The 57,671-nt window shown below is 72.2% G+C and carries 35 protein-coding genes and 1 pseudogene (2 of these 36 running past the window's edge); 23 read left to right on the top strand and 13 right to left on the bottom strand.

Translation table 11 applies throughout. The features are described 5' to 3' along the window. The 15 genes and pseudogenes from ACWD4O_RS11205 to ACWD4O_RS11135 all read left to right on the top strand — a co-directional run. On the top strand, nucleotides 1-1,329 hold the 3' portion of the coding sequence (locus ACWD4O_RS11205) for an amino acid adenylation domain-containing protein (RefSeq protein WP_451279515.1). Its footprint begins 2,049 nt before the window's first position; only the last 1,329 of its 3,378 coding nucleotides appear in the window; its start codon lies beyond the left edge, outside the window; its stop codon occupies nucleotides 1,327-1,329. 298 nt (nucleotides 1,330-1,627) lie between these two features. Beyond that, a complete protein-coding gene (locus ACWD4O_RS11200) occupies nucleotides 1,628-8,479 on the top strand; it encodes an SDR family NAD(P)-dependent oxidoreductase (protein WP_451279514.1) in 6,852 nt (2,283 codons plus the stop codon). A 100-nt stretch (nucleotides 8,480-8,579) separates the two neighbouring features. Further along, complete coding sequence (locus tag ACWD4O_RS11195; RefSeq protein WP_358803146.1) at nucleotides 8,580-8,795, top strand: MbtH family protein; 216 nt, start codon at nucleotides 8,580-8,582, stop codon at nucleotides 8,793-8,795. Then, a complete protein-coding gene (locus tag ACWD4O_RS11190) occupies nucleotides 8,792-9,559 on the top strand; it encodes a thioesterase II family protein (RefSeq protein ID WP_451279513.1) in 768 nt (255 codons plus the stop codon). Before ACWD4O_RS11195 ends, ACWD4O_RS11190 begins: the two co-directional genes overlap by 4 nt. Then, nucleotides 9,556-13,086 (top strand): non-ribosomal peptide synthetase, encoded by a 3,531-nt coding sequence (locus ACWD4O_RS11185; RefSeq protein ID WP_451279512.1) that lies wholly within the window; start codon nucleotides 9,556-9,558, stop codon nucleotides 13,084-13,086. The genes ACWD4O_RS11190 and ACWD4O_RS11185 overlap by 4 nt, the downstream gene beginning before the upstream one ends. Then, nucleotides 13,083-14,951, top strand: a complete 1,869-nt coding sequence (locus tag ACWD4O_RS11180; RefSeq protein ID WP_451279511.1) for a CocE/NonD family hydrolase — start codon at nucleotides 13,083-13,085, stop codon at nucleotides 14,949-14,951. Before ACWD4O_RS11185 ends, ACWD4O_RS11180 begins: the two co-directional genes overlap by 4 nt. 80 nt (nucleotides 14,952-15,031) lie before the next feature. Beyond that, nucleotides 15,032-16,012 (top strand): alpha/beta fold hydrolase, encoded by a 981-nt coding sequence (locus ACWD4O_RS11175; RefSeq protein WP_451279510.1) that lies wholly within the window; start codon nucleotides 15,032-15,034, stop codon nucleotides 16,010-16,012. Between the two features lie 38 nt (nucleotides 16,013-16,050). Beyond that, nucleotides 16,051-16,863 carry an LLM class F420-dependent oxidoreductase gene (locus ACWD4O_RS11170; protein ID WP_451279509.1) on the top strand — a complete coding sequence of 271 codons (813 nt, stop codon included), beginning with the start codon at nucleotides 16,051-16,053 and terminating at the stop codon, nucleotides 16,861-16,863. A gap of 259 nt (nucleotides 16,864-17,122) precedes the next feature. Beyond that, on the top strand, nucleotides 17,123-18,907 hold the full coding sequence (locus tag ACWD4O_RS11165) for an ABC transporter ATP-binding protein (protein ID WP_451279508.1): 1,785 nt from the start codon (nucleotides 17,123-17,125) through the stop codon (nucleotides 18,905-18,907). Further along, nucleotides 18,904-20,691, top strand: coding sequence for an ABC transporter ATP-binding protein (locus ACWD4O_RS11160; RefSeq protein WP_451279507.1), 1,788 nt, complete (start codon nucleotides 18,904-18,906; stop codon nucleotides 20,689-20,691). The genes ACWD4O_RS11165 and ACWD4O_RS11160 overlap by 4 nt, the downstream gene beginning before the upstream one ends. A 67-nt stretch (nucleotides 20,692-20,758) precedes the next feature. Further along, nucleotides 20,759-21,931: a threonine synthase gene (locus ACWD4O_RS11155; protein ID WP_451279506.1), complete on the top strand. Its 1,173-nt coding sequence runs from the start codon at nucleotides 20,759-20,761 to the stop codon at nucleotides 21,929-21,931. Nucleotides 21,932-21,986: 55 nt separating this feature from the next. Then, a complete protein-coding gene (locus tag ACWD4O_RS11150) occupies nucleotides 21,987-26,576 on the top strand; it encodes an SDR family oxidoreductase (protein ID WP_451279505.1) in 4,590 nt (1,529 codons plus the stop codon). Beyond that, nucleotides 26,573-31,276 carry an SDR family NAD(P)-dependent oxidoreductase gene (locus tag ACWD4O_RS11145; protein WP_451279504.1) on the top strand — a complete coding sequence of 1,568 codons (4,704 nt, stop codon included), beginning with the start codon at nucleotides 26,573-26,575 and terminating at the stop codon, nucleotides 31,274-31,276. The genes ACWD4O_RS11150 and ACWD4O_RS11145 overlap by 4 nt, the downstream gene beginning before the upstream one ends. Before the next feature lie 144 nt (nucleotides 31,277-31,420). Beyond that, on the top strand, nucleotides 31,421-32,014 hold the full coding sequence (locus ACWD4O_RS11140; RefSeq protein ID WP_451279503.1) for a hypothetical protein: 594 nt from the start codon (nucleotides 31,421-31,423) through the stop codon (nucleotides 32,012-32,014). 34 nt (nucleotides 32,015-32,048) lie between these two features. After that, nucleotides 32,049-34,694: pseudogene (locus ACWD4O_RS11135) on the top strand (amino acid adenylation domain-containing protein); the annotation flags it as partial. A gap of 111 nt (nucleotides 34,695-34,805) precedes the next feature. On the opposite strand, the gene ACWD4O_RS11130 reads toward ACWD4O_RS11135, so the two are convergent. Then, complete coding sequence (locus ACWD4O_RS11130; protein ID WP_451279502.1) at nucleotides 34,806-35,957, bottom strand: WD40/YVTN/BNR-like repeat-containing protein; 1,152 nt, start codon at nucleotides 35,955-35,957, stop codon at nucleotides 34,806-34,808. A 211-nt stretch (nucleotides 35,958-36,168) separates the two neighbouring features. Between ACWD4O_RS11130 and ACWD4O_RS11125 the strand changes: the two genes are divergently transcribed. After that, nucleotides 36,169-36,750 (top strand): Rv1733c family protein, encoded by a 582-nt coding sequence (locus tag ACWD4O_RS11125; RefSeq protein ID WP_451279501.1) that lies wholly within the window; start codon nucleotides 36,169-36,171, stop codon nucleotides 36,748-36,750. A gap of 413 nt (nucleotides 36,751-37,163) precedes the next feature. Here the strand turns inward: ACWD4O_RS11125 and ACWD4O_RS11120 are convergent, their stop codons facing one another. Then, on the bottom strand, nucleotides 37,164-38,936 hold the full coding sequence (locus ACWD4O_RS11120; protein WP_451279500.1) for an acyl-CoA dehydrogenase family protein: 1,773 nt from the start codon (nucleotides 38,934-38,936) through the stop codon (nucleotides 37,164-37,166). 74 nt (nucleotides 38,937-39,010) lie between these two features. Here ACWD4O_RS11120 and ACWD4O_RS11115 point away from each other — a divergent pair, with 74 nt between their 5' ends. Then, the gene (locus tag ACWD4O_RS11115; RefSeq protein WP_451279499.1) at nucleotides 39,011-39,763 is read left to right on the top strand and encodes a PaaX family transcriptional regulator C-terminal domain-containing protein; all 753 of its coding nucleotides are present in this window, start codon (nucleotides 39,011-39,013) and stop codon (nucleotides 39,761-39,763) included. 99 nt (nucleotides 39,764-39,862) lie between these two features. Here ACWD4O_RS11115 and ACWD4O_RS11110 read toward each other — a convergent pair whose 3' ends face one another. Both ACWD4O_RS11110 and ACWD4O_RS11105 read right to left on the bottom strand, forming a co-directional pair. Next, a complete protein-coding gene (locus ACWD4O_RS11110) occupies nucleotides 39,863-40,666 on the bottom strand; it encodes a pectate lyase (RefSeq protein ID WP_351920471.1) in 804 nt (267 codons plus the stop codon). A gap of 31 nt (nucleotides 40,667-40,697) precedes the next feature. Beyond that, on the bottom strand, nucleotides 40,698-41,675 hold the full coding sequence (locus ACWD4O_RS11105) for a pectate lyase family protein (RefSeq protein WP_451279498.1): 978 nt from the start codon (nucleotides 41,673-41,675) through the stop codon (nucleotides 40,698-40,700). Between the two features lie 445 nt (nucleotides 41,676-42,120). On the opposite strand from ACWD4O_RS11105, the gene ACWD4O_RS11100 reads away from it, so the two are divergent. Then, nucleotides 42,121-43,425: an extracellular catalytic domain type 1 short-chain-length polyhydroxyalkanoate depolymerase gene (locus ACWD4O_RS11100; RefSeq protein ID WP_451279497.1), complete on the top strand. Its 1,305-nt coding sequence runs from the start codon at nucleotides 42,121-42,123 to the stop codon at nucleotides 43,423-43,425. 58 nt (nucleotides 43,426-43,483) lie between these two features. Here the strand turns inward: ACWD4O_RS11100 and ACWD4O_RS11095 are convergent, their stop codons facing one another. Together ACWD4O_RS11095 and ACWD4O_RS11090 are read right to left on the bottom strand one after the other, a co-directional pair. After that, nucleotides 43,484-44,902: a nucleobase:cation symporter-2 family protein gene (locus ACWD4O_RS11095; RefSeq protein ID WP_451279496.1), complete on the bottom strand. Its 1,419-nt coding sequence runs from the start codon at nucleotides 44,900-44,902 to the stop codon at nucleotides 43,484-43,486. A gap of 106 nt (nucleotides 44,903-45,008) precedes the next feature. Further along, nucleotides 45,009-46,355, bottom strand: a complete 1,347-nt coding sequence (locus ACWD4O_RS11090) for an FAD-dependent oxidoreductase (protein ID WP_451279495.1) — start codon at nucleotides 46,353-46,355, stop codon at nucleotides 45,009-45,011. Nucleotides 46,356-46,555: 200 nt separating this feature from the next. Here ACWD4O_RS11090 and ACWD4O_RS11085 point away from each other — a divergent pair, with 200 nt between their 5' ends. Further along, nucleotides 46,556-47,089 carry a DUF6214 family protein gene (locus ACWD4O_RS11085; RefSeq protein WP_451279494.1) on the top strand — a complete coding sequence of 178 codons (534 nt, stop codon included), beginning with the start codon at nucleotides 46,556-46,558 and terminating at the stop codon, nucleotides 47,087-47,089. A 33-nt stretch (nucleotides 47,090-47,122) separates the two neighbouring features. Here ACWD4O_RS11085 and ACWD4O_RS11080 read toward each other — a convergent pair whose 3' ends face one another. Further along, nucleotides 47,123-47,776, bottom strand: a complete 654-nt coding sequence (locus tag ACWD4O_RS11080) for a DUF305 domain-containing protein (protein ID WP_451279493.1) — start codon at nucleotides 47,774-47,776, stop codon at nucleotides 47,123-47,125. 208 nt (nucleotides 47,777-47,984) lie between these two features. Here ACWD4O_RS11080 and ACWD4O_RS11075 point away from each other — a divergent pair, with 208 nt between their 5' ends. Then, on the top strand, nucleotides 47,985-49,487 hold the full coding sequence (locus ACWD4O_RS11075; protein ID WP_451279492.1) for an LVIVD repeat-containing protein: 1,503 nt from the start codon (nucleotides 47,985-47,987) through the stop codon (nucleotides 49,485-49,487). Here the strand turns inward: ACWD4O_RS11075 and ACWD4O_RS11070 are convergent. From ACWD4O_RS11070 to ACWD4O_RS11055, 4 genes are all read right to left on the bottom strand, one after another. Continuing rightward, nucleotides 49,475-50,164 (bottom strand): TetR/AcrR family transcriptional regulator, encoded by a 690-nt coding sequence (locus ACWD4O_RS11070; protein ID WP_451279491.1) that lies wholly within the window; start codon nucleotides 50,162-50,164, stop codon nucleotides 49,475-49,477. The genes ACWD4O_RS11075 and ACWD4O_RS11070 overlap by 13 nt on opposite strands. Nucleotides 50,165-50,492: 328 nt before the next feature. After that, nucleotides 50,493-51,164, bottom strand: coding sequence for a phosphatase PAP2 family protein (locus ACWD4O_RS11065; RefSeq protein ID WP_451279490.1), 672 nt, complete (start codon nucleotides 51,162-51,164; stop codon nucleotides 50,493-50,495). Between the two features lie 193 nt (nucleotides 51,165-51,357). After that, entirely contained in the window at nucleotides 51,358-52,293 is a 936-nt protein-coding gene (locus ACWD4O_RS11060) for a M56 family metallopeptidase (protein WP_450949024.1), read from the bottom strand. Nucleotides 52,294-52,444: 151 nt separating this feature from the next. Beyond that, nucleotides 52,445-52,999: a DUF5134 domain-containing protein gene (locus ACWD4O_RS11055; RefSeq protein ID WP_451279489.1), complete on the bottom strand. Its 555-nt coding sequence runs from the start codon at nucleotides 52,997-52,999 to the stop codon at nucleotides 52,445-52,447. 234 nt (nucleotides 53,000-53,233) lie between these two features. Here ACWD4O_RS11055 and ACWD4O_RS11050 point away from each other — a divergent pair, with 234 nt between their 5' ends. Both ACWD4O_RS11050 and ACWD4O_RS11045 read left to right on the top strand, forming a co-directional pair. Beyond that, nucleotides 53,234-54,892: an FUSC family protein gene (locus ACWD4O_RS11050; RefSeq protein WP_451279488.1), complete on the top strand. Its 1,659-nt coding sequence runs from the start codon at nucleotides 53,234-53,236 to the stop codon at nucleotides 54,890-54,892. A gap of 320 nt (nucleotides 54,893-55,212) precedes the next feature. Next, complete coding sequence (locus ACWD4O_RS11045) at nucleotides 55,213-55,692, top strand: MarR family winged helix-turn-helix transcriptional regulator (protein WP_450949066.1); 480 nt, start codon at nucleotides 55,213-55,215, stop codon at nucleotides 55,690-55,692. Between the two features lie 11 nt (nucleotides 55,693-55,703). Here the strand turns inward: ACWD4O_RS11045 and ACWD4O_RS11040 are convergent, their stop codons facing one another. Next, nucleotides 55,704-56,468 carry a VOC family protein gene (locus tag ACWD4O_RS11040; protein WP_451279487.1) on the bottom strand — a complete coding sequence of 255 codons (765 nt, stop codon included), beginning with the start codon at nucleotides 56,466-56,468 and terminating at the stop codon, nucleotides 55,704-55,706. A 133-nt stretch (nucleotides 56,469-56,601) separates the two neighbouring features. After that, nucleotides 56,602-56,994 carry a VOC family protein gene (locus ACWD4O_RS11035; RefSeq protein WP_451279486.1) on the bottom strand — a complete coding sequence of 131 codons (393 nt, stop codon included), beginning with the start codon at nucleotides 56,992-56,994 and terminating at the stop codon, nucleotides 56,602-56,604. 133 nt (nucleotides 56,995-57,127) lie between these two features. On the opposite strand from ACWD4O_RS11035, the gene ACWD4O_RS11030 reads away from it, so the two are divergent. Then, on the top strand, nucleotides 57,128-57,671 hold the 5' portion of the coding sequence (locus tag ACWD4O_RS11030) for a GNAT family N-acetyltransferase (RefSeq protein WP_451279485.1). It continues 32 nt past the right edge of the window; the window shows 544 of its 576 coding nt (coding positions 1-544); it begins with the start codon at nucleotides 57,128-57,130; its stop codon lies beyond the right edge, outside the window.

The following is a 57,671-nucleotide window of genomic DNA, read 5'->3' as shown; positions in this document are numbered from 1 at the left end:
CCGCTCACCGTCGACTCGTGCCTGACCATGCTGGTGCCGCCCCTGGTGACCGGGGGGACGCTGCACCTGATCACCCGCGAGCGCGCCCTCGACGCGGAAGCCCTCGCCGACTACCTGACGGAACACCGGGTCGACTGCCTGAAGATCGCCCCCTCCCATCTGAAGGCCCTCATGCGCTCGGGACGGGGCAAGGACCTGCTGCCCCGGCGCCGCCTCGTGGTCGGCGGCGAGCCGTCCGCCTGGCCGTGGCTGCGCTCCGTCGCCCGCACCGCCGGACCCGACTGCCAGGTGTACAACCACTACGGTCCCACCGAGACCACCGTGGGCGTGCTGACCTGGCGCGTTCCCCGCGACGCGGAGCCCGAGGCGGTGACCGCGCCGCTGGGACGGCCACTGCCCAACACCACGGCGTACGTGCTCGACCGCGCCGGCCGAGAGGTGCCGGCCGGCGTCCCCGGCGAACTCTGCATCGCCGGCGCCAACGTGGCCCGGGGCTATGTGGGCAGACCCGACCTGACCGCGGCCGCGTTCGTGCCCGACCGTCTCGGCACTCCCCGGCAGGACGGCGCGACGGACCTCCCCGGCGGGGAGGGCGGGCCCCGGATGTACCGGACCGGTGACCTGGTGCGGCTGCGCCGGGACGGCGCCCTCGAATTCCTGGGGCGCGGCGACGACCAGGTGAAGATCCGCGGGTTCCGGGTCGAACTCGGCGAGATCGAGGCGGCCCTGACCGACTGCCCGCTCGTACGGGAAGGGATCGTCGTCGTCCGGCGCGAGGGGCAGGACGAGCCCAGGATCGTCGGTTACCTCGTCGCGCAGGACGCCGGGGGCGCCGACACCGACGCCGTGCTGGAGCATCTGCGGGAACGGCTGCCCCGCCACATGGTTCCCGCCGCGCTCGTGGTGCTGCCCGCCCTGCCCCTGTCCGCGCACGGAAAGGTCGACCGGAGAGCCCTGCCGGCGCCGACGCGGACCGAAGCACCCGTGCTGGCCCCCCGCAACGAGCTGGAGCGGGCCGTCGCCGATGTGTGGCGTGCCCTCCTGGGCCTGGAGGAGATCGGCCTCGACCAGAACTTCTTCGATCTCGGCGGGCATTCGCTGCTGCTCATCGAACTGCACCAGCGGCTCGGGGCGGACGTGGGCATCCGTACCGAGCTGATGGAGCTGTTCCGCTCGACCACCGTCCGCGCCCAGGCCGCCCTCGCCGGCCCCGAGAGAGCCCCGGCCGGCTCCGTCGGCCTGGACAGCGCCAAGGAACGCGGCAGGCGTCAGCACCAGCAGCAGCTGAGGCGCAGACAGGCCGCCCGGCCGCAACGGCCGTCTCCATGAGGCCACTTGACACCGGGAAGTGCGGCTAAGAGTATGTTCGGGACGCTGCCGCGATGTCTCTTCGTCCCCGCAGCCCGACCGACAGAACTCGGCTCCCGCCCCTCGCGCGGGATCTCCGCCGACCGGTCACCTCCCTCCCGCCCCCGCCCGGTCCGTGCCGTCGTGCGCGCGGCCCGCCCGGTCGGGGCCGGCTCCCGAAGCCTCGACGGACACCGCCGCGTGCCCGTCGCCGCGGCGGGCGAGCGCGCGCAGGCAGTCTCAGTCAGAACGAAGGCGTCCGTACGAATTGGGTGAGTACGTGGAAGAGTCCGACGACTCGCAGGAACTGGGCCCCGACATCGCCGTCATCGGAATGGCCGGCCGCTTCCCCGGAGCGCCCGACCTGGACCGGTTCTGGTCGAACATCCGGGACGGCGTCGAGTCCGTGGCCTTCTTCGACGATGCCGAACTGCTCGCCGCCGGCGTCCCCGAGGAGGAGTTCTCCCGCCCCGGGTACGTGAAGGCCGGGGCGCGGGCGGAGGGCGTCGACCTCTTCGACGCGGAGTTCTTCGGATACACCCCGCGCGAAGCCACCATCATGGATCCACAGCACCGGATCTTCCTCGAACTGGCCTGGGAGGCGGTGGAGCACTCCGGCTACGACCCCGACCGGATCGAGGAGAGCGTCGGCGTCTTCGGCGGCGCCGGGACCAGCGCCTACCTTCCTCATGTCTTCGCCAACCTGGAGAGCGGCGCCTCCATCGGGGCCTCCAACGTGGGGCTCGGCAACGAACTCGGCTTCCTCACCACCCGCGTCTCCTACAAGCTCGACCTGCACGGCCCGAGCGTTCCGGTGCACACCGCCTGCTCCAGCTCCCTGGTAGCGGTCCACCTCGCCTGCCAGAGCCTGCTGAACCACGAATGCGGCATGGCGATCGCCGGCGGAGTGGCCTTCAAGGTCCCCCCGGGCAAGGGATACCGGTACCAGGACAGCGGGATCCTGTCGCCCGACGGGCACTGCCGCCCCTTCGCCGCCGACAGCCGGGGCACCGTCTTCAACAACGGAGCGGGCGTCGTCGTCCTCAAGCGTCTCGACGACGCACTGCGGGCCAACGACACGGTGTACGCGGTCGTCAAGGGAACAGCCGTCAACAACGACGGGTCCGCGAAGGCGAGTTTCACCGCGCCCGGTGTGGCCGGCCAGGCCGCCGTCGTGCTGGAGGCACTGGAGATCGCCGGTGTCGGAGCCGAGGACATCAGCTACGTCGAGGCACACGGCAGCGGCACCCGGATCGGTGACTCGATCGAGGTCGAGGCGCTGACCAGGGCCTTCGGCGCAAGCTCGGACCGCACCGGATTCTGCGCGATCGGCTCGGTGAAATCGAACGTCGGACACCTCGACGCCGCCGCCGGGATCGCCGGACTCCTCAAGACCACGCTCGCCCTGCGGCATCGCACGCTGCCGCCCACCGTGCACTTCCGCCACGCCAACCCGGCCATCGACTTCCCCCGGACGCCGTTCCACGTCCAGGACGCCCTCGCCCCCTGGGAGGCCCCGGACGGCGCCCCCAGACGAGCCGGGGTGAGCGCATTCGGATTCGGCGGCACCAACGCCCACGTCGTCCTCGAGCAGGCGCCCGAACCCGGGCCGCCCGCCCCCGCCCGGCCCTCCCAGGTGCTCGTCCTGTCGGCCCGTACACCGCAGGCACTGGAGCAGGCCACCGACCGGCTGGCCGGACATCTGCGGCGCGAGGACCCGTCGCTCGCCGACGTCGCCTTCACCCTGGCGCAGGGCCGGAAGGGGTTCCGCCACCGCCGCGTCGTCGTCGCCCCGGACCCGCAGAGCGCGGCGCGTGCCCTGGAGAGCCGCGACACCGGGAGCGTGACGACCGGTGTCGCGGACGCCGCCGCACCCTCCGTCGCGTTCCTCTTCACCGGACAGGGCTCCGCCTACCCGGGGATGGCAGCCGGGCTCTACACGGACCAAAGGGTGTTCCGCGACGCCGTCGACCGATGCGCCGAACTGCTGCGCCCGGAGCTCGACATGGACGTCCGCGATCTGCTGCTCGCCGCGCAGGACGACGAGGAGGCACACCGCACGCTCCGCGCCACGCGGTTCGCCCAGCCGGCCCTCCTGACCCTGGAGTACGCACTGGCCGAGCTGTGGAGCTCGTGGGGCGTCACACCGTCCGCCATGATCGGGCACAGCCTCGGCGAGTACACGGCCGCCTGCCGCGCCGGAGTCTTCGAACTCGCCGACGCGCTCCGGCTGGTCGCCCTGCGCGGCCGGCTCATGCAACAGCAGACGGGCGGCGCGATGCTCGGCGTCGGCGCGGATCGGGCCACCGTGGCACGACTGCTGCCCGAGGAACTGTCCCTGGCGGCGCACAACGGCCCGGCCGACTGTGTCGTGTCGGGCCCGGACGACGCGGTCACCGCCTTCGCCGCCCTTGCCGAGCGGCAGGGCATCGCGACCCGCCCCGTCGCCGCCTCCCACGCCTTCCACTCGGCCCTGATGGCCCCTGTGGTCGAGGAGTTCACCCGGGCCGTCGCCCAGGTGCCCCGGCACGAGCCGACGGTGCCGTTCCTCTCCAATGTGAGCGGCGACTGGATCACCGCGCAGGAGGCCACCGACCCCGCCTACTGGGGCCGCCACATCCTGGCCACGGTCGAGTTCGCCCGGGGGATCGAGGTGCTGGCGGCCGACCCGGATCTGGCCTTCCTGGAGGTCGGCCCGGGCCAGACGCTGCGCAGCCTGGCCGCACGGACACTCGCCGGCGGACAGCCCCGCCTGGTGGCCGCCACGCTGCCGCACCGGCAGGACGGCCGCGGGCCGCTGGAGACCGCCCAGCGGGCCCTGGGCCTGCTCTGGCTCCACGGCATCAGCCCGGACTGGGCCGGCTACCACGCCGACGAGCGGCCCCGCCGCGTGGCGCTGCCGACGTACCCCTTCGAGCGCACCCGCCACTGGCTGGAGCCCGCCCCGGCACGGCAGACGCCCGTCACGCCCGGCCCCCACCCGCTGCTGGACGAGTTGCTGGTCCGGACGGTGGACGAGGTGGTGTTCCGTACGTCGTTCGACCTGGAGCGCCACTGGGTCCTCAGCGAGCACCGGATGCTCTCCGAGGCCATCGTGCCCGGCACCACCTACCTGGAGATGGCGCGCGCGGCGGGAACGGAGTTCCTCGACGAGCACATCACCGTCGTCTCCGACGTCGAGTTCCAGGTCCCCCTCCTGGTCACGGCGGAGCAGCCGCGCGTCGTCCACACCATCGTGCGCTCCGACGACGGTGACGGCGCCGAGTTCAAGGTCGTCAGCCAGGATCCGACGACGCCCGACGGACGGCGCTGGACCCTCCATGTGCGCGGCCGGCTCTCGGCAGCCCCGCGGCCGCCGCACCGCGCCGACCTGGCCGCCCTCGCCGCCCGCTGCGAACTGGCCACGGTGGACGTCGGCGCCCTGCAGGCAGAGCACCGGGTCATGGACTTCGGCAGCCGCTGGCAGGACAGCCTGCGCACGGTCGACGTCGGTGTGCGCGCCGCGCTCGGACGGCTGAACCTGCCGGAGCGCTACCAGGAGGAGACCGACGCCTTCACGCTCCATCCCGCGCTGCTCGACCTGGCGACCGGATTCCACCGCTGGGCGATGCTCCGCGACGACGACGCCCCCGACGCGTCCGGCCACGACTTCTATCTGCCGTTGGCCTACGACCGCCTCACGGTCCACGGGCCGATGCCCGCCCGGTGCGTCAGCTTCATCGAGCCCGCCCCGGACTTCCCGCAGACCGACGAGATCCGCAAGGTCGACGTCCTGGTCTGCGCACCCGACGGCGCCGTCGTCCTCGACATCGAGGGGTTCACCGCCAAGCGCGTCAACGACCCCCGGCGAACGATCCGCAACGCCCGAGCGGTCTCCGCGCACCACACCCTGCGCTGGGCGCCCGCGGACTCCATCGACGGGATTGGGGCCGCAGCGCGCCCGGTCGACCGCGCCCTGGTCGTCGGCGCCGAGTCGCCCAGGCTCGCGACCGTCGTCGCCGAACTGCGGGACGCCGGCGTGAGCGTCGAGGTCGCCGCGACCGGCACCGACTGGTCCGCCCGGACGGAGCCGCTGCCCGCGGAGACGGTCTTCGTGGCGAGCGAGGACGAGGCGGGCAGCCCCGGCCGGCAGGCTCAGGAACACCTCCTGGAGCACGGCGTCATGGCACTGCTGCGACTGGCCCACGCCCTCGGCAGGCAGGAGGCGGGCCCTCGCCGGCTCACCGTCGTCGCCGGCCACGTCGACGGCGTCACCGGCGACGAGCCCTACCTCGTGCCCGCCCACTCCGCGCTGTTCGGGCTGGCCAAGGTCATCGGCCAGGAGCACCTCGACATCGGCTGCCGGTGCGTCGACACCGCCGCGGACGTCCCGCCCGGCGCGCTCGCCCGGGAGATCCTCGGCACGGACCCGACCGGGCAGGTCGCCCTGCGCGCCGGTGGTCGCCATGTCCTCGAACTCGTGGAGGCGGACCTGGTCGCCGAGCCGGAGGCCGGGACGGCCGCACCGGACGGCGTCCACCTGATCACCGGCGGCCTCGGCGGACTCGGCATGGAGATCGCCCGGTCCCTCGGCGCGACCCGGCCCGGGGCGCGCATCGCCCTCGTCGGCAGACGCGGGCTGCCGCCCCGCGAACAGTGGCCCGACGTGCTGCGGGACGGGCCGGCCGGGCAGGCCGAGCGGATCCGGCTCGTCGAGGAGCTGGAGGCCCGGGGCGCGCGCGTCCTGGTCTGCCCGGGCGACGTCTCGAACCACGAGGACATGGCCCGGGTCGTCGCCTCCGTCCGCCGCGAACTCGGCCGCGTCACCTGCCTGATCCATGCGGCGGGCACCGCCGGTGACGGCTTCCTCATGAACAAGACGCCCGACGTCTACCGGGCCACCCTGGCCCCCAAGGTCACGGGCGCGATGGTGCTGGACGACGTCACCGCCGACGACCCGCCCGAGCTGATGGTGATGTTCAGCTCGACCACCGCCCTGTTCGGCTCCCCGGGCCAGGGCGACTACACGGCGGCCAACCTCTACCTCGACGCGTTCGCGGCCTGGCGCAGCAGGCGAGGGCTGCGCACGATCACCATGAACTGGACCGACTGGCTGGGCACCGGCATGGCCGCCGACCACGGCGTCCTGCGCGACCAGGGCTTCTTCCGGTCCATCGAGATCGAGGACGCGCTGGCCGCGTTCCACGCGGCCGTCCGGTCGGACCAGGTGCGGGTCGTCGTGGGGGAGATCAACCACGATGCCCTGGCCGCGCTGGACCCGGCCGTGCTGCGGGCCCGTATGGCGGCCTCACCCGTCCGCCTCGGCGAGACGATCCGGCGGGCCGTGGCCGCCCGGTCGGCGAAGTCCGCCGCCCGGCCCGCCGCCGGGTCCCCTGCACCGGCCCCGGAAGCGACACTGCTGGGGCGGTCCGACGGCGCCTACAGCCCGCTGGAGGACACCCTCGGCAGGCTGTGGGCGGCCGAGTTCGGCATCGACGAGATCGATGTGTTCGCCACCCTCTTCGACCTCGGGGGCGACTCGCTGCTGGCACTGCGCCTGTCGAACACCGTGCAGCAGGCCCTCGACGTGAAGATGACGATCGCCGACCTGTTCGCCCACCCGACGGTCGCCGACCTCGCCCGGCACCTGGCCGTCGAGAACGAGTCGGCGGACGCGCCCGACACGGCGACGCCACCGGACCCGGCCGCCGCCCCGGACGCCGTCGCCGACGCCGTCGCCGCGGCCGCTCCGGCCGGCTCGGGCCGCCGGCCTGCCGGGGACGACAGCGACCCGGCCTGGTTCGGGCTCTGGAACGCCCAGCGGGGGATGTGGATCCAGCACCAGATGGGGGAGGGCCGGGCCGAACTCAATCTGCCGGTGTGGGAGCACGTGCACCGGGCCGTGGACCCGGAGGTCTTCGGCCGGGCCATCGCGTTCCTGATCGACCGTCACCAGGCGCTGCGGCTGGTGTTCCGGGACACCGAGGACGGGCCCCGCCAGCGGGTCCTGCCGGCCTTCGGCCTCGACGTCCCGCTGGTCGACCTGACCGCGCACCCCGATCCGCAGGCCGAGGCCGAGCGGCTGATCCGGGCCGACAGCGCCCTCGCCTTCGACGACCTGAGCACCCCGCCGGTGCGCGTCGCCCTGTACCGGCTCGGACCCGAACACCACTGCGTGTACTACACCATGCACCACCTCGTCTCCGACGGCACGGGCATCGGGATCTTCCTGCGGGAACTGCTGGAGACGTACGAAGCGTTCGCCAAGGGCGAGGAGCCCCCGCTGGCGCCGCTCGACACGGCCTACGAGGAGCTGATCCGCGGCCGGTTCGCATGGCTGTCCGGCCCGGAGCGCCCGGCCGCCGAGGCCTACTGGCTCGACGAGCTGGCCGAACCCCTGCCCCGGCTGCACATCGGCGACCACGAGGCGCCGGGCACCGACGTGTCCAACGAGACCATGGACTTCACGGTCGACCCGGAACTCTCCGCCGCCGTGGGCCTGCTCGCCAAGAAGTGGGACGTCACCGTGCACGTCCTGCTCCTCAGCGCGTACGCCGTGGCTCTGCGCGGCATCGGATCGGACGACGACATGGTGATCTGCGTGCCGTTCTCCGGGCGTGACACCCAGGGCATGGGCGGCCTGCTGGGCATGTTCGTCAACCCGCTGGCCGTACGCATCGCGCTCGCCGACACCGACACCTTCGACGAACTGGTCCGGCGCGCCCAGCGCAAGAGCGTCGGCGCCTACGCCCACAGCCGCTATCCGTTCACGCTGATCGCCGAACGGGTGGCGCCCGCCGACGGCACGCCCCTGGCGGGCCGGAATCCTGTCTTCTCGACCGCGTTCCAGTTCACCGACTTCCTGCCGCCCGCGAATCAGACGTCGCAGCTCGACATCTGCCTGTACGGCAAGCCGGGCGAGGACGGTCTGAGCATGCGGCTCACCTACAACTCCCTGCGACTGGCCGAGTCGGAGGCCGTCGAGGTCCGGGCGGCGTTCCTCGCCGCACTGCGCGCGGTGACGGACGACCCGGGCACGACGCTGGCGGCACTCTCCGAACCCATGCGACAGGCCCGCCGGGCGAGCGTCGTCGCACCCAAGGGGCGCCGCCGCCTGGGATCCCCGCGACCCTCCCGGCGCCCCGGCGCGTAACCGGCACGGCCGGCAACCGAGTTCGGCATCCGAGTTCGCCAACCGAGGCGACGACCGGCGGACTCGGTCATTCGAGATCGAATCGAGAAGGAAGAGGTCCATGGACGAGCGGCAGGAAGAAGCGCAGTTCGCGGTGGTGGTCAACCACGAGGAGCAGTACTCGATCTGGCCGTCGGGCCGAGAGATGCCCGAAGGCTGGAAGCACGCCGGACACCAGGGCCCGAAGGACGCGTGCCTCGCCCACATCAAGGAGGTGTGGACCGACATGCGTCCGCTGAGCCTCCGCCTGAAGATGGAGAACGAGAACACCCGATGACGACGCTTGTCCGGCCGCTCGTCCACAGGCCCCACGCGACCATGCGGCTGCTGTGCCTGCCCTACGCCGGAGGCGGAGCCTCGGCGTACCGCGGGTGGGCCGCCGAACTGCCCGCCGACATCGAGCTGTGGGCGGTCCAACCGCCCGGCCGGGAGGACCGGGTCCTGACCCCGCCGATCGACCGCATGGACGACCTGCTCAACGCCCTGGTCCCCGCCGTGGTCCCGCATCTGGACCGCCCCTTCGCCCTGTTCGGACACAGCATGGGGGCCGTGGTGGCGTGGGAGCTGGCCCGGGCGCTGCAACAGCTCGAAGTCGGCTCGCCGGTGCGGCTGTTCGTCTCGGGGTGCGTGCCGCCGCAGATCAGGGACGTGCCGGAACCGCCGCTGCACACGCTCTCCGACGGGGAACTCGGCGACCGGCTCAGGGAGTGGGGCGCGACCCCGGAGGCCGTGCTGGCCGATCCGGAGCTGATGGCGCTGTTCCTCCCGGTCATACGCGCGGACCTCGCCGTGGTCGAGAACCACGTGTACCGCGCCGCACCCCTGCTCACCTGCCCCGTCTCGGCGTTCGGAGGCGTCGACGACGGTGATGTGGGCGATGCCGTGCTGGCGCGGTGGAGCGAGACGACGACCGGGCCGTCGGACTGCCGCATGTTTCCCGGAGACCACTTCTTCCTGCACTCGGCACGCACGGCTGTCCTCGAGGACATCACCGACCGGCTCGGTGCGGTCACGTCCTACGGAAAGGGTGGAACGGCATGACCCCGCAGCACGGGACCGTCCCGCAGAGCGACACGCACACCCCGTCGGTGACGGACGTCGTCACCTCCGTGTGGGCGTCCGTGTTGCGCATCGAGACGCCGGATCCGGACGCGAACTTCTTCGCTCTCGGGGGCAATTCCCTGCAGGGTGCGCGGATGGTCGGCCGGCTGCGCGAGGAACTGGGCATCCGCATACCGCTCAGCGCCCTTTTCGAGAGCCAGACGGCCGCCGAACTGGCCGCCAGGATCGAGGATCTGCGCGAGGACGCGCCGCGGACCGGCACCACGGTCCCGCCGTTCGCGGAGCGGACGGGCGAGACCTTCCATGCACCGGCCTCCTTCGCCCAGCAGCGCCTGTGGGTCGAGGAGCACATCCTGGGACCCAGTTCCCGCTACAACGTCCCCGCCGCGGTCGAGATCGAGGGCGACCTCGACGTCGCGGCCCTGCGCCTGGCCCTCCAGACGCTGGTCGACCGGCATGAGGTGTTCCGCACCTCCGTCCGTGCCGTCGGCGGCGTGCCCCAGCAGGTCGTCGAGGCCGCGCTGGAGCTGCCGCTGACGATCGTCGACCTCCGGGACGAGGCGGAGGAGCAGCGTGAGCAGATCCTTCTCGACCGCCTCGGCGCGTCGGCGCGGCGGCCGTTCGACGTCGAGCGGGGGCCGTTGCTGCGGGCCGAGCTCCACCGACTGGACGACCAGTGGCACGTCCTGCTCGTCACCATGCACCACGCCATCACCGACATCCACTCCTTCGAACTCGCCGTCTCGGAGCTGCTGGAGCTGTACTCGGCGGCCGCCAAGGGCACGGTGCCGCCGGCCGACCCGCCGGCCCTGCAGTACGCCGACTTCGCCGCCTGGCAGCGGCGCACCGTCGGCGACGCCGCGTTCGACGCGCAACTCGCCTACTGGAAGGAGTGTCTGCGCGGCCCCCTCCCGGTGCTCGACCTGCCCACGGACCTGGCGCCGCAGGCCTCCCCGAGCGGCCGGGGCGCGACCGTCGCCCTGGAGCTGCCGCGGGCCGTCTCACGCCGTGTCCGCGAACTGGCCCGGCAGAACGACGCCACCCCCTTCATGACCGTGATGACCTTCGTCGCGGCACTGCTGCACCGCTACAGCGGCCAGACGGACATCGTGGTGGGCACCCCCAGCGCCAACCGGGACCTGCCCGAGCTCGAAGGCATGCTCGGCTACTTCCTGAACACGCTCGCCGTGCGCTGCGACCTGTCGGGCGACCCCACGGTGCTCGATCTGCTCGGTGACGTGCGCGAGCGATCGCTGGGCGCCTACGCGCACCAGGACGTTCCGTTCGAGCGGGTCGTCAACGCCGTGGCCACCGACCGCTCCGGGCTGCAGTCGCTGTTCCGGGTCATGCTCGCCTTCCAGCAGGAACTGCCGTCCGTGCAGCTGCCCGGCCTCACGGTCACCGACGTCGACCTGGACCGCAACGCCGCCAAGTTCGACCTGGTGTTCTCGGTGACCGAGACCGAGTTCACCTACCGGGTGGCGCTGGAGTACAACACCGACCTCTTCGTCGAGGACACGGCGTGGCGGATCCTCGAGCACTTCCGCTCGCTCGCCGCCGACGCGGTCGCCGCGCCCACGAAGCGGGTCTCCGGCCTCCGGATCCTCCCGGACGACGAGCGCCGGCAGATCGAGTCCTGGTCGGCGGCCCGCTGCGGGCCGTACCCGACGGACACCTTCCTCCACCACATGTTCGAGGAGCAGGCGCGCAGGACTCCCGACGCGGTGGCGATCGAGAGCGGGGACGCCCGGATCGGCTACCGCGAGCTCGACCGGCGCGCGGACCTGCTGGCCGCCGCACTCACCGCCCGCGGCGTCACCACGGACCACCTCGTCGGGCTGTGCGCGCAGCCCTCGGCGGACCTCCTGGTCGGCATCCTCGGCATCCTCAAGGCCGGGGCGGCCTATGTGCCGATCGACCCCCTCGCCCCCGTGGACCGCATGAGCCACCTGGTCGAGGACAGCGGACTGCGGGTGCTGGTGACGACCGCGGGACTGCACCCCCAACTGCCCGGGGCCGCGCTCAAGGGCGTCGACGTGGTGCACGCCGAGGCCGTGGGCCCGCGCGGCGGGGACGACGACACCGCACCGGCCGCCGAGGACCGGCGCCCCGGCCGGGCGCTGGACCCCGCCCAGCTCGTCTACCTCATGTACACCTCCGGAACCACCGGCAGGCCCAAGGGCGTCGGACTGCCGCACACGGCCGTCACCCCCTGGATGCGGTGGGCGCAGGACATCCGGCCCATCGGCGAGGGCACCCGGGTCGTGCACAACCTCTCGTACCACTTCGACTGGTCCGTCGAGCAGATGTTCCACGCGCTGACCAGCGGCGCCTGCCTGGTCATGCTGCCCCTGGACGTGCGGGCCGACCCCGGGGCCACCGCCCGGTTCATCAACGAGCAGGCGATCGACATGCTCTACCTCACCCCCACGCAGATGCGGGCGCTCGCCGGCGTGGGCGTCACCATGCCGACCCTGCGGCACGTCTCCCTGGGCGGCGAGAACCTCAGCGGCGACCTGGTCGCCCGTACCCGCGAGGTCGTGTCCCCCGAGTGCCTGATCTGGAACGAGTACGGCCCCACGGAGACCGCGGGCGTGGCGCTCGCCGGTCGCATGGGCCACGAGTCGGAGGACCGCGCCTCCATGCCGCTCGGCGAACTCGTCTCCAACGCCTCCTGCGCCGTCGTCGACCGCTGGGGCAACCAGCAGCCGATAGGCGTCCCCGGCGAGCTCCTGGTCGGTGGGGACGGCGTTGCTCGCGGCTACCGCAACCGGCCGGACCTGACCGCCGAGCGCTTCGCCCCGGACCCCGCCGGGCACGGGCGCCGGCTCTACCGGACGGGGGACATGGTCCGCTGGCTGCCCGGCGGCGAGATGGAGTTCCTCGGCCGGACCGACCACCAGGTCAAGATCCGCGGTGTGCGGGTCGAACTGGAGGAGATCGAATCCGTGCTGCGCGGCCACCCCGGCGTGGCGAACGCGGTGGTGGTCCTGGAGCCCGGCGAACTGCTCGTCGCCTACCTCGTGCCGGCCCCGGACGGCGATCCGGACGACGCGGACCTGCGCAGCCACCTGGCGCCGAAGCTGCCTGCGGTCATGCAGCCCGCCGTGTTCGTCCGGCTGGACTCCATGCCGACCTCGGCCACCGGAAAGGTGGACCGGGCCCGGCTGCCCCGGCCCACCGACCGGCCCCCGGCCGAAGTCGTGGTGGTGCCGCCGAGCACCGAGACCGAGCACGTCGTGGCCGCCGTCTGGAGCGAGGTGTTGAAGCGCGAGGTCGTCGACGTGCACACGACGTTCTTCGAACTGGGCGGTGACTCGCTCACCCTGCTGTCCGTCGTCGAACGGCTGCGCCAGTCCCAGGAGCTGGAGATCCCGGTGCGCGCCGTCGTCGACACGCCGACGATCGCCGGCCTCGCCGCCCGGATCGACACCCTGCGGTGGACCCTGCGGTCCCGTGAGTCGGCCGTCGACACCACCGGTGAGCGCGAGCTGGGTGAGCTGTGACCCCGCAGTCTTCCGAAAGCGTCGTCGATCTCCTGCTCGCCCTGCGCTCGGACGGCATCGCCCTGTGGGCCGAGCACGGGCGACTGCGGTTCGACGCCCCGGCCGGCGCCATGACCCCCGCCCTGCGCGAGAAGCTCGTCGCGCGCAGGACGGAGATCGTGGCGTTCCTGGCCGAGGCCGACCTCGCCGAGCGCAGCGCCGTCCGCATCACCATGACCGACGGAGTGGAACTGGCCGCCGACGTCCACCGCCCCAAGCGCGAGGGCGTGGTGGTCGAGGAACCCCTGCCGGTGGTCTGGTGCCATGAACGCTACCGCCGGGCCGAGTTCGTCAGCGGCGGCGTGCTGACCAAGCTGGACAGCCAGCCCTGGCTCAAGGAGCTCCTGCGCCACGGCTATGTGGTCGTCGTGGTGGACGTACGGGGTGGCGGCGCCTCGGGGGGCACCCGGCCCGTCGAGTTCGACCACCAGGAGGCCCGGGACGCCCATACGGTCACCGAATGGCTCGCCGAGCAGCCCTGGTCCACCGGACGCATCGGCATGTTCGGCATGTCGTACTCCGGGATCAACCAGCTGCTCGCCGCCGGCACCGCGCCGCCGCACCTGGCGGCGATCGTCCCCCAGATGGCGATGTTCGATCTCTACGCGTTCCTGCGTCCCGGCGGCGTCTTCCGAGACGACTTCGCACGCAAGTGGGGCGAGACCGTCCGTCGGCTCGACACGGAGGCGGGCGCGGCCCACCCGGGCGACGCCGACCCCGCCGGCGCCCTGGCCGGACACCGGCTCAACGCCCAGGTGTTCGACCAGGCCGCGGCCCTTCCCTTCCGCGACAGCAGGGACCGGGCGACGGGCCTCGCACCGTACGAGGACGTCAACCCGGCCGCCGCGCTGGCCGACATCAGCGCCTCCGGCGTCCCCGTCTGCCATCTCACCGGCTGGTACGACATCTGGGTCCGCGACACGACGCTCTGGTACCGCAACCTGACCAATCCCCAGCGGATGGTCATCGGCCCGTGGAGCCACAACAAGTGGTCCGACCAGGACATCGCCCGTGAACACCTGCGCTGGTACGACCGCTGGCTCAAGGGCGTCGACAACGGAGTCATGGACGAACGGCCGGTCAGGTACTTCACCATGAGCGCTCCGGCGGGCACCGAGTGGCGCACCGCGAACCGGTGGCCGCCGGACCACGTGCGACCCCGGCCGTTCCACTTCCACGCAGGACCGTCCGGCACCGTCTCCTCCGTCAACGACGGTCTGCTGCTGGCCGCGGAGGCCGGGCCCGCCCCCACCGACGGCGCCGACGCCTATGAGGTCGACTACTCCGCGACGACCGGGACGACCTCCCGCTGGTCCGACGGATACGGGGGCGGCTTCCGCTACGACCTCACGGCGAACGACCGCAGGGCCCTGACGTACACCTCGCCGGTGCTCACCCAGGACCTCGAGGTCACCGGCCACCCCCTGGTGCACCTGTGGGTCACCTCCAGCCACCCGGACGGCGAGTTCTTCGTCTACCTGGAGGAGGTGGACGAGAAGGGCGACTCCCACTACGTGAGCGAGGCGGTGCTCCGTGCCTCGCACCGCCTCCTGGGCGCACCGCCGTACGACGCCATGGGCCTGCCCCACCACCCGGGGACGGCGGACTCGGTCGCACCGCTGCCCGGCGAACCGGTGGAACTGGTGGCCGACATGCACCCGACGTCGAACGTCTTCGCCGCCGGGCGCCGACTGCGGATCAGCATCACCTGCTGCGACCGCGACAACGCCCAGGTTCCCGAGCGGGACCCCGTGCCCGTCGTGCGGATCCACCGCGGCCCCGGCCACCCCTCGCGGGTGGTCCTGCCGGTGGCGCCGCAGCTGTGACGGGCGGACCCCCAGCCCGTGCCGGCGAACCGGGCCTCAGCTCAGACCCGGTCGAGTCCCCCGTAGCGGAAAGTGCCGTCATGAACACGGAATTCGAAGCCCGCCGAGAGGCCGTCGTGCGGGCGTGGCGAGAGACGCTGGAGTCCGGACCCGCCTCGGACGACGAGGACTTCTTCGAGGCCGGAGGCAATTCCATCCTCGCGGTGGAACTCCAGCGCCGACTGACCGCGGCCCTCGGCCACCGGGTGCCCCTGCGCCAACTGCACGACCACCCCACCGTCCGCGGCATCCTCGGACTGCACCCGCCCCGGCAGTCCCGGGCCGCGGAAGCCGAAGCGGCCGGCCCACCCGCCCTGACCCTGTACTGCCTGCCCTATGCCGGCAGCTCCGCCCGGATCTACGAACCGTGGCGGACCGGGCTGCCGTCCTCGGTGGCCGTCACACCGCTGGAGCTGCCGGGCCGTGGAGCCCGCTGGCCCGAGCGCCCCAAGACCGAGCTGGAGCCCCTCCTCGACGACCTCGCCGGGGCGATGGACGCGGCGCGCCACACCCCGTACGCCGTCTTCGGCCACAGCTTCGGAGGCATCCTCGCCTTCGAACTCGTCCGCCATCTGAGCGGCCTGGGATTCCCACCGCCCCGGCGCCTGCTGGTCTCCGGCTGTCCGGCACCGCATCTGGCCACGCCTGCCGAGACCACGTACGACCTCTCGGACGAGGAGTTCACCGAGCGGCTGCGACAGCTGCGCGGCACCCCCGAGGAACTCCTCGACAACGAGGAGCTGTTGGAGCTCTACATCCCGATCATCCGGGCCGACTACACCATCCTCGACCACTACAAGGCACCCGGGGCAGAACCCCTCGACTGCCCCCTCTCGGTGTTCTACGGACGCGGGGACGACGACGCGGGACGCGATGTCACGGAGCCGTGGAGCGCGTACGGCAGCGAGCCCGCGACGATCGAGGAGATCGCCGGAGACCACTTCTTCCTCCGCGACGCCGAGGAGGAACTGCTGACGAAGATGGCACGGCATCTCGGGGCCCCGGCGCCCGGCAATCCGTGACCGGCACACACGAACGGCGATTGCGAAGAGAGAAGCTCATGCCCAACCCCCCTCGCGCCCCGCGGCCCGTCCGCATCGGCGTACAGATCCAGCCGCAGTACTGCTCCTACGCCGAAATCCGCCGCGCCGCCGCCCGGTACGAGGAACTCGGCGTGGACGTGCTGTTCAACTGGGACCACTTCTTCCCCGTCTACGGAGCCGCCGACGGCGAGCACTACGAGTGCTGGACCATGCTCGGCGCCTGGGCCGAGGCGACCTCCAGCGTCGAGATCGGGCCGCTGGTGAGCTGCAACTCCTACCGGAACCCCGATCTGCTCGCCGACATGGCGCGCACCGTCGACCACATCAGCGACGGCCGCCTCGTCCTCGGCATCGGCGCCGGCTGGAACGAGAAGGACTACCAGGAGTACGGCTACGAGTTCGGGACGCCGAAGACCAGGCTCGCGGCCCTGGCCGAGGGACTGGAGCGGATCGAACGACGCTGGCAGCGGCTCAACCCCGCGCCCACCCGGAAGATCCCCGTCCTCGTCGGCGGCAACGGTGAGCAGAAGACCCTTCGGCTGGCCGCGCGGTACGCCGACATCTGGCACGGCTTCGGCGACGCCAAGGAACTGGCGCACAAACACAGCGTCCTCGACGCCTGGTGCCGGGAGATCGGCCGCGACCCGGACGAGATCGAGCGGTCGACCCGGGTGTTCCGGCGCAGCCCGGACGAAGTCGGCCAGGACCTCATGGAGGTGGGCACGCGCTTCATCCAACTCGTCGCCCAGGCACCGCACTTCGACCCGGCCCCCGTCAAGGACTGGCTGGACTTCCGGGACGACATGAACAAGGGCCTCGCCGCGTCCTGAACCAAGATCACGATCTCTTGACACGCCGCGGCGGCTCTAAGAGTATGGCCAGCACGCTGCGGTGGTGTGCGTACGAAGTCCCGCCCGACAGCAGCGCTTTCGGCCGTGTGAGGGTGTCCCTCCCCTCGCAGCGCCCCCCACGCAAAGCCCCCCACGCAATGCCCCCACCGTGACTGCGCGCGCTCCGCGGCGGTCCACGGCGGTCCGCGGCCCAAGGCCCACCCACGTAGCTGGATCACCCCGTATGAGGACGGCCGAGATGACCGAAGGATCCGACCTGCCCACCCACGAGCGCCGGGTTCCCTACACCTACCCCGGGACGCCGGACGTCCGCAGCCCGGCCCGCTATCTGTGGTGGCTGGTCGTGATGCAGCGCGGCCGGATCCTGCTCGGCTCCCTGTGGGGGTCCCTGTGGATGTGCGCGCTGATGCTGCCGCCCTACTTCATGGCCCAAGCCATCGACGACGGCCTCGAACAGCGGGACACGGACACGCTGCTCCGCTGGGTCGTGGCCATCCTGGTGGCCGGCGCGGCCATCGCCTGTCTCGGCATCCTGCGGCACCGCACCATGACCCTCATCCGCACGGACGCGGCCTACCGGACGGCCCAGGTCGTCGTCCGGCAGGTCACCAGGCTCGGCGCCACCCTGCCGAAACGGGTCTCCGTCGGCGAACTCACCCACCTGCAGGCCGGCGACATGGGCCGGATCGCCCAGACGCTCACCATCACCGGCCCCGGAGTCGGCGCGGTCATCGCCTACTCGGCCACCGCCGTCCTGCTGTTCACCATCTCGGCCGTCCTCGCCGGCGTCGTCCTGCTGGGCGTCCCGCTGCTCGCCCTCGCGGTCGGCCCGCTCCTCGAGAAGCTGCACGGCGCCGAGGGCACCTACCGGGAACGCCAGGGCGAACTGACGGCCCGCGCCGGCGACATCGTCTCCGGACTCGGCGTCCTGTGCGGCATCGGCGGCAAGGCCGTCTTCGGCAGGCGGTACCGGGAACGGTCGCAGGCGCTGCTGACCGACGGCTACCGGGTCGCCTCGTTCACCAGCTGGGTCCAGGCGATCGGCGCGTGCCTGCCGGTGATCTTCCTCGCGGCAGTCACCTGGATCAGCGCCAGGATGGCCGCCGCCGGCACGATCACGGTGGGCGAGATGGTCGCCGTGTACGGCTACGTCGCAGCCCTCCTCGTCCCCGTGACGTTCTTCATCGAAGGCGCGGACGACCTGCCCCGCGGTCTCGTCGCCGCCCGACGCGTGATCGACATCCTGGCCCTCGACCCGGAGGTCGAGGACGGGGAGAGCCCGATGGCGGCCCCGGCCGGCCCGGCCGCCCTGCACGATCCGCACTCCGGACTGACGCTGGAACCCGGCCGGATGTCCGCCCTCGTCTCGGCCCGCCTCGACGAGGCACGGGCCGTCGTCGACCGGCTCGGCCGCTACACCGACTCCGACGCCACCTGGGGCGGCACCCGGCTCTCCGACCTCGAACTGACCGAGGTGCGGCGCCGCATCCTGGTCGCCGACAACGACGCGTACCTCTTCGCCGGCGCGGTGCGCTCGGTCGTCTCCGTCCGCGACGACCACACGGCCGACGAACTCGACAGGGCCTTGCGCACCGCCGTGGCCGAGGACATCGTCGAGGCCCTGCCCGACGGCCTCGACTCCCGGATCGATGCCCAGGCCCGCAACGTCTCCGGGGGACAGCGCCAGCGCCTGCGCCTGGTCCGGGCCGTACTCGCCGACCCCGACGTGCTGCTGCTCGTCGAACCGACCTCGGCGCTCGACGCGCACACCGAGGCCACCGTCGCCCAGCGCGTCCTCACGGCCCGCCAGGGCCGCACCACGCTGATGGTCAGCACCTCACCCCTCATCCTCGACCGGGCAGCCCAGGTCTCGTACCTGGTGGACGGCGAGGTGGTCGCCGTCGGCACCCACGGCGAACTGCTCGTCTCCCATCCGGGCTACCGGGACCTCGTGCTCCGGGGCGCCGCCGAGAGCGAACCGGCCGCGCACGCGACGGCCCTTCAGGAAGGAAGCAGCCGATGAGCCGCCCGAACGAGCCATGGCGGCTTCCGGTCGCGGACCGCGCGACCGTACGCCGGGCCGGCCTGGCACTGATCAAGGCCGACTGGCGGTCCATGGCCGTCGTCGTCCTGCTCGCCGGCCTCGCCGCGGTGGCCGGCCTCGCGGGACCGTGGCTGCTCGGCAGGATCGTCAACCGGGTCGAGGCCGGCGACGCCTCCACGTCCGCCATCGACCAGCTGGCCCTCGGCGTACTGGTCTGTGCGGTCGCCCAGCTGGTGCTCACCCGATTCGCCCTCAACCACTCCCACCGGTTCGGCGAGCGCGCACTGGCACGACTTCGGGAGGAGGTCGTGGACCGGGCGCTCGCCCTGCCGGCCCGGGTCGTCGAACAGGCCGGCACCGGCGAGCTGATGACCCGTGCGTCGATGGACGTCGGCACCGTCGCCGGCACCCTGCGCACCGCCATCCCGGACGTCTTCATCGCCACGATGCAGCTGCTGTTCCTCTTCGCCGCCGTCTTCGTGCTGCACCCGCTGCTGGGGCTGTGGGCCCTGGTCGGCATGCCCCTCGTCTGGTGGGCCGCCCGCTGGTACCTCGCCCGGGCCAGGACCGCCTATCTCGCCGAGGGCGAGGCCGCGTCCTCGGTGGCCGAGATCGTCGCCACCACGGCCGAAGGAGCCCGCACGGTCGAGGTCTTCGGCCTGCGCAGCCGCCGTGTCCGCGACGCCGACGGGGCCATCGGGCAGGCGTACGGCGCCGCCCGCCGCACCCTGTTCCTGCGGACCGTGCTCTTCCCCGTCACGGAGTTCGCGCACTCCCTGCCCGTCGCCGTGACGCTGCTGGTCGGCGGCCACGCCTACCTCGACGGCTCGATCAGCCTCGGCGTGGTCGTCACCGGCAGCCTCTACATGTGGCAGCTCGTCGACCCGCTCGACCGCGTGCTGATGTGGATGGAGCAACTGCAGCGCAGCGGCGCGGCGTTCGCCCGGATCAAGGGGATCGGCATGGTCGCCGCCGAGCGGCGCAGCGGCGTGCCCGCACCCGCCGACGACCGCATCGAGGTACGCGCGGTCCACTACTCCTACGTGGACGGCCACGACGTGCTCAAGGACGTGGACCTCACCGTCCGCCCGGGGGAGCGGCTGGCCCTGGTCGGCGCGTCCGGTGCGGGCAAGACCACCCTCGGAAAGCTCCTGTCCGGCGCGGACACCCCGCGCACGGGCAGCGTCGTGGTCGGCGGCGTGCCGGTCGCCGACCTCGCCGCCGCCGACGAACTCGGCAACCGCGTCGTGCTCGTCACCCAGGAACACCACGTGTTCATCGGCAGCCTCCGCGACAACCTGACCATGGCGGCCCCCGAGGCCGACGACGAACGGCTGCTGGAAGCCCTCGCCGTGGTCGGGGCCGACTGGGTCAAGGATCTGCCCGACGGACTCGACACCCAGGTCGGCTCCGGTGGCGAGGAACTGGACGCCGCCCAGGCCCAGCAACTCTCCCTGGCCCGAGTGGAGCTGGCCGACCCGCACACCCTGATCCTCGACGAGGCCACCTCGCTGCTGGATCCCGCGACCGCACGGCACGCCGAACGGGCGATGGCCGCCGTACGGGCCGACCGGACCGTGATCGCCATCGCCCACCGACTGCAGACCGCGCGCGACGCCGACCGCGTCGCCGTCGTGGAGGACGGCCGGATCGTCGAACTCGGCTCGCACGACGAGCTGGTCGCGGCCGGCGGACCGTACGCGGCGCTGTGGCGCTCCTGGCACGGCAGGGGCCCCACCGTCGACGAGGGGCGCGCGGGTTGATCCCCGCCCGTCCTTCCCGCACGACACGTATCGCATCCGGATCCACGAGATCGAGGGGGACGACGCAGTGCCTCAGGACGAGAACAGCCAGGGCGGCGCAGGGGGCACGTACGCACTCGCCTGTATGCGCTGTGACGTCGAACTCGAACCGGCACCGGTGTACCGGTGCCCGGACTGCTCCGGGGCCCTGGAACCGCGCTACCCCCTCCAGGGCGCCGCGCGGCGCGACCACGAGGTCCCCGAGCGGGCGTACTTCGACTTCCTTCCGCTGAGCTCACCGGACTTCCTGGACGACGGCATCACACGCCGTACGCCCTGCCGTCCGGCACCGAGGCTGGGCGCCGCCATCGGAGTGCCCGGACTGTGGACGAAGGACGAGTCGCGACAGCCCACCGGCACCACCAAGGACCGGCTGGCATCGCTCGTCCTGGCCGTGTTCCGGCAGTTCGGGGTCAAGGAGTTCGTGGGGTCGAGCACGGGCAACAGCTCCACCGCGCTGGCCCGAGCGGTCCTGCGGGACCCCGCGATACGCGCCCACTTCTTCTGCGGCGAGGACTTCGTCTCCAACCACGAGGTGCCGGACCACGCCAGAACCACGCTCACCGTGGTCCCGGGCACCTATGTGGGCGCCTCGGCGGCGGCCCGCCGCTTCGCCGTCGAACGGGGGCTGCACCTGGACGCCGGATTCTTCAACTGGGCACGACGTGAAGGGCTCAAGCTGGCCTACCTGGAGGCCGTCGACCAGATGGACCGCACGCCCGACGTGATCGTCCAGGGCATCAGCAGCGGAATGGGGCTGGTGGCAGCCCACAAGGGCATGCGCGAGTACCGGCTGACCGGCGCGATCGACCGGATGCCACGGTTCCTCATGGTCCAGGAGGAGTCCTGCGCGCCCGCCGCCACCGCCTGGCGGGAGGGCCGCCGCGAACTGACCGACACCGACCGGATCGACCGGCCCCAGGGACTGGCCACGGCGATCCTGCTCGGTGACGGCGCCCCGTACTACCCCTATCTGTACGACATCGCGTCGCAGACCGGGGGAGCCATCGTCTCGGCCTCGCGCCAGGAGCTGATCGAGGCCAGGACGATGCTGCGGGAACTGGAGGGCCTCGACGTCTGCTACGCCTCGGCCGCGACGATCGCGGCGGTGCGCAACGAGGCTGCCGCGGGGCGGATCGACCAGGACGCGACCGTCCTCGTCAATCTGACCGGGCGCAGCCGGACGGACGCACCCGCCTGACCGGGGCGCCGAGGACGGCCGAGAGACACATGCTCGCTGCGGGGACGGGAGACCGATGACAGACCAACAGCTCGACGACTACACGGACAGCCTGGACATCGCGGTGATCGGCATGGAAGGCCGGTTCCCGGGGGCTGCGGACGTCGACGCCTACTGGCGCAACATACGTGACGGGAAGTGCTCGGTCACCTTCCTGTCCGAGGAAGAGCTCCTGCGGCGCGGGGTCGACCCGGCGCTGGCCCGCGACCCGCTGTACGTGCCCGCGACCAACGAGCTGGCGGACATCGACAGCTTCGACGCGGAGTTCTTCGGCTACTCGCCACGCGAAGCCGAACTGATGGACCCCCAGCACCGGGTGCTCCTCGAATGCGCCTGGGGCGCGCTGGAGAAGGCCGGCCACGACCCGGCCCGCTACGACGGGCTGATCGGCGTCTACGCCGGCGCCGGCACCAACACCTACCTGCTGTTCAACGTGGCGGCGAACCGCCGGGCCGCCGACATGCTGGGCGGCAGCCAGGTCATGATCGGCAACAGCGGTGACTTCCTCGCCTCGCGGGTGTCGTACAAGCTCGGCCTCGAAGGCCCCAGCGTCAACGTCCAGTCGGCCTGCTCGACCTCACTGGTCTCCGTCGTCCTGGCCTGCCAGGCGCTCCTCTCCTTCCAGTGCGACATGGCGCTCGCCGGCGGTGTCGCCGTCGACGAGTCGAAGCACAAGGGCTATCTGTACGCCGAGGACGGCATCTTCTCGCCGGACGGCCACTGCCGTTCCTTCGACGCGGACGCCCGGGGAACCGTCGGCGGCAACGGCGTCGGCATGGTCGTGCTGAAACGGCTCGGCGACGCGATCGCCGACGGGGACCACATCCACGCCGTCATCAAGGGCGCCGCCCTCAACAACGACGGTGACCGGCGCGTCGGTTTCACCGCCCCCAGCGCCGACTCCCAGGCATCGGTCATCACCACCGCCCTGGCCAACGCCGACGTGGAACCCGAGACCGTCGGATACGTCGAGACGCACGGCACCGCCACGATCCTCGGCGACCCGATCGAGTTCGCCGCGCTCACGGCGGCGTTCGGAACGGGCGCCGGCCGGCGCAACTTCTGCGCACTCGGAGCCGTGAAGACCAACATCGGCCACCTCGACGCGGCCTCCGGCATCGCGGGACTCATCAAGGCCGTCAGCGCCGTCGAGCACGGGCAGATCCCGCCCACCCTGCACTTCAAGCAGCCCAACCCGCGCATCGCCCTGGACGACAGTCCGTTCTTCGTCAACACCGAGCTCGTCCCCTGGCCCGTCGCCGACGGCCCGCGCCGCGCCGGAGTGAGCTCGTTCGGCCTGGGCGGCACCAACGCGCACGTCGTGCTGGAACAGGCCCCGGACCGTCCCGCGCCGGGGCTCTCAGGCCCCTCGGGCCACTCGGGCCAGGAGCAGCTCATCGTGCTCTCGGCCCGCAGCGACACCGCGCTCGACGCCATGTCCGACCGGCTCGCCGACCATCTGCGCGAACACCCGGACACACCCCTCGACGACCTGGCGTTCACCCTCCAGCTGGGCCGCAGGTCCTTCAACCACCGCCGGGTGCTCGTCGCGTCCGACCCGGCGGACGCCCTTGACGCCCTCGACGTCCGCGACGACGGGCGCCTCCTCAGCGCCGGCCCGGCCGGAGACGGACACCGCCCGGTCGCCTTCATGTTCAGCGGCTTCGGCGAGCAGTACCCGATGATGGCGGAACGCCTCTACGCGACCGAACCCGCTTTCCGCGAGGCGCTCGACGAGTGCGCCCTGATCCTCGACCCGCTGCTCGGCCGGGACATCCGCGAGGTCGTCCTCGACCGGACCGCCGCGCGCCGCACCGAGGGCGACGGGAAACCGGACCTCCGGCGCATGCTGATGGGCCCCCGGATCAGCGACCACCCGCTGGACCGACCCGCGCTCGGCTACCCGGCCGTCTTCGCCGTCGAGTACGCGCTGGTGCGACTGTGGCGCTCCTGGGGAGTCGTCCCCGAGGCGATGATCGGCCACAGTCTCGGCGAGTACGTGGCCGCGTGCGTCGCCGGCGTCTTCTCCCTCCAGGACGCCCTGCGGCTGGTCGTGGAACGCGCCCGGCTGATCTCCGACTGCGGCGAGGGCGCCATGGTGGCCGTGCCCCTCACCGAGGAGGAGGTCGGGCGACACCTCACCGACGAGGTGTCCGTGGCCGCCCTCAACGACCCGCGCACCTGCGTGCTGGCCGGCCCGCCCGAGGCGATCGACCGGGTGAGCGCCGCTCTGGAGGCGGCCGGGGTGGTCTCACGACGGCTCAACACCCGCTTCGCGTTCCACTCCCCGATGATGGACCAGGTGGTCGCGCCGTACGCCGAGGCCGTGCGCCAGGTGCGGCTGAACCCGCCCGCCATCCCCTTCGTCTCCAATGTCAGCGGCACCTGGATCACCGAACAGGAGGCGACGGACCCCGACTACTGGGCCCGGCACGTACGGCTCCCGGTCCGCTTCGCCGACGGCATGCGCACCCTGTGGGGCGTGGACGACGTCGTCCTCGTCGAGGTGGGCCCCGGCCGGGCGCTGACCTCGGCGGCGATGCAGCATCCGGCGAGCGCGGAGGTCGCCGACCGGGTCGTCGTACCGTCGCTCCCCGACGCGTTCACCGCGGAGTCCGACCGGGCGACCGCGCTCAGGGCCCTCGGCCGGCTGTGGCTCGCCGGAGTCACTCCCGAGTGGGAGGGCCTGCACACGCACGCCGCACGCCACCGGGTGCCCCTGCCCCCCTACCCGTTCGCCCGCTCCCGCTACTGGCTCGACGCCGACCGGCGCGACCGGAGCACGGCCGCGGCCGAGGAACGGGCCCGGCTGGACGACTGGTTCTACGACACCTCCTGGCAGCGGATCGGACCCGTGGAGGACACCCTCGCGGCGGCCGATCACCGCTGGCTGGTGTTCGCCGACGACGGCGGCCTCGGCGCCGACATCGCCGCCCGGCTGTCCGCGCTGGGCGCCCCCGTGGTGACCGTCACCGCGGGACCGACCTGGCAGGACGACGGATCCGGCCACGTCGTCATGGATCCCGCGGAACCCGACCACTACGGGAGACTGGCCGAAAGCCTGCGCGCCGGGGAATCCTTCCCCGACCGGGTCGTGCACTGCTGGGCCGTGGACCCGGCCCCCGAGACGGGCGACCGTGCCGCGGCCGAGGACATCCTGCGACGCGGCTTCCACAGCCTCGTGCGGTGGGCCCGTGCGAGCGAGCCCGAGCTGATGATGGGCGAGCAGCACTGGACCGTGGTGTCCAGCGAGACGTACGCGGTACTCGGCGACGAGCCGATCAGCCCCGTCAAGGCCACCGTCCAGGGTGTCTGCAAGGTTGCCCCGCAGGAGTACCCCTCGCTGCGCTGCACCCAGATCGACGTGCCCGTCCCGGCCGGCGGGACCGGCGGCCGGACCGGCCTCGCCGACCGGGTGCTCGCGGAACTCGCGGGGGAGACCGGCAGCGGAGTCGTCGCCCTGCGCAGCACCTCGCGCTGGCGGCAGGTCCTCGTGCCGGCGCCGCTCACGGCGGACGCCGGGACCGGGCTGCGGCCCGGCGGCGTCTATCTGATCACCGGCGGCCTGGGCAAGATCGGGCTGGTCCTCGCCCGGAGCATCGCCGCCGGCGCCCCCGGCGCGCAGCTGATCCTGATGGGACGTACGGGACTGCCCGACCGCGGCGGTTGGGACGGCGAGCACGACGCCGCCACCACCGCGACCATCGCGGCCGTCCGCGAACTGGAGGCCATGGGCGCCACGGTGGTGATCTCCGCCACCGACGTGGAGGATCCCGACGCGGTCGCCGCCGCGGTGGACAAGGCCGTACAGGAATGCGGTCCCGTCAACGGAGTCGTCCACGCCGCCGGCACCACCGGCCCCGCCGCCCACCAGGTGCTCGCCGAGCTGACCGACGCCGACTGCTCCCGCCACTTCGGGCCCAAGCTGCACGGCGTGCACGTACTCGACCGGGCGCTCGCGGGACAGCCCCTCGATTTCGCGGTGCTCTGCTCCTCCGTCGCGGCCCTGCTCGGCGGACTCGGGTTCACCGCGTACGCCGCCGCCAACGCGTTCCTCGACTCCTTCGCCCGGCAGGAGCCGTCGCCCGACCGGATCCGGTGGACGTCGCTGAACTGGGAGGCCTGGCACTTCCCCGGCGCCGACGCCGACGACACCGTGCAGGCCGGCATCGGCGCCGCCGTCCACCAGGTCGCGATGAGCCCGGACGAGGGGCGCACGGTCTTCGAGCGCCTGCTCGGCGCGAGGTGCCGCCCCCAGGTCATCGTCTCCACGACCGACCTGGACGAGCGGGTCCGGCAGTGGTCCGCCCCCGTCCAGGACATCGCCGTCGTGGAACAGCGCCACGCCCGCCCCAGCCTGCGCAATCCCTACGTGGCTCCGGCGACCGACCTGGAACGTCGACTCGCCGCCATCTGGGAGGAACTGCTCGGGATCCAGGCGGTGGGGGTGCAGGACAACTTCTTCGAACTCGGAGGCAGCTCGTTGCTCGGCCTGCAGGTGGTGCACAGACTGCGCAGCGGCCTCGGCATCGCGGTCCCGCTGACCGTGGTCTACGAGGGCCCCACCATCCGCTCGCTGGCCGGCCTGATCGGTGACCTCGCATGAGCCGGGACCGGGACATCGCGATCGTCGGCATGGCGGGACGCTTCCCCGGCGCCCGAGACCTCGACGAGTTCTGGGCGAACATACGGGACGGTGTGGAGAGCGTCTCCTTCTTCACCGACGAACAACTCCTCGCCGCAGGCGCCCCACCGGACCACGTCGACCGGCCGAACTTCGTACGCGCCGGCGCCTGTCTGTCCGGCATCGACACGTTCGACGCCGAGTTCTTCGGCTACACGGCCCGCGAGGCGGAGATCATGGACCCGCAGCACCGGGTCTTCCTGGAGACGGCGTGGCAGGCGCTGGAACACTCCGGGTACGACCCGGCCCGGGTGGGCGGAGACATCGGCGTGTTCGCCGGGGCCGGCAGCAACGGCTACCTGGCCCATGTCTACTCCCACCCCGAGATCGTCGAGACCAGCGGCGGCACGCAGATCCTGCTCGGCAACGAGCTGGGCTTCCTGTCCACCCGGGTCTCCTACAAGCTCGACCTGCGCGGCCCCAGCGTCTCGCTGCGCACCGCGTGCTCCACCTCGCTGGTCGCCGTGCACCTGGCCTGCCGCTCGCTGCGCGAGCGGGAGTGCGACATGGCGCTCTCCGGCGGGGTCTTCCTCAACCTGGAACAGGAGCGGGGCTACCTCCACCAGGAGGGGTCGTTCGTCTCCCCGGACGGACACTGCCGCCCCTTCGACGCCCGTGCCGCCGGCACCCTGTTCGGCAGCGGCGCGGGCGCGGTGGCGCTCAAGCGCCTCGACGACGCCCTCGCCGACGGCGACACCGTCTACGCCGTCGTCAAGGGCTCGGCGGTCAACAACGACGGAGCGGTCAAGGTCGGCTTCACCGCGCCGACCGTGGCCGGGCAGGCACGGGTGATCACCGACGCACTGCGCGACGCCGGCACGGACCCGGGCGCCATCGGCTACGTCGAGGCGCACGGCACCGGCACCTCGCTCGGCGACCCGATCGAGATCCGCGCCCTGACCCGGGCCTACGCGGGCGTGCCGGCCGCGACGGTCGCCCTCGGATCGCTCAAGTCGAACTTCGGCCACCTGGACGCGGCCGCGGGTATCGCGGGACTGATCAAGACGGTCCTGTCCCTGTGGCACGAGACGCTGCCGGGCACCCTGCACTTCGAATCCCCCAACCCGGACATCGACTTCGCCGCCGGACCCTTCGCCGTCCAGCGGGACACCACCCCGTGGCCGCGCTCCGAGACACCCCGGCTGGCCGGTGTCAGCGCCTTCGGCTTCGGTGGCACCAACGCCCATGTCGTCCTCCAGGAAGGACCTCCCGAGGGCCGGCCCGACGCCGGGCAGGAAGACGAACCCGGGCGCGCCTCGCACCTCCTGGTGCTGTCCGCGCGCGACCAGGCGGCGCTGGACGAGCTCAGCGACGCGATGGCCGGGCAGCTGCGCCGAGGGCAGGCACGGCTTGCCGACGTCGCGTACACCGCGGCCGCGGGCAGACATCGGTTCCCGGTGCGCCGGACCGTCACCGGACCCGACGCCCCGTCCGTCGCCGCCGCTCTGGAGGCGCGGGACGCGACACGGGTGACGACCGGTGAGTGCGGCGGGACGGTTCCGCGAGTCGCGTTCCTCCTCAGCGGGCAGGGCGGCCAGTACCCCGGCATGGCCAGGGAGCTCTACACGCACGAGCCGGTCTTCCGCGACGCCGTCGACCTCTGCCTGAAGGAACTGGCCTGCGGCGGTACCGACGCCGGCCTCCCGGAGCTCCTGCTCGACGCGGTGGACGCGGTGGACGTGGTGGACGCGGTGGACGCCGAGGCCGCCTCGGCCGCCTCGGCCGAACTCAGCCGGACCGCGCTCGCCCAACCGGCTCTCTTCGTACTCGAATTCGCCCTGGCACGGCTCTGGGAATCCTGGGGCGTCGAACCCGCCGCCCTGCTCGGACACAGTCTCGGCGAGCTCGTCGCGGCCTGCCTCGCGGGAGTCTTCACCCCGCAGGACGCCCTCCGACTGGTGGCGCTGCGCGGAGAGCTGATGCAGGAGCAGCCGACCGGAGCGATGCTCAGCGTCGTCGCCGACCGCACGACGGTCGAGTCCCTGCTGCCCGCCGCGATCTCCCTGGCCGCCCACAACGGCCCCAAGGACTGCGTCGTCTCCGGGGACCACGCCGCGATGACGGCGTTCGCCGGGCTGCTCGCGGAACGGGGTGTCGCGAGCCGGCCGGTGAGCACCTCGCACGCCTTCCACTCGCCGATGATGCGGCCCATGGTGGAACGGTTCGTCGCCGCCGTCGCGGCCGTGCCGAGGCAGGCGCCGCGCACCAGGTTCGTGTCCAACGTGACGGGCACCTGGATCACGGACGAGGAGGCGCAGGACCCGGCGTACTGGGGCCGGCACGTACTGGCCCCGGTCGAGTTCGACGCCGCCGTGCGCACCCTGGCGGCGGAACCCGACCTCGTGTTCCTGGAGATCGGCCCCGGCCAGACCCTCACCAGCCTCGCCCGGCGCATCGTCACGGGCGGAGCCCCCCGCCTGGTCACCTCCTCACTGCCGCACCGGCAGGACAGGAGACGCCCGGTGGAGGCCGCGCAGCGCGCCCTCGGACAGCTGTGGCTCGCCGGCGTCGAACCCGACTGGGCCGCCTTCCACGGCCACCCGCACCAGGGTGGGCCGCGCCGTCGGGTCGCCCTGCCCACCTACCCGTTCCAGCGGCGGCGGTACTGGCTGGACCGGCGGGCCGAGCCGGCCACGAGCGCCCCGGCGACCCGGCGTGGCGAGGTCACGGACTGGATCCAGGCCCCGTCCTGGGAACGCACTGTGCTGCCCCAGGCCCCTGCCGCCTGGACCGACCGGCACTGGCTCGTCTTCGAGGACCGGCAGGGACTGGCCGAGCGGTTGACAGCCCGACTGCGCCGGGACGGAGCCCAGGTGACCACGGTCGCCGCGGGAGACCACTGGTCCCAGGAAGCCGGTCGCTTCACGATCGACCCCGTCGACGGGGACCACTACACACGGCTGTTGCGCGCACTGAACGAGCAGGACCGCCTGCCCACCCGTATCGCGCACTGCTGGAACGTCACCGATGTCACCGACATCACCGACGCCACCGCCGAATCGGGCGGTGCCGACGCCACCGCCCGATTCGCCGTCGCCCGCCGCGCCTTCGACGAGCTGCTGCTCCTGGCCCAGGCGCTCAACGGCCACCCCGACCACCCGGACTGCCACATCTGGGTGATCAGCAACGGGCTGCACCAGGTCATCGGCACCGAGCGGCTCATGCCGCTCAAGTCCACCCTGCTCGGCCCGGCCCGAGTCATCCCGCGCGAACACTTCGGGCTCGGCTGCCGCACCGTCGACATCGTGCTCGACGGCGAGCGGATCGAGCGCACCGTCGACCAACTGGTCCGCGAGTTCTCCGTGCCGCCCGCGCACCCCTGCGTCGCCTACCGGGGAGCGCACCGCTGGTCCCAGACCTATGTCCCGGCGCCGCTCCCACCCGCGGACCGCACACCGTCCGCCCTGCGCGACGACGGCGTCTACCTGATCACCGGCGGAACCGGCGGGCTCGGACTCGCCCTGGCGGAGCATCTGGCCCGCCCGGGCCGCAGACTGGCCCTGCTCGCCCGCACCCCCGTCCCGCCGGAGGAGGAGTGGGACCGCCGACTCGCCCGGCCCGGCGGCGGCAGGGTCGCCGAAGTCATCGAGCAAGTGCGCCGCATCCGGCAGCGGGGCGCCGAGGTACTGCTCCTCACCGCCGACGTCTGCGAACGGGACCAGGTCGAGGCCGCGGTCGCTGCCGCAGTGGCCCGGTGGGGAAGCGTCCACGGCGTCTTCCACGCCGCGGGCCTGGCCGGCGGTGGCCTGCTCCAGCTCCGCACACCCGAGGACGCCGCCCGGGTCATGGGCCCGAAGGTGCTCGGGACGCTCCACCTCGACCACGCACTGGCCGCGCAGCAGCTCGACTTCCTGTTCCTCTTCGGCTCCAACGCCGCCCACGTGGGCGACTTCGGCCTGGCCGACTACGTGGCGGCCAACAGCTTCCTCGACGCGTTCGCCCATGCCCACGCGGCCGAACGCCGGGTGCTCACCGTCGACTGGGGGCCGTGGAAGGACGCCGGCATGGCCGTCACGACGGACCTCCCGGACGCGCTGGCGGAGGTCCGCAGCAAGGACGTCGCGGAACGCGGCATGGCGTCGGCGCAGGCCCTGGAAGTGCTGGAACGAGTCCTCGCCTCATCCCCCGAACCGCAGCTGATCGTCTCGCCCGTGGACGTCGAGGCCCTGATCGAGCGGGCCTTCACGCTGGGCGCGGACGCCGACGGCGACGAACGGCTGGCCGGGCTCGGCACACCGCAGACCCTCCATCCGCGCCCGGAGATCCCCAGCGCCTACGCCGCGCCCGACGGGGAGACCCAGCGACAGCTGTGCAAGGCGTGGCAGGACATGCTCGGCATCGACCAGGTCGGCGTGCACGACAGCTTCTTCGACCTCGGCGGCAGCTCCCTGATCGCCATCCAGCTCGTGTCGACCGTCAACAAGTCCCTGGGCGCCGCGCTCACGGTGGCGCAGCTGTACGAGGTGCTCACCGTCGCCGGGCTGGCACGGCTGGTCGACGGCGCCGACGCCGAACAGGCCGAGGCGGCCGGACATGCGATCGAACAGGTCAAGAGCCGGGCCAACGCGCGTCGGCAGCACCAGCAGAACCGGATGGCCAGGGCCCGCGCCCGCCGGACCTGAGCCCGAGACCGACCCCGGCCGCACCACGCACGGGCCGGCGCACACCCCCAGAAGAGAACGCCACCACCCACCGACCGGTGGCAGCGGCCGGTGGCGTCCGGTGCTTCCAGAAGGAGCGCCGAGCGCCGCACGAAAGGACTCCAGATGCTCGCCCCCTCCTCCCGGGGAACGCGACTGAACGACCTTGTCAGCGAGATCCGCGACGCGCTGCACGCCCCGGCCCCCGGCCGGCCCGAGCAGACCGGCCGACGGGTCGCGGACGTCGTCGCCGGCCATCTGCACCACGACGACCTGCTGACCGACGACCAGTTGACCGCCGATCCGGCCCGCTACCAGCAGCACGTGCTGCACATCGAGCCGGACAGCACGTTCTCCGTCGTCGCGCTGGTGTGGCTGCCGGGCCAGCGCACCCCGATCCACGACCACGTCTCCTGGTGCGTGATCGGCACCTACCGGGGAGCCGAGGAGGAGATCCGCTACCGCCGCGTCGAGGAGGACGGCTCACCGCACCTCGTCCCCGTCGACATCACCGTCAACCCCGTCGGAACCGTCGCCTTCCTCGCCCCGCCCGGGGACATCCACGAGGTCCGCAGCGCGACCGACGGTCTCACCGTGTCGCTGCACGTGTACGGGGCCGACATCGGCGCGCTCGGCACCAGCATCCGGCGACGTTACGACCTGCCGGTGCGGTCGCCGCGCGCCGCCCTCGGGCGCGCGCAGCGGCCCGCCGGGCGGTAAGGGGAACGACATCATGGGGGACAGCTTGCGCAATCCGCCGAGTACCCTGCCCGAGCTGTTCTCCGCGCAGGTGGCCAGAACGCCCGAGGCGGTCGCCCTCGTCGCCGACGGCACCGTACTGACCTACGCCGAACTGGACGCCCGGGCCGAGCGGCTGGCCCGTGCCCTGGCGGCCCGCGGCGCCGGGCCGGAGACCGTCGTCGCGGTGAGCGTGCCGCGTTCCGTGGAACTCGTCGTGGCCCTGTACGCGGTGCACAAGACGGGGGCGGCCTATCTGCCGGTCGACCCGGGGCACCCGGCCGAACGGGTCGCGCTCATGATCGAGGACGCGCGGCCCCTGACCGTGCTGACCGCAGACGACATCCGGGACCTGTTGGCGCGGGAGGGCACCCAGGACACCCCGCTGCCCCCGCCGCCGCACCCGCTCACCATCGCGTACGTGATCTACACGTCGGGGTCGACCGGACGACCGAAGGGCGTCGCCGTACCCCACCGCGCGATCGTCAACAGGCTGAACTGGATGCAGGCCCGGTACCCGCTCGCCGCCGACGACCGGGTGCTGCAGAAGACCCCGGCCGACTTCGACGTGTCGGTATGGGAGTTCTTCTGGCCGCTGAGCGTCGGGGCCGGCCTCGTCCTGGCCGAGCCCGGCGGACATCGGGACCCGCGCCACCTCGCCGAACTCATCCGGTCCCGGCGGGTGACCACCGTCCACTTCGTCCCTTCGATGCTCAGACTGTTCCTCGACGAACCCACGGCGGCCGCGTGCACCGGGCTGCGCCGGGTCTTCGCCAGCGGAGAAGCCCTCTCCGGCGATCTGCGCGACCGCTTCTTCCCCGTCCTCGGCGGCGCCGAACTGCACAACCTCTACGGCCCCACCGAGGCCGCCGTCGACGTCTCCCACTGGCAGTGCCGGGCGGACGAACCGCCGGGGCCCGTCCCGATCGGGCGGCCCGTGTGGAACACCGGGCTGCACGTCCTCGACGCCGATCTGCGGCCGGTGGATCCCGGCGTCACCGGCGAGCTCTACATCACCGGCGTCCAGCTGGCACGTGGATACGTCGACCGGCCGGACCTCACCGCGGACCGGTTCCTCCCCGACCCGCAGGGGCCGCCCGGCAGCCGTATGTACCGCACCGGTGACCTGGCCCGGCTGCGCCCGGACGGCGCCCTCGACTACGCCGGCCGAACGGACCACCAGGTCAAGGTACGGGGCATGCGCATCGAGCTCGGTGAGGTGGAGGCCGTACTGGCGAGGCGGCCCGGAGTGGCGGCCGCCGCGGTCGTGGCCCGGCCGGACGAGACGGGCGGCGCGCAACTCGCCTGCTACCTCGTCCCGGACGCCCGTGAGGCGGGTGCCCTGCTCCAGGTGTGCCGCCTCGAACGACAAGGCCTGCTGAGCCCCGACGAGCGCTACGCACTGCCCAACGGCATGGTCGTCGCATCGGCCAATCACACCGAAACGGACTTCGTCTACCAGGAGATATACGAAGGCCGCGAGTATCTGCGCCACGGCATCACCCTGCCGGACGGGGCGTGCGTGTTCGACGTCGGCGCGCACATCGGGCTGTTCACGCTCGCGGTCGCCCGGTCCCGCCCGGACGCGGTCATCCACGCGTTTGAGCCCATCCCCGCCCTGTTCCGCCTGCTGCAGCTCAACACCCGCATCCATGGCACCGACGTCAGGCTGTTCCCGTGCGCGCTCGGTGAGAAGGAGGGCACGGCGACGTTCACCTACTACCCCGGTCTCTCCATCATGTCCGGGCGGTTCGGTGACACGGCACAGGAACGCGGCGTCGTGGAGGCGTACGTACGCAACGACCTCTCGTTCTCCGCGACGGGCGTCGACGACCCCGCGGCCGAGGCCGACCTCGACGCGCTGCTCACCGAACGGCTGAGGCACGAGGAGGTCGTCTGTGAGCTGCGGCCCCTCTCCGACGTCATCCGCGAGACCGGAGTGGACCGCATCGACCTGCTGAAGATCGACGCGGAGAAAAGCGAACTCGAGGTCCTCGACGGCATCGACGACACGCACTGGCCCCTCATCCGCCAGCTGGCGATCGAGGCCCATGACGTGGGCGACCGGGTGGCCCGCATCAAGGACCGGCTCCTGGCCTTCGGCTACAGCGTCGAGGTCGAAACGGCGCCCCTGCTCACGGGCACGGGACTGGTCACGATGTACGCCGTCCGCCCCGGCCACGCGACGGACGCCCCGGCCCCGCCCGAGGCCGAGCCGCGCTCCGGGCAGGCACTCCCGTCCGACCCGGACCTCTTCGTCGAAGAGGTCCGCCGCGACGCGGCCCGGCACCTTCCCGAGCACATGATCCCGTCGTCGTTCACGCTGCTCGACGCGTTCCCGCTGACACCCAACGGCAAGCTCGACCGCACAGCGCTTCCGGACCCGCTCCCGCGCACCGCCGGCTCCGGCGCCGCTCCGCGCAACCCGCAGGAGGAACTGCTGCGCGCCCTGTTCGCCGAGGTGCTCGACCTCCCCGGGATCGGGATCGACGACGACTTCTTCCGCCTGGGCGGGCATTCCCTGCTGGGCATCCGGCTGACCGAGCGGATCCGCTCCGTCTTCGGCGCCGACCTGAGCATCCGGTCCCTCTTCGAGGCGCCGACCGTGGCCGGACTGGCCCGACTGCTGGCGGACCGGGAAGGACTCGACGCGCTGGACTGACGTTCCATGATCCCGCCGATCCCGCCGATCCCGCCGATCCCGCCGATCCCGCCGATCCCGCCGATCCCGCCGATCCCGCCGAATCGGGCGAACTTGTCGGTCCCCTTCGCGTCATCCGACCACCGCCGCCCGTACGCACAGCACGTCCGGCAGATGCGCGGCCAGCTGCCGCCAGCTGTCGCCGTCGTCGGCGGAGGCGAACACCTCGCCGTTGCGGTTGCCGAAGTACACCCCGGCCGGATCCGCGTCGTCCGTGCGGAGCGCGTCCCGCAGGACCGTGCCGTAGTGGTCCTCCTGCGGCAGCCCGGCGGTGAGCGGCTCCCAGCTGCTCCCCGCGTCCGCGGTACGGAAGACCCGGCAGCGGCGGTCGGCGGGGACCCGGTCCGCGTCGGCGTTGATCGGGAACACGTAGGCCGTGTCCCCGCGGCTCGGGTGCGTGGCGACGGCGAAGCCGAACGTGGAGGGCAGGCCCGCGCCGATGTCGGTCCACCGCCCGCCCGCGTCGTCGCTCCGGTAGACGCCCCAGTGGTTCTGGAGGTAGAGGCGGTCCGGGTTCGCCGCGTCCCGCGCGACCTTGTGCACGCACTGGCCGAACTCCGGGTTCGGATCCGGCAGGAACACCGCGGAGACGCCGGAGTTGGAGGGCGCCCAGCTCGCGCCGCCGTCGGTCGTGCGGAAGACGCCCGCGGTCGACACGGCCACGGTCACGGACTTCGGGTCACGCTCGTCGGTGAGGACGGTGTGCAGGCCCTCCCCGCCGCCGCCCGGCACCCACTGGGAGCGGGTGGGGTGCTCCCACAGCGGGCGGACCAGCTCGAAGCTCTCACCGCGGTCCTCCGAGCGGTACAGCGCGGCCGGTTCCGTGCCCGCGTACACCACGTCCGGCTCGGCGGTCGACGGGTGCAGCTGCCAGACCCGCTCCAGCGAGGCCTCCGTGTCCTGCGGGAACCTGACGGCCTGTCTGGCCGGTTCGGTCCAGGTCCGGCCGAGGTCGTCGGAGTGGAACACCGACGGGCCCCAGTGCGCGCTGTCGCCGCCGGCCAGCAGCCGCGGGCGGTCGCCACGGGTGTCGACGGCGACCGAGTAGATCGCCTGAGCGTTGAAGTAGGGGCTTTCGTCGAACTCCCATGCGCCATCTCGCCGGCGCCCGATGAACAGGCCCTTGCGCGTGCCCACGGCGAGCAGTACCTCGGTCATGCCGATCACCTCCGCTGCGTCTTCGACGTCTTTGTCCCGGACACCGGCCAGTCTGCACCCCGCCACTGACAGTCACCTCTGGAAACACCGTCGCCGCAGGTCACAGCGGTCACGGTGGGCTGCGACCGCCGTAGATCGGCCACTTTCGCCGGGACGCCTGCGCGGTCGCCGGGGCACGTGGGAGCGTCGGGACGTGCGATCGCTGAGCATCGGGCCCGCCCGCCGCGTATGGGAGGGCGGCCGGGATGTTCATGTGTTCATGAGGAGGAAGCCTTCGATGGCGTTCCGTGGTCCGAAGGTGTGGCTGTGGCGCTGGCGGCGCAATCCGCTCAAGCGTCGCGCCGACACGGTGGAGTCCTGGGTCGTGCTCGGCGTGTGGGCGCTGACCGTCCTTGCCGGGGTGCTGGCGGGGTTGGCGACCGCGGGCTCCGTCGAGAGCGGTCTGGCGCGTGAACGCGTCGAGTGGCGGCCCCTGGTGGGGCGATTGACCGAGCAGGCCCCGGGCAAGGCCTCGGCGACCGGTTCCTCCAGTGGCGATCAGGTGTGGGCGAAGGTCGGCTGGACCGGGCCGGACGGCTCCGGGCACACCGGCCAGGTCCGGGTCGGTCCCGGCAGTGCCGCCGGCACCCCGATCACGGTCTGGACGGACCGGCAGGGCCGCCTGGTCACCCAGCCGGCCACCGCGGCCCAGGCCAGACTGCGCGCGTCCCTCGTCGGCGGCCTGGCAGGCGTCGGCGCGGCCGCCCTGCCGCTCGCGGGCGGCCGCGTCCTGCGGGGCCGCCTGGAGCGCCGACGCGTCGACCAGTGGGACACCGACTGGGCCCGCTTCGCCGCCCTGTGGGGCCGCCCGACGGGCTGACCCGGCGGCGTCGTCGTCGCCGGAGGCACGCAGTGGGCGCAGCGGCTCGATGAGCGGCGCGCCCGGCTGACGCGCCCGCCGGACCTGGGCGTCCGGGGGCGGCAGGGCCGGAGCGGGGACCACTTCCCGAGCGGACCGAGAGCCGTCGGCACCAGGTCGGCCGGAATGCACGCGCGCGTGCGCAGGCCGCGAGTCGGCCCGGCGCGGCGAGGCGCGGTCCCTGAGCGATCCTCTGGCACCGAGCGCGCGGCGGTCCGCCGAGGAACCGCGCGACCGCCGTGTCGGCCGTGTCTGCCGTGCGGCGTGCTCTCGCATCCGGATCCCCGGTCGGCGGCCGGACGGAGCCCTCGGTACCGGCTTCTCGGCTTCCGCGCCCCGACTCTGCGCCGGAGAAGTCTCCGCGGCGGCAGGGTTCAGTTCGCGGCGGGAAGGCTCCGGTCCAGGATCGCGTCGAGATCGGCGCCCTCCGGGAGCGTGCCGAAGGCGTGGCCCCAGTCGCCGGCCAGCCGGGTCGCGCAGAAGGCGTCGGCCACGGCCGGCGGGGCGTGCCGGACCAGGAGGGAGGCCTGGAGGACGAGGGCCATCTGCTCCACCAGACGGCGTGCGCTGGCCGGTGTCGCCTCGCCCAGCCGGGCCTTCAGCCGTACGACGGCCGTGTCGAGGCGGGCGTCCGCCCCCTGCGCCAGGGCGAGTTCGCCGAAGAGGGCGTCCGCGGTGGCCGGCTCGCGGCTCAACGCCCGCAGCACGTCGAGGGCGTTGACGTTGCCCGAGCCCTCCCAGATCGACAGCAGCGGGGCTTCGCGGTAGTGCCGGGGCATCCCGGAGTCCTCCACGTAGCCGTTGCCGCCCAGGCACTCCAGGGCCTCCGCGGTGAAGGCCGGACCCCGCTTCGTCACCCAGTACTTGCCGACGGCGGTCGCGATCCGCCGGAAGGCCTGCTCGCCGGCGTCCCCGCGCACCGCCCGGTCGGCCGCCCCGGCCAGCCGCAGCGTGAGGGTGGTGGCGGCCTCCGACTCCAGCGCCAGGTCGGCCAGGACGTTGCGCATCAGCGGCTGGTCGAGCAGCCGGGCCCCGAAGGCGCTGCGGTGCCGCACGTGATGACCCGCCTCGACGAGCGTCTTGCGCATCAGCGTCGCCGACATCGTCACGCAGTCCAGGCGGGTGCAGTTGACCATCTCGATGATGGTCTTCACACCGTGTCCCTCGGGCCCGACCAGCCAGGCCACGGTCCCGTCGAACTCGGGCTCGGAGGACGCGTTGGAGCGGTTGCCCAGCTTGTCCTTGAGCCGCTGGATGCGGAACGTGTTGCGGGTGCCGTCGGGCAGCACGCGCGGCACGAGGAAGCAGGACAGCCCGCCCGGAGCCTGCGCCAGGACCAGGAAGACGTCGCACATGGGCGCCGAGGTGAACCACTTGTGCCCGCGCAGGGTGTACACGCCGGGCTCCGCGGTGGGCGCGGCCGTCGTCGTGTTCGTCCGGACGTCGGAGCCGCCCTGCTTCTCGGTCATGCCCATGCCGGCGAGCAGACCGCGCTTCTCCGTCGGCGTCCGCAGCCCGGGTTCGTACGCCCGGCTCGTCAGCAGCGGCTCGTAGACGGCGGCGAGCTCCGGCTGACGACGCAGGGCGGGGACGGCCGCGTAGGTCATCGACGTGGGACAGCCGTGCCCGGCCTCCGTGTGCCCCCACGCGAGACCGCCCGCCGTGCGCGCCACATGGGCGCCGGGCCGGTCGTCGGCCCAGGGCGCTCCGGCCTGCCCCTCGGCGACCGCCACCCGCATCAGCTCGTGCCAGCTCGGATGGAAGTCGACCTCGTCGACCCGGTGCCCGTAGCGATCGTGCGTGCGCAGCACCGGCTCGTGCCGGTTGGCCAGGTCGGCCCACTCCTGCGCCTCGACGCCGCCGGCCAGCAGTCCGATCCGGCGGACGTCCGGTTCCGCCCACCCGGCCCCCTCCCGGCGCAGCCCCTCCAGCAGGGCGGCGTCCTCGGCGGCGTCGTACGGAGCCAGCGGCGGCGGCTGATTCAAGACGTCGTGAGTGACGTACGACGCCTGTCCCCGCGACGGCTCTGCCTGCGGCCACTGGGTCTCCGACGGCTCTGTCTCCGACGCCTGTGTCTGCGACGGCTCTGTCTCCGACGCCTGTGTCTGCGACGGCTCTGTCTGGGACTGCGCGAGTGTGTAGACCATGCAGCCCATGTTGCACTCGTGCTGCGGTTGTAGCAATAGTGCAACATCGGATGGCGCACGTAGGGTACGTCCTTATGCGGATGAACGTCTCGGCGGAGCCCGGCGGGGTCGACCTGCCCCCGCTGTCGGCGCGGTCGGTGGTCCTGAGCCTGTTGCTGGGCACACACCCGCCCGAGCTCACGGCGAAGGACCTGGTACGCGGGCTGGAGCTCTTCGGCGTCGGGGGATCGACGGTCCGCGCCGCGCTCAGCCGGATGGTGGCGGCGGGCGACCTGCGCCGGACGGACGGCGGCTACCGGCTCAGCGAGCGGCTGCTGGAGCGTCAGCGGCGACAGGACGACTCCCTGCACCCGGACACACGCGCGTGGGACGGCGACTGGGAGACGGCCGTGATCACCGCGACGGGCCGCGGCCCCGCCGAACGCGCGGAACTGCGCACCCGGTTGAGCGCCCTCCGGCTCGCCGAGCTCCGCGAGGGCGTCTGGCTGCGGCCCGCCAACCTGGGGCGGCCCTGGCCCCCGGACCTGGGCGACGTCCTCCAGCGGTTCACCGCCCGCCCCGCGGCGCCCGCCCGGGAGCTGGCCGCGAGCCTGTGGCCGCTCGACGCGTGGGTGGAGACGGCCCGGGGTCTGCTCGCCCATGTCGATCGGACGGAACGGCCCGCCGACCGCATGACCGTCCTCGCGGCGGTCGTCCGGCATCTGCGCGCCGACCCGGTGCTGCCGGCCTCGCTCCTCCCCGCCGACTGGCCGGGCCCGGCGCTGCGCGGCACGTACGACCACCACCAACGGGAGCTCACCGAAACGGCGTTGGGGCCGGGTCGATAGCCACGACGGGCACAAAGGCGCGGCGGCCGTGCGAAGCGCCGTGCGGGGGCGCTTCGAACGGCCGCCTTGACCGGCGGGGGGACGACGGTGTGCGGGAGGCTACTTGTAGGTGATGTCGGCCGCCGTGTAGTTGCAGTACGTGCCGTCGGCGCTGGTGCCGTTGGTGGTCGGCTCCGCGCCCGTGTTGTTCCCGATGTACTTCTGGCAGGGGATGATCTTCTTGCTGCTGTCGCCGACCACGGTGATGACGCGCAACGCCACGGAGTCGCCGTAGTTGGTGTTGATACCGGCGATCCGGCCGCCCGGGTAGGTGACCTCGATGGTGTTCAGGATGATCGTCCGCTTGTACTGCGTCTTGCAGTTGCCGCAGGACCTGACGAAGGTGCCGAAGTTCTGCACGGCGAACTTGGAGACGACCAGCTTGCCCGCGCCGTTGAACTGGAACACCTTGTCGCTGGCGGCCTTCGCGCCCCCGCCGTAGACCGTGTAGACGCTCGACGAGGAGGTGCCCTGGAAGGTGGCGGCGTCCTCGCCGACGTCCTCCCACCACACGTTCTGCAGTGTGCAGCTGCCCTTGCAGTGGACGCCGTCCGCGGCCGGGGCGCCGATGATGACGTTCTTCAGGACGGCGCCGTCGGCCAGTTCCAGGATCGGCCCCTGGTCCTCGTCCTGGCTGCCGCTGCCCAGGTCGCCGGTGCCGTAGAGACGGATGTACCCGTAGTCCTTGGTGCCGGACACGGAGATGGTGGAGGAGACGGCCTGGTTGCCGGTCGCGGTGGGCCAGGTGGCGGCGTTCGCGGGCGAGGCACCCATTGTCGTGATCATGCCAAACGACAGGCCGAGGGCGGCCAGTATGCCGGTCAGCGCGCGCAGGAAGGTGCGCGGACGTGCCGAAGAAGTCATGTCCCGGTTCCTTCTTCCTCGTTGGGGGTGGTCAGAGCTTTCCGGCGCCCGCGCCGGACGTCACCGAGGCGACGACGGACGAGGCGGGCTCGGCGGTGTAGCTGTACGGCGGCTTGGTGAAGGTTCCGACCTGCGACACCTCGGTCGTCGCGCCGCCGAGGTCGTTGCCGGTCAGGTTGGCGTAGCCGTCCACGTCGCTGTCGCGGCTCGTGGTGACGGCGACCGGCGTCGAGCGGAAGACGTTGTTCTCGACGAGCATCTGCGCGCCCATGCGCGAGTGGACGGCCGTCTCGGCCCCGACGACGTAGTTGTCGTAGAAGTGGCCGGTGCCGAAGCGCAGGCTGGGGATGCGCGAGTAGACGTTGCTGAAGAGGTTGTGGTGGTACGTCACCCTCAAGTGGCCTGTGTCCTCACTTGAGTTGTTGTCGCTGTGGCCGACGAGTGAGCCCTTGAAGTGGTCCTTGAAGGTGTTCCACGACACCGTCACGTAGTCGGAGGCGTGGTTGATGTCCAGCAGGCCGTCGTAGTAGTCCTTGTCGTGATCGCGGTCGGCCGAGAAGGAGTTGTGGTCGATCCACACCTTGGTGGCGGCCTGGACCTCGATGCCGTCGGCGGGCTTGAGCGGTTTGCTGATGTTCAGATTGCGGATGACGACGTTCGTCACCTTCTTCAGGCGCAGGCCCCCACCCGTGAACCCGGACGCCGAACCGACGCCCAGGACCGTGGTGTTGGACCCGATGTCGACCTGACCGCTCAGCGAGATCAGGCCGTTGACCTTCACGACCTTCGCCGTGCTGCCGGTCACCGCCGTCCGGAAGGCGTCCAGCGTCGAGACGGTGACCGCGGTCGCGCTGCCGCCACCGGTGGTGCCGGCGCCGAAGCCGATCGGCGCGCTGTCGGCGGCGCCCGCCGCCTGGGGGAGAGCGAGGGCCGCCGCCGTGGCGAGAGCGGCGGCCGCCGCCACCAGAGCGGATCTTTGTGCGTGGGGGCGTGGGGGGCCAGTACGCATGCGGGTGCGTCCCTTCGGGGGAGGGGAGTGAGTCACGTGATTCAGGTGTTTCAGATATGTGAATGATGTTCGCCATGTTGAACTTCATGCACGGGCAGTGCGGCCCTTTATGGGGATCGGGCGAGCGGCTCGGTCACACTGCTGAACGGAACGTAGGGGGCAAGCGCTTTCTAGTCAACGCTTCGCGCAGAACGCATTCGGCCGTCCGGCCAGCCTCGGTCGATCGGCAAGGGCTTCCGGGGAGTTGGCGTGGGAGCGCTTCCATGGTGAGCGTGCGCATGCCACCATGCGATGCGGATGCTTCCCCCTCGGCGGCTGGGCCTGTCGAACCGGACCCAGCCGAACGCCGCCTGCCGAGCCGCGGACGTCCCCGCTCCGCACGCCGCACGTCCCCGCTCCGCACGCTTCGACGCACCCCGAGCCGCTACCAGAATGGGGTAATCACGTGATCCACTCACCTGGGCGAACGCAGCGTTCGTTATGGGGCGCCCTGCTTCTTCTCCTCGCCGCAGCCCTGCTCACCGCACCCGCACCCGCCGCCGCGCGGACGGAGGCCGCCGCGGCCGTGCCCGCCGCCACCCTCACCGAGGTCACCGGCTTCGGGGCCAACCCCAGCAACCTGCGCATGTACGTGTACGTGCCGTCCAATGTGACCGCGCACCCGGCGGTCCTGGTCGCCGTGCACTGGTGCACCGGCTCGGGCCCCGACATGTACAACGGCACCGAGTACGACACGCTGGCCGACCGGTACGGATACATCGTGGTCTACCCGTCCGTCACCCGCAGCAGCAAGTGCTTCGACGTCTCCTCGCCGCAGGCGCTGAAGCGCGGGGGCGGCAGCGACCCGGTCGGCATCAGGTCGATGGTCGACTGGGTGAGCGCCAACTACTCCGCCGACACCGGACGCGTCTACGCCACCGGTATCTCCTCCGGCGCGATGATGACCAACGTCCTGCTCGGCGACTACCCCGACGTGTTCGCCGCCGGCGCCGCGTTCGCCGGCGTCCCGTTCGGCTGCTTCGCCACGACCGACGGCTCCGAGTGGAACAGCGCCTGCTCCGGCGGCACCGTGCTCCACACCCCGCAGGAGTGGGGCGACCTCGTCCGCGCGGCCTACCCCGGCTACACCGGGCCCCGGCCGCGTATGCAGCTGTGGCACGGCACCGAGGACGACGTGCTGCGCTACCCCAACTTCGGGGAGGAGATCAAGCAGTGGACCAATGTGCAGGGCGTGAGCCAGACCCCCTCCGCCACCGACTCGCCCGCCTCGAACTGGACCCGGACCCGCTACGGCGGCACCGGTGACCAGGCCCCCGTCGAGGCCGTCAGCCTGCAGGGCGTCGGCCACAACGTGGACATGACCGGCTTGGCGGCCCGCGTCCTCACGTTCTTCGGCCTGGACAGCTCGGGGCCCGCCCCGCAGCCCCAGCCCGGCGGCTGCCGGGTGACCGCGACGACCAACGCCTGGAACACCGGTCTGACCGCCTCCGTGACCCTCACCAACACCGGCGCCACCGCGGTCAACGGCTGGCAGCTCGGCTTCACCCTGCCCGCCGGCCAGACCATCACCAACGGCTGGGGCGCCACGTACGCCCCGGTCTCCGGAGCGGTGACGGCGACCAACGCGACCTGGAACGGGGCCATCGCCCCCAACGCGAGCGTCACCATCGGATACCAGGCCGACCACACGGGCAACAGTGCGGCGCCCGGGGCCTTCACGCTCAACGGGACCGTCTGCACGTCGAGTTGAGCCCGACGGGTGCGCGGGGGCGGTGTGCGAAGGAGCCGCCCCCGCGCAGCCGGCAGGCCTAGACGGTCGGCAGACCGGTCGCCCGGGACCCGTCCGAACCGGCAGGAGTATCCGAACCGGCAGGAGTATCCGAACCGGCAGAGCTGTCCGCACCGGCTGACGCGGGCGAACTGCCCTTGCCCGGCAGGTGGTTGAAGAGCAGGTTGAGGGCGATCGCCGTCACGCAGCCCGCGCTGATGCCGCTGGTCATCACGGTCTGGAACCAGTCGGGGAACTTCGCGTAGAGCGTCGGGACGCCGACCGGCAGCACGCCCATCGCGACCGACACGGCCACCACCGTCAGGTTGTGGTTGCCCTTGAAGTCGACCTCGGCCAGTGTGCGCAGCCCGCTCGCGGCCACCGTGCCGAACATCACCAGACCGGCGCCGCCCAGCACCGGTGCCGGAATCGCCGCCACCACGGCGCCCAGCTTGGGCAGCAGACCCAGCAGGACGAGCATCGCGCCCGCGGAGGCGACGACCCAGCGGCTGCGCACCCGGGTCATGCCCACCAGGCCCACGTTCTGCGCGTACGCCGTGTACGGGAAGGTGTTGAAGACACCGCCGAGGACGGTCGACAGGCCGTCGGCGCGCAGGCCGTCGGAGAGGCTGCGCGAGTCGACCTTGCGGTCCGTCATCTCTCCGACGGCGATGAGGTCACCGGTCGTCTCGGTCATCGTCACCAGGGCCACGACCAGCATCGAGATGATCGCCGAGGCCTCGAACACGGGCGCGCCGAAGTGGAACGGCGTGCTGATCCCGACCCAGTCGGCGTCCCCGACCCCGTCGAAGTCCGTGAACCCGAACGGCACCGCGACCGCGAGCCCCACCGCGATGCCGATCAGCACCGCGATCCGGCTCAGGAAGGCCGGCGCGAAGCGCTGCACGCCCAGCACCACCGCCAGCACGAACGCGGCCAGCCCGATGTTCCTCGGCGCCCCGAAGTCCGCCGAACCGACCCCGCCCGCCGCCCAGTTGCCCGCGACCGGCAGCAGCGAGACACCGATGATCAGGATCACGGTGCCCGTGACCAGCGGCGGGAAGAAGCGCAGCAGCCTGCCGAACACCGGTGCCAGCAGGGCGATCGCGAGCCCCGCCACGATCACCGACCCGTAGATCGCGGGCAGTCCGCCGCCGGTCGTCCCGATGAGCACCATCGGCGACACCGCCGCGAACGTACAGCCCTGCATGATCGGCAGCCGCACGCCGAAGCGCCAGAAGCCCACGCACTGGATGAGCGTGGCGATGCCGCACACCAGCAGGTCGGCGGTGATCAGATACGCCAGATCGGCGGGCGACAGCTTCATCGCACTGCCCACGATCAGGGGCACCGCCACCGCGCCCGCGTACATCGCGAGCACGTGCTGCAGGCCGAAAGCCGCCAACTGCCGTACGGGCGGCACCTCGTCGACGGGATGGACGGGTGCGGTCGTGGCCATGGGCACTCCAGAGCGGTGGGGTGACGGGAAACATGCGGACAGCACGAGACCGTAAGGCGCTTGAACAGTTTGTTGATTTCGATGCTGTTGCCGAGGTGTGTCAGGCTCACCCGGTCGCCCGCGACGCCGCGGCCAGCAGTGACGCCCAGTCCGGCAGCTTCACCACACCCCGCCCGAGCGAGGCCCCCAGCTCCGCCTCGGCCTGCTCGATCGCCAGCCACCCCGCCCACTCGACGACGGGTTCGGCCCCGGCGGCCCGCAGCAACTCCAGCGGATCGTCCGGCAGTTCGCGCCGCAGCAGGACGGGGGCGTCCTCCAGCAGGGACGTCGCCGTCTCCTTGGCGCACGGCCGGTTGGTGCCGATGACACCGGTCGGGCCCCGTTTGATCCAGCCCGCCACGTACTCGCCCGGCGCGACCGCGCCCCCGCGCAGCACCCGCCCGGCGAGATGCGGCACGGTGCCCCGCTCCGGGGCGAACGGCAGCCCCTCCAGCGGCAGTCCGCGATAGCCCACCGAGCGCAGCACCAACTGGGCCTCGAGGTCCTCGTGCCGTCCGGTGCCCGTCACCCCGCCGTGCCCGTCCGGCGCCGTCCGCTCGAAGCGCACGGCGCCCACCCGGTCGCCGTCGGCGAGCAGTTCGACCGGCCGCAGGAAGAACCGGAGCCGGATCCGCCGCCGGGCGCCGCGGGACGGCGTCGCCGCCCAGCCGCGCAGCACCTCCACGTTGCGACGCTGCGCCGCCGGCAGCCCGGCGGGGTCGCCGTACGCCGGGTCGAGCGCCAGCTCCGCCTCGTCCACGATCACCTCGGTGTCCGGCAGGCCGCCCAGCTCGCGCAGCTCCTTGGTGGTGAACCGGGCCTGGGACGGGCCGCGCCGTCCGACCATGTGGATCTCGGTCACCGAGCTCGCCGCGAGCGCGGTCAGCGCCCCCTGCGGCATGTCGGTGGGACTGAGCTCGGCCGGGCCCCGGGCCAGCATTCGGGTGACGTCCACCGCGACGTTTCCCACGCCCACCACCACGGCCGAACGGGCGACGGGCAGAAAGCCGTCCGCGGCGGCGTCCGGATGCGCGCTGTACCAGGACACGAACTCGGTCGCCGACCAGCTGCCGGGCAGCTCCTCGCCGGGGATGCCGAGGTGCCGGTCGGTCGCGGCGCCCACGCAGTACACGACCGCGTGGTACAGCTCGCGCAGCCGCGCCACTGGCACCCCGTCCGCGCCGACCCGGATCCCGCCGAGGAAACGGACCCGCTCGTGCTCCAGCACCGCGCGCAGGTTCTGCTGCAGCGACTTGATCTTCTCGTGGTCCGGGGCGACGCCGTACCGCACGAGCCCGTAGGGGCACGGCAGCCGGTCCAGGACGTCGACCAGCACCTCGGGGTCCTGCTGGACCAGGCTCTGGGCGGTGTAGACCCCGCTCGGCCCCGAGCCGACGACGGCGACACGCAGCACGGCGGAACTCCTTCCCCGGCGGGACGGAGGGGATCGCTGGTGACTCCAGCATCGCACCGCTGCCGCTCCGCTGACAGGGTGCTGTGCGGTCGCGACGCGTGCGTGTCCGTTCGTATGGAAAGTGATCATGCGGTTACGTTGCGTGTATGCTAGAAGCATCGTTTCTTAATCTTTCTGATCGTTCCGCCGGGGACGGCACGGTGTCCGTGTGGCCCGCGTGGGAGGTCCGGGAAGGTGGAGGCGCCACTTCCTGGTTCCATGTCCGGCTGGCCTTCGCCGACGGGGCGTGCGTCGAACTGCTGGCCGTCGTGTCCGAGGGCCGGGTCTCCATCGAGGACGTCCGGGCCCGGCCGGCCCTGTCCCTCGTCGACCTGACGGTCCTCGCCGACTGGATCGAGGGCCCGCTGTTCGAGCGGTGCGACCGGACCGGCCCGGAGGTGGAGCCGCAGAGCGCGGTGGATACGGCGGCTGTGGACGCGGCGGATGCGGAGGTCACGGAGGTCACGGGGCATGCCGAAGACTCGCTCGGCTCCCGGCGGGCCCGACCGTCCTGGCCGCGCGGCATCGAGGGACGGTGGCTGGTCGCGCAGGAGTACCGCGCGGCCCAGGAGGACGGCGTCGACCCCGTTCTCGCCGTCATGTGCGCGACGGGGCGCAGTCGGCGCCGATCGCTGCGGCTGATCGCGCAGGCGCGGGACGCCGGGTATCTGACACCACGTCACGCACGCCGCTGACCGGACCGACGTCGGCAGCGGACGCGGCGGCCGCTACAGCATCCCGCGCATCCGGGTGATCTCACTCGTCTGCTGGGCGATCACATCGTCCGCCATCTCCTCCACCTGCACGTTGTTGCCCTGCGCCTTGACGTCCGTGGCCATGGTGAGGGCGCCCTCGTGATGGGTGATCATCAGGGTGAGGAAGAGCGCGTCGAACGCCTTGCCGCGCGCCGCGCGCAACTCGGTCAGCTGCGCCTCGGTCGCCATCCCGGGCATCGGCGTGTGCACATGCTCGTCGCTCGTCGTCTTCTTGCCGTGTGCCGTGAGCCAGCCCTTCATGGCCTCGATCTCCGGTCCCTGCGCCGCGGAGATGCGCAGGGCGAGCCGCTCGACGTCGCCCGACTCGGCGCGGTCCGGGACGAGTTCGGTCATCTCCAGGGCCTGGGTGTGGTGCTCGATCATCATCTGCGCGTACGACACGTCGGCCGAGTTGGGCGTGTTGTCGTCGGCGCGCTGTTCGGCCGCGTCCTGTGCGGACAGGGTCCGGTTCGCCTCGCCCGGCTTGCCCGGTGCGATCACCGAAGGCCCGCTCGCCGAAGGGCCCTCGGCCGCACCCGACTTGGTGTCCGGCCCGGAGTCGCAGCCCGCGAGCGCGAGTGCGAGCAGCAGTGCGGCCGAGACGAGGGGCGCGTGGCGGACGAGCACAACAACCTCCTGGGACGGGCGAGTTGAGGACGAGCCTGTCGCCCTCGGCTGGATCCGTGCACTGTCTGGATCTTGCACCGCTGAACGTGCTACCGAACAGAAAGATTCATTACGAGTGCGTTGCCGACCTTTGATATGTGCATGATGAAGACGATACTTCTGGGCACCGTGAACCGTTCCCGCGGGAACGGCAACAAGGGAGGATGCAGTGACCCTGTTGAACGATCCCCGAACGCACCGCAGACGGCTGGGAGTCGTCGCCGCGTGTGCCGGACTCCTGGCCGCGCTGCTGAGCGCGGTACCGGCGGCCGCCACCCCTGACCCGGGGGACGGGCCGGCCGTGGAGCAAGAGCTCTCCCAAGGCGCCCGGGCCGAGGCATCCGCGGCGATCGCCGCGGGTGAGATACCCGGGCAGGACGAGATCGTCCACTCCGCCAACATCCAGCACCTGACGAACATCCCCAAGGACGTGCTGCCCGGCACCAACTCGGACCTGGCCTTCCAGGGCAAGTACGCCTTCTCGGGCAACTACGACGGCTTCCGCATCTTCGACATCAGCAACCCGAAGTCGCCGAAGACCGTGTCCCAGGTGCTCTGCCCCGGCGCGCAGAACGACATCTCGGTCTCGGGCGACCTGCTCTTCCTGTCGACCGACTCCTCGCGCAGCGACAGCAGTTGCAACAGCACCACGCAGCCGGTGACCGAGAAGTCCTCCTGGGAGGGCATGAAGGTCTTCGACATCAGCGACAAGAAGAACCCGAAGTACGTCGCCGCCGTGGAGACCGCCTGCGGCTCGCACACCCACACCCTGGTGCCCGAGCGCAAGAACGTCTACGTCTACGTCTCGTCGTACTCGCCCAACGCCGCCTACCCCGACTGCCAGCCCCCGCACGACGGCATCTCGGTCATCAAGGTGCCGCGCAACGCCCCCGAGAAGGCGGCGGTCGTGGGCTTCCCCGTCCTGTTCCCCGGTGAGGGCGCGGACGGCGGCGGCAACCCGGGCAGTCCGACGAACCCCGGCGTGTCCAAGACCACCGGCTGCCACGACATCACGGTGCTGCCGGAGAAGGACCTGGCGGCCGGCGCCTGCATGGGCGACGGCATCCTGTTCTCCATCAAGGACCCGGAGCACCCGAAGGTCATCGACCAGGTCCAGGACAACGTGAACTTCGCGTTCTGGCACTCGGCGACCTTCAACCTGAAGGCGAACAAGGTCGTCTTCACCGACGAGCTGGGCGGCGGCGGAGCGGCCACCTGCAACGCGGCGATCGGCCCGAACCGCGGCGCCGACGGCATCTACGACATCGTCGGCAAGGGCGACAAGCGCAAGCTGGTCTTCCGCAGCTACTACAAGATCCCCCGCTACCAGGCCGACACCGAGAACTGCGTCGCGCACAACGGCTCGCTGATCCCGGTCAAGGGCAAGGACATCATGGTCCAGGCGTGGTACCAGGGCGGCGTCTCCGTCTGGGACTTCACCGACTCGTCGAAGCCCAAGGAGATCGCCTACTTCGAGCGCGGTCCGATCTCCACCAGCACCCTGGTGGGCGGCGGCTCGTGGTCGGCGTACTACTACAACGGCTACATCTACTCCAACGACATCGCCAAGGGCTTCGACGTGCTGAAGCTCAGCGACCGGCGCACGGACCCGGCGAAGCGGGTCCACCTGAGCGAGCTCAACGTCCAGACCCAGCCGGACTACTTCGACTGACTCCCGGCCGACTGACTTCTGGTCGGCGGGTCCGTCGCGAAGAAGCGCGACAGATCGGTGTCACCTCTCCCGCCGGGCGCCTCGGCGTCCGGCGGGACCCCCTGGTCCCAGTCGAGCCGGTAGCGGGCGAACAGCTCGGCGCGCAGTGTCGTGAGCGGCAGCGGCACGTTCGGCAGCACCATCGCGTAGACGGCGCCCATCAGCTGGGAGCGCAGCATCGGGTAGTCGTGGTCGACGTCCTGCGACCCGTGTCGGACGGCCGTGTCCCGCAGCAGCTCGGCCAGCCGCTGTTGCTCCGGACACTGCACGAAGCCCTCGGCCTGCAGCAGCCCCGCCATGTGCTGGCGCATCAGCACCGTGTGGTCCCGGGCCAGCCCCATGATCGCGTCGATGGCCCGCGCCATCCGCTCCCGGCCGTCCTCGGTGTGCGGCTCGCGCTCCAGCGCCTCCTCCAGCGTGCGGTGCATCAGCCGGTGCACGGCCGACTGCACCAGCTGGCGCTTGCCGGGGAAGTAGTACGAGACCAGACCGCGTGCCGAGCCGGCCCGGTCCGCGATGTCGCCGAGCGTCGTCGCCTCGTACCCGCGCTCGCTCACCACCTCCACCGCTGCCTGCAGGAGCCGCTCCCGGGAACGCCGACGCAATTCTTCATTGACCGAGGCGCTGCGCGGGGACATCCTGTAACTCCTGCGTTGACTGGCTATCAGCCAACTATACTCAGGGTGTCCCGGTCTGTTCCGGACGGAACGTGACCGGGCTGCCGCCTGCTCTGGGCGACGCGGGGGATCGTCCAGAGTGGGCGCGCTTCGCCACAGTGGTGGCCTGAGGCTACTGTCGACGGCTGATCCGACGAGGCGAGGCCACGCCGGATCAGCCCGTCAGACCCAGCACCGGGCGCAGCCAGAACTCGGCGGACTCGACACGGAAGCGGGTCCCGGATCGCGCGGGGTCACGTTCCAGAGGAGCGGCAGATCCCCGTCGCAGAACACGCAGACGAAGGCCCGGTCATGGTCGCCACCGCAGTCGTGCCGCGATCGCCAGTGTCACCAGGAGTGCGCCCAGCAGCCAGCCGCCCAGGACGTCGGAGGGCCAGTGGACGCCGAGCCAGATTCGGGTCAGGCCCACGCCCGCGACGGAGACCACGGCCACCGCCAGGGCCGCTCGCCATACGGCGCGGTCGACGCCGTGCCGGTGCAGCAGCCACAACAGGAGGCCGAAGACCACGGTGGCGGTCAGGGCGTGCCCGGAGGGATACGCCGCGTAGTGCGCGGAGTCGACGGGGTCGGGCCAGTCCGGACGGGCGCGGCCGACCCAGGCCTTCAGGCCCTGCTGGATCAGCGTGCCCACCGCCGAGGTGATGATCAGCCAACCGGCCGTCCACCAGGCCGCGTGTCGCCACACCAGCCACACGGCCACCACCCCGACCAGCAGCCTCATGGTCACGGGGTCCCAGACCCAGTCCGTGAGGATGCGGCAGACCTGGGTGACGTCGGGGTCGGCGACCGCCCATCGATGGGTGGTGCGGGAGATGCCGTCGTCGACGGAGATCAGGGGCTGCCAGGCGGCCGCGACCAGGAGGAGCAGCACGGCGGAGCACAGTCCCAGGACCAGGGCGGTACGGACGGCCGTGCGCAGGGCCGTCGGGCGGGGCGGGGAGTCCACGTGCAGGGTGTGCATGTAGTGATCCTCGCCGACCCATGGGGCGAGAGGCGAATCCGAGTGGCCCGGCCAGCGCCCCGGAACGGTCTGCTCCGGCCAGGGGGACGGCCTGTCCCGGGTTCGATACGTCTCTCGGCGGTGATCGCTGCGCGTCGGGCCGGCCGTGTGCTGGTCCAGTGCGGCCGTGTGCTGGTCCCCGTGCGGGGGACGCTCAGCCCAGTGCCCGAAGCGCGGGTACCAGTGTCACCAGCACCGGGATCACCGGTACCAGCGAGGCCGCGGCCGTCAGCCGGAGTCTGCGGGCCGCGGTGAGGCGGTCGGGCGGGGTCAGCAACCGGTCCACGCGCTGCGGGACATGGGCCTGCGGGGCGGGGGAGGGGCCGAACACGCCCCGGTCCTCGTTGAGTTCGACCAGAGCCAGTGCGGTCGTCAGCCGGCCGAAGCGGCGGGAGGCCATGTCGTCGGCGGAGAGTTCGACCAGCCGGTGCATCTCGTCACGGAACGCGGCGAACACCGGCACCTGCGGGAACCCCGTGGCCAGCGCGGTCGAGCAGTGCAGCAGCCAGTCGTGCCGCGCCTGTGCGTGCCCCTGCTCGTGCGCGAGCACGGCGTCCAGCTGACGCCCCTTCAGGCGCTGCAACGCGGCCGTGGTGACCACCAGTCGAGGCTCCGCCCCCGCCAGCCACCAGGCGTCGGCCCGCTCGCCCTCCAACACGAACAGCCGACCGGACGCGGACTCCTCGCCCGGCAACAGCGGCGCGCGCAACCGGAGTTCGGCGCGCCGCGACCGGTGTCCGGCCCGGCTCCGCAGGACCTCCCGCACCAGCATCGCCCCGCTCCACAGCCCGCCGCAGGCGAGCAGCACCGCGGTCGCCGCCGCCCAAGGGCCGGTCGCGCCCAGCGCGTACGCCTCGACGACCGCCTGCGGGGCCGGAGCGAAGACGTGCCCGCGCACCGCCTGCCAGGCCGCCGCCGCGCTCAGCGTCATCGACAGCGCGCAGCACAGCAGGACCGCGGCCACCACGCACTGCCACGCCCACAGGGCCACCACCGGTTCACGGTCCGGCCAGTCGGCCCGGGCGATCAGCCGGGGGGCGATCACGGCGGTCAGAGCGCCGAGTAGCAGCAGGACCGCGGGGACCATCATGGTCAGCACCCTATGAGCGGCGCGGCGCTCAGGGGTACGGCTTGTTACAGCGAAGTGACGCAGACCACGCCCGGGCGACACGGATCACCGCCGAGACGCGTGGACTGCGGCCGCCCACACGGCAGTTGACTCTCGCAGAGGTCGCGAAGGATCACATCGTCAGCAGCATGGCGAGCATTCCGATGCCCATCGACAGCCGGCACGCCCGCGCCACCTCGGGCCGGTCGCTCCAAGCCGCGGCGACGGCGGGTCCGCCCGCCCCGGCCACCGGCAGCAACCGGACCCCGGAGAGCAGCACGTACCCGGTGAAGTACAGCAGTAGCACGCCGGTCAGCAGCGGGATTCCGGAGCCGCCCTGCTCGTGGCCGTGCGCATGCGCGGGCGCGGCGGCCATCACGGCCGCCATGTAGACCATGGCTCCGGTGCCCACCAGGTGGTGCAGATGGTGGGCACTGGTGCGGGCCGCCCACAGGGCCCGCAGCGCCGCCGCGCCGAAGACCGCCGCGAAGGCCGGCCAGGCCCAGCCCGGCGGGGTGAACGCGGCCGAGGGCACGGCCATCGCGGCCATCCCGAAGCCCATCAGCGCCTCGCCGCCCGCGGCCCTGCGCTGTTCCTCGACTCCGCTGCGCATCCGCAACAGGCAGTAGGCCCCGGTCGCCGCACACAGCGCGACGAGCAGCCAGCCGGGCGAAGCCGGTCCGTGCATGCGCACCTCCCCGCTCGACGTCGTCCATCGCGTCCGATCGAGGGATGCGATGCCCACTGCTCGCCGCGCGCACGCGGGCGCAAGGGTGTACATGGGGAGCATTCGGCGGAGCACGGCACGGGCACAGCGCAGGTGTGGCACAGGTGCGGCACGGGCGCGGCATCGGCGCGGCATCGGCCCGGGATGCGCCGGCCGAGTAATTTTATGAGTAAAACACATGCTAAATTGATGAGCATGAGCAGCACCAGCAGCCCTCTCCCGCTCGCCGCTGCGCTGCGCCTCGGCCGGCCCTCCGACATCTGGTTCAAGCCCGCCCTGAGCGTGGTCGCGGCGGTCGCCCCGCCCAACCTGATCCTGCTGGCACTCGGGCGGCTGGATCTGGCCATGTACACGATGGCGGGCTCGCTCTGCGCGCTCTACGCCCACAACCGCCCCTATGCGGCCCGGGCCCGCGTCCTGGCCTGGGTGGTGCTGGGCATGACCGGCGGACTGGCCGTCGCCCTGCTCGCGGCCTCGCTCACCACCAGCCCCGTCGTGCTGGTCGCCGTCGGCGCGCTGCTCGCGGCCGCGCAGAAGGTGCTCAGCGACGCGACCCGCCTCGGCCCGCCCGGCCATGTCGTCCTCACCTTCATCAGCTCCGCCTCGCTGTTCGCGCCGCAGAGCCTCGGACAGGTCCCCGGCCATCTGGGACTGGCCCTCGCCACGGGCGCCTGGGCCTGGCTGATCGGCATGGCGCCCGGGCTCGCCCGCCCGCACGGCCCCGAGCGCCGCGCCACCGCCCACGCCCTGAACGCGGCCGCCGCCCACGCCGCCACGGACGACGCAGACGACGGCCACGCCCGGACCCGCGCCGCCGCGCCCGCGGCCGCCGCCGTGCACGCCGCCTGGCAGACCCTCCTGTCGGCCCGCGCAGGGGAAACGCGCCGCGCCCTGGAACGTCTGGTCGTCCGCGCCGAGATCGCCCTGGCCGCGCCCGCCGACACCGACTCCACCCGACTGCGCGACTGGGCGCGCGAGCTGCGGGGCACCGGCCCGGTCCCGCACCCGGACGACCTCGTCGACGACGACGAACTCCTCGGCCTCGACGCCGAACTCGCCACCGCAGGACCGTCGTTGTGGCGTCGCCTCGGCCCCCTCACGCCGATCGCCGTACGCACCGCCCTCGGCTGCGCCCTCGCCGGTTACGTCTCCCTCGCCCTCGGGGTCGGACGCCCCTACTGGGCCCTGGTCACCGCCGCATCCCTCTACCAGGCGAACGTCACCCTCACCTGGAGCCGTGGGGTCCAGCGGGTCGTCGGCAACCTCGTCGGCGTCCTCGCCTTCGCCGCGCTCGTCCCGCTCGCCCATCTCACACAGGCGGCCCTCGTCCTGGTCTGCCTCGCCCTCAACTTCGGCGCCGAGGCGCTGATCAGCCGCAACTACTGGCTCGGCAGCGTCTGTGTGACCCCGATGGCCCTGCTCATCACCGAGTTCGCGCAGGTCCAGGATCCGGGCCGGCTGATCACCGAGCGGCTCGTGGACACCCTCGTCGGCGCGGTGGTCGGCTTCGGCGCCGCGGTCGCCGTCACCAACCGCCGGGCCGGCGACCGCCTCGGCGCCGCCCTGACGGCCGTCGAACAGTCCCGCGAGCACACCGCCCGCCTGCTCGCGGAGCCGTCTTCCGCCCCCGGCCCACTGGACTCGGCCCGCCGGAGCCTCACCGCCGCGCTGGTCGACCTGCGCGCCGCGGCCGACGCGGCATCCGGCGAGTGGTGGCAGCGGGCGCTGCCCGAGGAGCGGGTCGTGACGGCCGAACAGTCCGGACACCGTACGCTCGCGGCGACGGTACGGCGCCAGGGGCTGCTCCTGGACCGGGACGTGAACGTGGTGAGAGCGGAGGACGTACGGCGATGACGGCGACGCAGGGACGGGCGGCGGCCGGGAACGGGGCGGGGGAGGGACCGGCGACCGGGGACGCGTCGCGGGAACGACCCGCGGCCGAAGACCTGAATCCCATCGGCGACGAGTCCGGGAACGGCGACCCGCCCACGAGCGAGCGCTCGCCCACGAGCGAGGCTTCGCCACCGAGTGAGGCCTCGGCCACGATCGACGGCTCGACCACGAGCGACACCTTGGCCCCGAGCGACACCTCGGCCACGAACGTCGGATCGGCCAGGAACGACGACTCGGCCACGACCGACGGCTCGACCCGGAACGACACCGTCGCCGCCGTCGTGCGGCAGTGGCAGACCGTCCGGCCCGAGCTGGACACCGGCCCCATGGAGATCATCGGCCGGGTCAACCGCTGTGCCGCCCTGCTCCAGCAGGCCGAGGACGCGCCCCTGCGGCGAGCCGGACTGAGCCGTCCCGAGTTCGACCTGCTGGGAGCGTTGCGCCGTACCGGCCATGAGCTGACCCCCGGCGAACTGGCCCGCGAGACGTTCTCCTCCGGGGCCGCCGTCACCAAGCGTCTCAAGCAGCTCAGCGAGCGCGGCCTGGTGGAGCGCCGCGGCGACACCCGTGACCGCCGCGTCGCGCACCTTCGCCTCACGGACGCCGGGCGTGACCTCGTCGACGGCATCCTGCCCGAGCAACTCACCTACGAGAGCGCCGTCCTGTCCGCCCTGGACGACGGCCGACAGGACGAACTGGCCGATCTGCTGGGCGAGTTGCTCAGCCGACTGGAGGGACACATGCGGGGGCTGCGGGCCTGAGGGCCCGGACTTCAGCGCTCGTCGCCCGCCCGGTACACGCCGAACACCGCGTTCTGCGGGTCCCGCAGCACGGCGATCCGGGGACCGTCCGGCACCGACGTCGGCTCCATCAGCGCGGTGCCGCCCGCCCCGACCGCCGTCTGCGTGGAGGCGTCCACGTCGGCCACCGCGAAGTACGGCAGCCAGTGCGACGGCACTTCGGGCGGGAACTTCTCGTCCATCGTGATCATGCCGCCGAAGTCCGCGCCGCCGACGCCCCACTGCACGTAGTTCTCCGAGGAGCGCACGGTCCAGCCGAACACCGTCGTGTAGAAGGCCTCCGCACGGTCGGGGTCGCGGGTCAGCAGATCGACCCAGCCGAGCGAGCCGGGCGCGTTGAAAAGCCCGGCGCCCGGGAAGGACCGCGCCTGCCACAGCTGGAACGCGGCGCCGCCCGGATCGACGGCGACCACGAAACGACCCACGTCGAAGACGTCCATCGGACCGACCGGCACCTTGCCGCCGGCCTCCGTGACCAGTCGCGCGCTGACATCCGCGTCGGTCACCCCGAACGACACGCTCCAGGCGCGCGGCTGCGACTCCTGGTACAGGGGACTGAGCGCGGCGACGGCCGCCTCGCCGAGGTGCGCGACCGTGTAACCGCCCGCTTCCTGCCGTGGATCCGTCTCCGTGCGCCAGCCGAACAGCTCCGCGTAGAACCGCTTCGCCGCTTCCAGGTCACTGGTCCCCAGCTCGGCCCAGCAGGGCCCGCCGGGCACGAGCGCGTCGAGCTTCATGGCGTTCCCTCCGAAAGAGACCCCTTCCAGCACGCTATGCCGCGACCCGACCCACGGCATCCGGTGACCGCCCCACCCCCTCGACGACCGCCCGACTGCCCGATCGAGTGGCCCAGCTCCCCCGAACCGAGGTTCAGATGCCCGGCCGAAAGCGGATCGGATGGTCCGCCGGTACCTCCACCAGCACGATCGGCGTTCCGTCCGGATCCGCGATCCACATCTCGACCAGCCCCCAGGGCTCCTTCACCGGCGGCCGGACGATCTCGACCCCCTTCGCCAGCAGCTCCTCGTGCGCCGCGGTCGCGTCCGCCACCTGCAGCCACAGCCGTACGGCGGGATCCGGCGGCGTGTCCGCGCGCCCCGAGAGCTCCAGGAAGCCGCCGCCGAGGAAGTAGACGACCCCGCGCTGCGGCCCCGTGCCGAACTCGCGGTAGACGGCCAACCCCAGCTGCTCCCCGTAGAAGGCACGAGAACGCTCGGGGTCGGTGGGGTGGAGCAGGGTTCTACTGCTGAGTACGTGCACCATGCAGCGGAAGCCTACTGGGGCAGGATTAGGCTCGTCCGAGGCCCCGCCGCGTCAGAGACCGCAGAGACTCGCACAGCCCCGCAGGGACTCGCACAGCCCCGCAGAGACCGTTCAGAGACCGGAGACCGCCCGCATGGACACTGCCGCCGCCGAATCCGCCGAATCCGCCGAATCCGCCGAATCCACCGAGTTCGCCTTCCGCGACGCCACCGACGCCGACGTGGACGCGCTCGTCGCACTCGTCGAGTCCGCCTACCGCGGAGACTCCAGCCGCGCCGGGTGGACGACGGAGGCGGACATACTGGAGGGTCAGCGGACCGATCCCGAGGGCGTGCTCGCGGTCATCAAGAACCCCGACAGCCGGCTGCTCACCGTCGAGCAGGGCGGCCGGATCGTCGCCTGCTGCCAGCTCGAACACCGCGGCGACCACGCCTACTTCGGGATGTTCGCGGTCAGCCCCACGGTGCAGGGCGCCGGGCTCGGCAAGACGGTCATGGCGCAGGCCGAGCGGCAGGCCCGCGAGGACTGGGAGGTCACCGAGATGCACATGACCGTGATCTCCGTTCGCGACGACCTCATCGCCTGGTACAAGCGGCGCGGCTACCGCCGTACGGGACGCATGACCCCCTTCCCGTACGGCGACGAGCGCTTCGGCATCCCCCAGCGCGACGACCTGC

The organism is Streptomyces sp. NPDC002623 (assembly GCF_053592635.1).
This window is presented reverse-complemented; position numbering and strand designations above follow the sequence as displayed.

Coding starts and splice junctions, on each gene's coding strand:
- ACWD4O_RS11195 (WP_358803146.1), top strand. CDS start 8,580: ATGGACGAGCGGCAGGAAGAAGCGCAGTTCGCGGTGGTGGTCAACCAC.
- ACWD4O_RS11190 (WP_451279513.1), top strand. CDS start 8,792: ATGACGACGCTTGTCCGGCCGCTCGTCCACAGGCCCCACGCGACCATG.
- ACWD4O_RS11185 (WP_451279512.1), top strand. CDS start 9,556: ATGACCCCGCAGCACGGGACCGTCCCGCAGAGCGACACGCACACCCCG.
- ACWD4O_RS11175 (WP_451279510.1), top strand. CDS start 15,032: ATGAACACGGAATTCGAAGCCCGCCGAGAGGCCGTCGTGCGGGCGTGG.
- ACWD4O_RS11170 (WP_451279509.1), top strand. CDS start 16,051: ATGCCCAACCCCCCTCGCGCCCCGCGGCCCGTCCGCATCGGCGTACAG.
- ACWD4O_RS11165 (WP_451279508.1), top strand. CDS start 17,123: ATGACCGAAGGATCCGACCTGCCCACCCACGAGCGCCGGGTTCCCTAC.
- ACWD4O_RS11160 (WP_451279507.1), top strand. CDS start 18,904: ATGAGCCGCCCGAACGAGCCATGGCGGCTTCCGGTCGCGGACCGCGCG.
- ACWD4O_RS11150 (WP_451279505.1), top strand. CDS start 21,987: ATGACAGACCAACAGCTCGACGACTACACGGACAGCCTGGACATCGCG.
- ACWD4O_RS11145 (WP_451279504.1), top strand. CDS start 26,573: ATGAGCCGGGACCGGGACATCGCGATCGTCGGCATGGCGGGACGCTTC.
- ACWD4O_RS11140 (WP_451279503.1), top strand. CDS start 31,421: ATGCTCGCCCCCTCCTCCCGGGGAACGCGACTGAACGACCTTGTCAGC.
- ACWD4O_RS11125 (WP_451279501.1), top strand. CDS start 36,169: ATGGCGTTCCGTGGTCCGAAGGTGTGGCTGTGGCGCTGGCGGCGCAAT.
- ACWD4O_RS11120 (WP_451279500.1), bottom strand. CDS start 38,936: ATGGTCTACACACTCGCGCAGTCCCAGACAGAGCCGTCGCAGACACAG.
- ACWD4O_RS11115 (WP_451279499.1), top strand. CDS start 39,011: ATGCGGATGAACGTCTCGGCGGAGCCCGGCGGGGTCGACCTGCCCCCG.
- ACWD4O_RS11110 (WP_351920471.1), bottom strand. CDS start 40,666: ATGACTTCTTCGGCACGTCCGCGCACCTTCCTGCGCGCGCTGACCGGC.
- ACWD4O_RS11105 (WP_451279498.1), bottom strand. CDS start 41,675: ATGCGTACTGGCCCCCCACGCCCCCACGCACAAAGATCCGCTCTGGTG.
- ACWD4O_RS11095 (WP_451279496.1), bottom strand. CDS start 44,902: ATGGCCACGACCGCACCCGTCCATCCCGTCGACGAGGTGCCGCCCGTA.
- ACWD4O_RS11070 (WP_451279491.1), bottom strand. CDS start 50,164: ATGTCCCCGCGCAGCGCCTCGGTCAATGAAGAATTGCGTCGGCGTTCC.
- ACWD4O_RS11065 (WP_451279490.1), bottom strand. CDS start 51,164: ATGCACACCCTGCACGTGGACTCCCCGCCCCGCCCGACGGCCCTGCGC.
- ACWD4O_RS11060 (WP_450949024.1), bottom strand. CDS start 52,293: ATGATGGTCCCCGCGGTCCTGCTGCTACTCGGCGCTCTGACCGCCGTG.
- ACWD4O_RS11055 (WP_451279489.1), bottom strand. CDS start 52,999: ATGCACGGACCGGCTTCGCCCGGCTGGCTGCTCGTCGCGCTGTGTGCG.
- ACWD4O_RS11050 (WP_451279488.1), top strand. CDS start 53,234: ATGAGCAGCACCAGCAGCCCTCTCCCGCTCGCCGCTGCGCTGCGCCTC.
- ACWD4O_RS11040 (WP_451279487.1), bottom strand. CDS start 56,468: ATGAAGCTCGACGCGCTCGTGCCCGGCGGGCCCTGCTGGGCCGAGCTG.
- ACWD4O_RS11035 (WP_451279486.1), bottom strand. CDS start 56,994: ATGGTGCACGTACTCAGCAGTAGAACCCTGCTCCACCCCACCGACCCC.